Annotated in this window: 60 protein-coding genes (1 of these 60 cut by a window edge); 41 read left to right on the top strand and 19 right to left on the bottom strand. The window is 50.3% G+C overall.

The genetic code is table 11. From position 1 onward, the window contains the following. Positions 1-530, top strand: partial view of a gluconate transporter gene (gene gntU / locus JK216_RS04215; protein ID WP_212707430.1) — the 3' end only. Its footprint begins 811 nt before the window's first position; 530 of the gene's 1,341 nt are visible here — the last part of the coding sequence; the start codon falls outside the window, past its left edge; the stop codon is at positions 528-530. 51 nt (positions 531-581) lie between these two features. Here gntU and JK216_RS04210 read toward each other — a convergent pair whose 3' ends face one another. Further along, on the bottom strand, positions 582-1,175 hold the full coding sequence (locus JK216_RS04210) for a YhgN family NAAT transporter (RefSeq protein WP_212707368.1): 594 nt from the start codon (positions 1,173-1,175) through the stop codon (positions 582-584). Positions 1,176-1,476: 301 nt separating this feature from the next. On the opposite strand from JK216_RS04210, the gene asd reads away from it, so the two are divergent. Continuing rightward, positions 1,477-2,586, top strand: a complete 1,110-nt coding sequence (gene asd / locus JK216_RS04205; protein WP_212707369.1) for an aspartate-semialdehyde dehydrogenase — start codon at positions 1,477-1,479, stop codon at positions 2,584-2,586. A gap of 58 nt (positions 2,587-2,644) precedes the next feature. Here asd and glpD read toward each other — a convergent pair whose 3' ends face one another. Continuing rightward, the gene (glpD, locus tag JK216_RS04200; protein ID WP_212707370.1) at positions 2,645-4,171 is read right to left on the bottom strand and encodes a glycerol-3-phosphate dehydrogenase; all 1,527 of its coding nucleotides are present in this window, start codon (positions 4,169-4,171) and stop codon (positions 2,645-2,647) included. 217 nt (positions 4,172-4,388) lie between these two features. Between glpD and glpE the strand changes: the two genes are divergently transcribed. The 3 genes from glpE to JK216_RS04185 are packed head-to-tail and all read left to right on the top strand — an operon-like array spanning position 4,389 to position 6,395. Beyond that, entirely contained in the window at positions 4,389-4,733 is a 345-nt protein-coding gene (gene glpE, locus JK216_RS04195; RefSeq protein WP_212707371.1) for a thiosulfate sulfurtransferase GlpE, read from the top strand. 24 nt (positions 4,734-4,757) lie between these two features. Beyond that, positions 4,758-5,597, top strand: coding sequence for a rhomboid family intramembrane serine protease GlpG (gene glpG, locus JK216_RS04190; protein ID WP_212710315.1), 840 nt, complete (start codon positions 4,758-4,760; stop codon positions 5,595-5,597). A gap of 39 nt (positions 5,598-5,636) precedes the next feature. Next, a complete protein-coding gene (locus JK216_RS04185; protein WP_212707373.1) occupies positions 5,637-6,395 on the top strand; it encodes a DeoR/GlpR family transcriptional regulator in 759 nt (252 codons plus the stop codon). Positions 6,396-6,441: 46 nt separating this feature from the next. Here JK216_RS04185 and nfuA read toward each other — a convergent pair whose 3' ends face one another. Together nfuA and gntX are read right to left on the bottom strand one after the other, a co-directional pair. Then, the gene (nfuA, locus tag JK216_RS04180) at positions 6,442-7,017 is read right to left on the bottom strand and encodes a Fe-S biogenesis protein NfuA (protein ID WP_212707374.1); all 576 of its coding nucleotides are present in this window, start codon (positions 7,015-7,017) and stop codon (positions 6,442-6,444) included. A gap of 57 nt (positions 7,018-7,074) precedes the next feature. Further along, entirely contained in the window at positions 7,075-7,758 is a 684-nt protein-coding gene (gntX, locus tag JK216_RS04175; RefSeq protein ID WP_212711375.1) for a DNA utilization protein GntX, read from the bottom strand. A gap of 30 nt (positions 7,759-7,788) precedes the next feature. Between gntX and bioH the strand changes: the two genes are divergently transcribed. The 3 genes from bioH (at position 7,789) to JK216_RS04160 (ending at position 9,460) form a co-directional block, all read left to right on the top strand. Next, on the top strand, positions 7,789-8,559 hold the full coding sequence (bioH, locus tag JK216_RS04170) for a pimeloyl-ACP methyl ester esterase BioH (RefSeq protein ID WP_212711409.1): 771 nt from the start codon (positions 7,789-7,791) through the stop codon (positions 8,557-8,559). Between the two features lie 154 nt (positions 8,560-8,713). Then, positions 8,714-8,983: a DUF1471 domain-containing protein gene (locus JK216_RS04165; RefSeq protein ID WP_212707376.1), complete on the top strand. Its 270-nt coding sequence runs from the start codon at positions 8,714-8,716 to the stop codon at positions 8,981-8,983. A 171-nt stretch (positions 8,984-9,154) separates the two neighbouring features. Beyond that, positions 9,155-9,460, top strand: coding sequence for an antibiotic biosynthesis monooxygenase family protein (locus JK216_RS04160; protein ID WP_212707377.1), 306 nt, complete (start codon positions 9,155-9,157; stop codon positions 9,458-9,460). A 52-nt stretch (positions 9,461-9,512) separates the two neighbouring features. Here JK216_RS04160 and JK216_RS04155 read toward each other — a convergent pair whose 3' ends face one another. Then, positions 9,513-11,834 (bottom strand): Tex family protein, encoded by a 2,322-nt coding sequence (locus JK216_RS04155; RefSeq protein ID WP_212711374.1) that lies wholly within the window; start codon positions 11,832-11,834, stop codon positions 9,513-9,515. Positions 11,835-11,932: 98 nt separating this feature from the next. Then, the gene (gene greB / locus JK216_RS04150) at positions 11,933-12,412 is read right to left on the bottom strand and encodes a transcription elongation factor GreB (RefSeq protein WP_212707379.1); all 480 of its coding nucleotides are present in this window, start codon (positions 12,410-12,412) and stop codon (positions 11,933-11,935) included. 330 nt (positions 12,413-12,742) lie between these two features. On the opposite strand from greB, the gene ompR reads away from it, so the two are divergent. After that, a complete protein-coding gene (ompR, locus tag JK216_RS04145; RefSeq protein ID WP_025901501.1) occupies positions 12,743-13,462 on the top strand; it encodes a two-component system response regulator OmpR in 720 nt (239 codons plus the stop codon). Then, positions 13,459-14,814 (top strand): two-component system sensor histidine kinase EnvZ, encoded by a 1,356-nt coding sequence (gene envZ / locus JK216_RS04140; RefSeq protein ID WP_212707380.1) that lies wholly within the window; start codon positions 13,459-13,461, stop codon positions 14,812-14,814. Before ompR ends, envZ begins: the two co-directional genes overlap by 4 nt. 54 nt (positions 14,815-14,868) lie before the next feature. Here envZ and pckA read toward each other — a convergent pair whose 3' ends face one another. The 4 genes from pckA to JK216_RS04120 form a co-directional block, all read right to left on the bottom strand. Beyond that, on the bottom strand, positions 14,869-16,494 hold the full coding sequence (gene pckA / locus JK216_RS04135) for a phosphoenolpyruvate carboxykinase (ATP) (protein ID WP_212707381.1): 1,626 nt from the start codon (positions 16,492-16,494) through the stop codon (positions 14,869-14,871). 255 nt (positions 16,495-16,749) lie between these two features. Continuing rightward, a complete protein-coding gene (gene hslO, locus JK216_RS04130; RefSeq protein ID WP_212710318.1) occupies positions 16,750-17,625 on the bottom strand; it encodes an Hsp33 family molecular chaperone HslO in 876 nt (291 codons plus the stop codon). Positions 17,626-17,650: 25 nt separating this feature from the next. Further along, positions 17,651-18,055, bottom strand: a complete 405-nt coding sequence (gene hslR, locus JK216_RS04125) for a ribosome-associated heat shock protein Hsp15 (protein ID WP_212707383.1) — start codon at positions 18,053-18,055, stop codon at positions 17,651-17,653. Between the two features lie 299 nt (positions 18,056-18,354). After that, positions 18,355-20,487, bottom strand: a complete 2,133-nt coding sequence (locus JK216_RS04120; protein ID WP_212707384.1) for an IgaA/UmoB family intracellular growth attenuator — start codon at positions 20,485-20,487, stop codon at positions 18,355-18,357. 383 nt (positions 20,488-20,870) lie between these two features. Between JK216_RS04120 and nudE the strand changes: the two genes are divergently transcribed. Then, a complete protein-coding gene (gene nudE / locus JK216_RS04115; protein ID WP_212711373.1) occupies positions 20,871-21,434 on the top strand; it encodes an ADP compounds hydrolase NudE in 564 nt (187 codons plus the stop codon). A 54-nt stretch (positions 21,435-21,488) separates the two neighbouring features. Here the strand turns inward: nudE and mrcA are convergent, their stop codons facing one another. Next, a complete protein-coding gene (gene mrcA / locus JK216_RS04110; RefSeq protein ID WP_212711372.1) occupies positions 21,489-24,041 on the bottom strand; it encodes a peptidoglycan glycosyltransferase/peptidoglycan DD-transpeptidase MrcA in 2,553 nt (850 codons plus the stop codon). Positions 24,042-24,159: 118 nt separating this feature from the next. Between mrcA and JK216_RS04105 the strand changes: the two genes are divergently transcribed. The 12 genes from JK216_RS04105 (at position 24,160) to trpS (ending at position 34,167) form a co-directional block, all read left to right on the top strand. Next, positions 24,160-24,993 (top strand): pilus assembly protein, encoded by an 834-nt coding sequence (locus tag JK216_RS04105; protein ID WP_212711371.1) that lies wholly within the window; start codon positions 24,160-24,162, stop codon positions 24,991-24,993. Next, positions 24,990-25,553, top strand: a complete 564-nt coding sequence (locus tag JK216_RS17130; protein ID WP_212711370.1) for a PilN domain-containing protein — start codon at positions 24,990-24,992, stop codon at positions 25,551-25,553. Before JK216_RS04105 ends, JK216_RS17130 begins: the two co-directional genes overlap by 4 nt. Beyond that, complete coding sequence (locus tag JK216_RS04095; protein ID WP_212711369.1) at positions 25,546-26,034, top strand: hypothetical protein; 489 nt, start codon at positions 25,546-25,548, stop codon at positions 26,032-26,034. The genes JK216_RS17130 and JK216_RS04095 overlap by 8 nt, the downstream gene beginning before the upstream one ends. Then, complete coding sequence (locus tag JK216_RS04090; protein ID WP_212711368.1) at positions 26,027-26,377, top strand: HofP DNA utilization family protein; 351 nt, start codon at positions 26,027-26,029, stop codon at positions 26,375-26,377. The genes JK216_RS04095 and JK216_RS04090 overlap by 8 nt, the downstream gene beginning before the upstream one ends. Next, on the top strand, positions 26,367-27,602 hold the full coding sequence (pilQ, locus tag JK216_RS04085) for a type IV pilus secretin PilQ (RefSeq protein ID WP_349290156.1): 1,236 nt from the start codon (positions 26,367-26,369) through the stop codon (positions 27,600-27,602). Before JK216_RS04090 ends, pilQ begins: the two co-directional genes overlap by 11 nt. A 359-nt stretch (positions 27,603-27,961) precedes the next feature. Next, positions 27,962-28,483, top strand: a complete 522-nt coding sequence (gene aroK / locus JK216_RS04080; RefSeq protein ID WP_212707392.1) for a shikimate kinase AroK — start codon at positions 27,962-27,964, stop codon at positions 28,481-28,483. Between the two features lie 39 nt (positions 28,484-28,522). Further along, positions 28,523-29,611, top strand: coding sequence for a 3-dehydroquinate synthase (aroB, locus tag JK216_RS04075; RefSeq protein WP_212707393.1), 1,089 nt, complete (start codon positions 28,523-28,525; stop codon positions 29,609-29,611). Positions 29,612-29,683: 72 nt separating this feature from the next. Next, a complete protein-coding gene (locus tag JK216_RS04070; protein WP_212711366.1) occupies positions 29,684-30,820 on the top strand; it encodes an SPOR domain-containing protein in 1,137 nt (378 codons plus the stop codon). Positions 30,821-30,917: 97 nt separating this feature from the next. Beyond that, positions 30,918-31,730 (top strand): adenine-specific DNA-methyltransferase, encoded by an 813-nt coding sequence (dam, locus tag JK216_RS04065; protein ID WP_212711365.1) that lies wholly within the window; start codon positions 30,918-30,920, stop codon positions 31,728-31,730. 63 nt (positions 31,731-31,793) lie between these two features. Continuing rightward, the gene (rpe, locus tag JK216_RS04060; protein WP_212711364.1) at positions 31,794-32,477 is read left to right on the top strand and encodes a ribulose-phosphate 3-epimerase; all 684 of its coding nucleotides are present in this window, start codon (positions 31,794-31,796) and stop codon (positions 32,475-32,477) included. Further along, positions 32,461-33,138, top strand: coding sequence for a phosphoglycolate phosphatase (locus JK216_RS04055; RefSeq protein WP_212710322.1), 678 nt, complete (start codon positions 32,461-32,463; stop codon positions 33,136-33,138). The genes rpe and JK216_RS04055 overlap by 17 nt, the downstream gene beginning before the upstream one ends. 18 nt (positions 33,139-33,156) lie before the next feature. Beyond that, entirely contained in the window at positions 33,157-34,167 is a 1,011-nt protein-coding gene (trpS, locus tag JK216_RS04050; RefSeq protein ID WP_212707398.1) for a tryptophan--tRNA ligase, read from the top strand. A gap of 101 nt (positions 34,168-34,268) precedes the next feature. On the opposite strand, the gene tsgA is transcribed toward trpS, so the two are convergent. Continuing rightward, complete coding sequence (gene tsgA, locus JK216_RS04045; RefSeq protein ID WP_212711363.1) at positions 34,269-35,453, bottom strand: MFS transporter TsgA; 1,185 nt, start codon at positions 35,451-35,453, stop codon at positions 34,269-34,271. A gap of 258 nt (positions 35,454-35,711) precedes the next feature. Here tsgA and ppiA point away from each other — a divergent pair, with 258 nt between their 5' ends. From ppiA to JK216_RS04030, 3 genes are all read left to right on the top strand, one after another. Beyond that, the gene (ppiA, locus tag JK216_RS04040) at positions 35,712-36,269 is read left to right on the top strand and encodes a peptidylprolyl isomerase A (protein WP_212707400.1); all 558 of its coding nucleotides are present in this window, start codon (positions 35,712-35,714) and stop codon (positions 36,267-36,269) included. A gap of 125 nt (positions 36,270-36,394) precedes the next feature. Continuing rightward, on the top strand, positions 36,395-36,976 hold the full coding sequence (locus tag JK216_RS04035) for an aminodeoxychorismate/anthranilate synthase component II (RefSeq protein WP_212707401.1): 582 nt from the start codon (positions 36,395-36,397) through the stop codon (positions 36,974-36,976). A gap of 85 nt (positions 36,977-37,061) precedes the next feature. After that, positions 37,062-38,279, top strand: a complete 1,218-nt coding sequence (locus tag JK216_RS04030; protein WP_212710323.1) for an aspartate aminotransferase family protein — start codon at positions 37,062-37,064, stop codon at positions 38,277-38,279. A gap of 43 nt (positions 38,280-38,322) precedes the next feature. Here the strand turns inward: JK216_RS04030 and JK216_RS04025 are convergent, their stop codons facing one another. Both JK216_RS04025 and crp read right to left on the bottom strand, forming a co-directional pair. Then, positions 38,323-40,398 (bottom strand): YccS/YhfK family putative transporter, encoded by a 2,076-nt coding sequence (locus tag JK216_RS04025; RefSeq protein WP_212711362.1) that lies wholly within the window; start codon positions 40,396-40,398, stop codon positions 38,323-38,325. A gap of 71 nt (positions 40,399-40,469) precedes the next feature. Next, positions 40,470-41,102 carry a cAMP-activated global transcriptional regulator CRP gene (gene crp / locus JK216_RS04020; protein ID WP_212707404.1) on the bottom strand — a complete coding sequence of 211 codons (633 nt, stop codon included), beginning with the start codon at positions 41,100-41,102 and terminating at the stop codon, positions 40,470-40,472. Positions 41,103-41,403: 301 nt separating this feature from the next. Between crp and JK216_RS04015 the strand changes: the two genes are divergently transcribed. Further along, entirely contained in the window at positions 41,404-41,808 is a 405-nt protein-coding gene (locus JK216_RS04015; protein WP_212707405.1) for an OsmC family protein, read from the top strand. Positions 41,809-41,846: 38 nt separating this feature from the next. Here the strand turns inward: JK216_RS04015 and JK216_RS04010 are convergent, their stop codons facing one another. From JK216_RS04010 to JK216_RS04000, 3 genes are all read right to left on the bottom strand, one after another. After that, complete coding sequence (locus JK216_RS04010; protein WP_212711361.1) at positions 41,847-42,716, bottom strand: phosphoribulokinase; 870 nt, start codon at positions 42,714-42,716, stop codon at positions 41,847-41,849. Between the two features lie 92 nt (positions 42,717-42,808). Next, positions 42,809-43,024, bottom strand: coding sequence for a YheU family protein (locus JK216_RS04005; RefSeq protein ID WP_212707407.1), 216 nt, complete (start codon positions 43,022-43,024; stop codon positions 42,809-42,811). 2 nt (positions 43,025-43,026) lie between these two features. Next, positions 43,027-44,019 (bottom strand): hydrolase, encoded by a 993-nt coding sequence (locus JK216_RS04000; RefSeq protein WP_249213009.1) that lies wholly within the window; start codon positions 44,017-44,019, stop codon positions 43,027-43,029. A gap of 81 nt (positions 44,020-44,100) precedes the next feature. On the opposite strand from JK216_RS04000, the gene JK216_RS03995 reads away from it, so the two are divergent. Beyond that, positions 44,101-44,709, top strand: coding sequence for a LysE family translocator (locus tag JK216_RS03995; protein WP_212707409.1), 609 nt, complete (start codon positions 44,101-44,103; stop codon positions 44,707-44,709). A gap of 170 nt (positions 44,710-44,879) precedes the next feature. Here JK216_RS03995 and JK216_RS03990 read toward each other — a convergent pair whose 3' ends face one another. Beyond that, entirely contained in the window at positions 44,880-46,787 is a 1,908-nt protein-coding gene (locus JK216_RS03990) for an ABC transporter ATP-binding protein (RefSeq protein WP_212710325.1), read from the bottom strand. 126 nt (positions 46,788-46,913) lie between these two features. Here JK216_RS03990 and kefG point away from each other — a divergent pair, with 126 nt between their 5' ends. The 4 genes from kefG to slyD all read left to right on the top strand — a co-directional run bounded on the left by kefG (position 46,914) and on the right by slyD (position 50,245). Then, complete coding sequence (gene kefG, locus JK216_RS03985) at positions 46,914-47,465, top strand: glutathione-regulated potassium-efflux system ancillary protein KefG (protein ID WP_212711360.1); 552 nt, start codon at positions 46,914-46,916, stop codon at positions 47,463-47,465. Beyond that, on the top strand, positions 47,465-49,276 hold the full coding sequence (gene kefB, locus JK216_RS03980) for a glutathione-regulated potassium-efflux system protein KefB (RefSeq protein WP_212707432.1): 1,812 nt from the start codon (positions 47,465-47,467) through the stop codon (positions 49,274-49,276). The genes kefG and kefB overlap by 1 nt, the downstream gene beginning before the upstream one ends. 49 nt (positions 49,277-49,325) lie before the next feature. Next, positions 49,326-49,520, top strand: a complete 195-nt coding sequence (locus JK216_RS03975) for a YheV family putative zinc ribbon protein (protein ID WP_212707411.1) — start codon at positions 49,326-49,328, stop codon at positions 49,518-49,520. 188 nt (positions 49,521-49,708) lie between these two features. Next, on the top strand, positions 49,709-50,245 hold the full coding sequence (slyD, locus tag JK216_RS03970) for a peptidylprolyl isomerase (protein WP_212711359.1): 537 nt from the start codon (positions 49,709-49,711) through the stop codon (positions 50,243-50,245). 46 nt (positions 50,246-50,291) lie between these two features. Here the strand turns inward: slyD and JK216_RS03965 are convergent, their stop codons facing one another. Continuing rightward, positions 50,292-50,510, bottom strand: a complete 219-nt coding sequence (locus tag JK216_RS03965; protein ID WP_212707413.1) for a SlyX family protein — start codon at positions 50,508-50,510, stop codon at positions 50,292-50,294. 283 nt (positions 50,511-50,793) lie between these two features. On the opposite strand from JK216_RS03965, the gene fkpA reads away from it, so the two are divergent. The 9 genes from fkpA to JK216_RS03920 all read left to right on the top strand — a co-directional run. Then, positions 50,794-51,606: an FKBP-type peptidyl-prolyl cis-trans isomerase gene (fkpA, locus tag JK216_RS03960; protein ID WP_212707414.1), complete on the top strand. Its 813-nt coding sequence runs from the start codon at positions 50,794-50,796 to the stop codon at positions 51,604-51,606. Between the two features lie 166 nt (positions 51,607-51,772). Further along, positions 51,773-52,495, top strand: coding sequence for a transcriptional regulator (locus tag JK216_RS03955; protein ID WP_212707415.1), 723 nt, complete (start codon positions 51,773-51,775; stop codon positions 52,493-52,495). After that, positions 52,495-52,881 (top strand): sulfurtransferase complex subunit TusD, encoded by a 387-nt coding sequence (gene tusD / locus JK216_RS03950; protein ID WP_212710326.1) that lies wholly within the window; start codon positions 52,495-52,497, stop codon positions 52,879-52,881. Before JK216_RS03955 ends, tusD begins: the two co-directional genes overlap by 1 nt. Beyond that, entirely contained in the window at positions 52,875-53,240 is a 366-nt protein-coding gene (gene tusC, locus JK216_RS03945) for a sulfurtransferase complex subunit TusC (protein ID WP_343877300.1), read from the top strand. Before tusD ends, tusC begins: the two co-directional genes overlap by 7 nt. A 14-nt stretch (positions 53,241-53,254) precedes the next feature. Next, positions 53,255-53,542 (top strand): sulfurtransferase complex subunit TusB, encoded by a 288-nt coding sequence (tusB, locus tag JK216_RS03940; protein WP_212707418.1) that lies wholly within the window; start codon positions 53,255-53,257, stop codon positions 53,540-53,542. A 124-nt stretch (positions 53,543-53,666) separates the two neighbouring features. Continuing rightward, positions 53,667-54,041 (top strand): 30S ribosomal protein S12, encoded by a 375-nt coding sequence (gene rpsL / locus JK216_RS03935; RefSeq protein ID WP_003852912.1) that lies wholly within the window; start codon positions 53,667-53,669, stop codon positions 54,039-54,041. 95 nt (positions 54,042-54,136) lie between these two features. After that, a complete protein-coding gene (gene rpsG / locus JK216_RS03930) occupies positions 54,137-54,607 on the top strand; it encodes a 30S ribosomal protein S7 (protein ID WP_038016579.1) in 471 nt (156 codons plus the stop codon). A gap of 93 nt (positions 54,608-54,700) precedes the next feature. Continuing rightward, entirely contained in the window at positions 54,701-56,815 is a 2,115-nt protein-coding gene (fusA, locus tag JK216_RS03925; RefSeq protein WP_212707419.1) for an elongation factor G, read from the top strand. Positions 56,816-56,882: 67 nt separating this feature from the next. Next, the coding region (locus tag JK216_RS03920; protein WP_249212996.1) for a GTP-binding protein at positions 56,883-57,064 on the top strand (182 nt) is incomplete at its 3' end.

The following is a 57,064-nucleotide window of genomic DNA, read 5'->3' as shown; positions in this document are numbered from 1 at the left end:
TACTGGCCTGCCTTATTACCATCTATGGCCTGGCTTACCGTCAGGGGATGGACAAAACCCGTATCATGCAGATCTGTGGTGAAGCATTACAGCCTGCGGGGATTATTCTGCTGGTGATAGGTGCCGGCGGGGTATTCAAACAGGTACTGGTGGACTCCGGTGTGGGGCCGGCACTGGGTGATGCTGTTGCCGGTGCCGGTATGCCGGTTGCGGTGGCGTGTTTTATTCTGGCCGGTGTTGTCAGGATTATCCAGGGCTCTGCGACTGTTGCCTGTCTGACGGCAGTCGGACTGATTATGCCGGTGATCACCCCGCTTCATTACAGTGGTGCTCAGCTGGCAGCCCTCTCTGTCTGTATCGGCGGCGGATCTATTATCTGTAGTCACGTGAATGATGCGGGGTTCTGGTTATTTGGCCGTTTTACCGGAGCATCTGAAGCGCAGACTTTGAAGACCTGGACTCTGATGGAAACTATTCTGGGGACGACCGGCGGGGTTATCGGCATGATCGCTTTCTGGTTACTTAGTTAAGGAGTTGTCCCGTGTAAAATGCCGCAGCAGGTCACCTGCTGCGGCATTTTTTTATAATTTCATATAGGCGCGGATACCGTCGAGAAACATTTGTGTTGCCAGCATAATCAAAATCAGCCCCATCAGCCGTTCCAGCGCATTGACCCCTTTATTCCCCAGCAACCGTAAAAAGACACCGGACAGTAACAGAATGGTCGAGGTAATCGCCCAGGCGAGCAGCAGTGCCACGACCAGCGTCCCCGGCTGACCAGGATACTGGTGAGACATCAGCATCAGGGTTGCCAGCAGCGACGGCCCTGCCACCAGCGGAATGGCGAGGGGAACCAGGAAAGGTTCTTCGCCTGCCGGCAGCCCGGAACTTTCATTGTCAGGTCCGGGGAAAATCATTTTTATCGCGATCAGAAATAAAATAATTCCGCCGGAAATAGACACGGTTTCTGCCCGCAAATTAAGGAACGACAGTATTTTTTCGCCGGTAAACAGAAACAGCAGCATAATAGCTAACGCAATTAACAGTTCACGAATAATGACGATACGCCGCCGCCGGGGTTCCAGATGTTTAAGCACTGACATAAAGATCGGCAGGTTACCCAGCGGATCCATGATCAGCAGAAGCAGTACAGTGGCAGAAATCATTTCGGTCATAAGAGCGTTAGTATCCTTTAGCTAAACGACAACTATTAGTGCAATTGTTGAAAATGCCCGGCGTATCGAATTAATTCACTTGCCAGACAGTGTGCATTTTGTAGAGTTGGGGGTTACAGGTAAATATGATTATGACACTGAGTACCCTGCAGGGGTATTTTAGTGAATTTTTTTTCATTAATAAGCACCGGACCGGAATCTGGTGACTCAGGGATCGTATAATCCTCTGGTCCGTTGTCAATGTTCCTGACGGTATGGCGTGGAAAAATCTGGCTCAGAATACAGGATAAGCAGGCATAACATGAAAAATGTAGGTTTTATTGGCTGGCGCGGTATGGTGGGTTCCGTACTGATGTCGAGAATGACAGAAGAACGTGATTTTGACAGTATCAATCCGATCTTTTTCTCCACTTCACAGCACGGACAACCGGCGCCTGCGTTTGGCGGCGGTCAGAATGGTGTGTTACAGGATGCGGGAGATATTGACGCATTACGGGCGCTGGATATTATCGTGACCTGCCAGGGGGGCGATTATACCAGCGAGATCTATCCCAGACTGCGGGCATCTGGCTGGCAGGGATACTGGATTGATGCAGCGTCAACCCTGCGGATGAACGATGATGCCATTATTATTCTTGATCCGGTAAACCAGCAGGTTATTCATCAGGGACTGGATAAAGGCATCAAAACCTTTGTCGGCGGTAACTGTACTGTCAGTCTGATGCTGATGTCACTCGGTGGCCTGTTTACACAGGATTTAGTGGAATGGGCCTCAGTCGCGACTTACCAGGCGGCTTCCGGGGGCGGTGCCCGGCATATGCGTGAATTATTAAGCCAGATGGGCATGCTGCATAATCATGTCGCGAAAGAGTTGCAGGATCCTGCGTCAGCGATTCTGGATATTGAGCGTAAGGTAACAGAGTTAACCCGTTCCGGTACCTTACCTGCGGATAACTTCGGTGTGCCGCTGGCAGGCAGTCTTATCCCGTGGATTGATAAACAGCTGGATAACGGGCAGAGCCGCGAAGAGTGGAAAGGCCAGGCGGAGACTAATAAGATCCTTGCGACCCGCCAGCCAGTACCGGTAGACGGCTTATGTGTGCGGGTTGGTGCTCTGCGTTGCCATAGTCAGGCGTTTACCCTGAAACTGAAAAAAGATATTCCGCTGGCTGAAATTGAACAGCTGCTGGCGGGACATAATGAATGGGCCAGAGTAATCCCTAATGATCGTGAACTGACTATGCGTGAACTGACACCTGCGGCGGTGACAGGTACGCTGAATACCCCGGTAGGCCGGTTGCGTAAACTGAATATGGGTCCTGAATACCTGTCGGCCTTTACGGTGGGTGATCAGCTGCTATGGGGGGCTGCTGAGCCTCTGAGAAGAATGCTGCGTCAGCTGGCAGGTTAAGCGGTCATAAAGGTGAAAAAGGCGACGGTTATGTCGCCTTTTTAGATTACGCAGCGAGTCAGAGGGTACGGGTTTCTGCGGCGGCCGGGCGGGGGATCGTCTGTGGATAACGGACCTGCAGCCATTCAGTAATACGGGCCTGCTGTGCTGGCGTCAGCCACATACCTTGTTTGGTTCTGCGCCAGATGGCATCATCAAGTTCGCGTACCCATTCGTTATCTGCCAGATAGCGCAGTTCGGCCTCATAAAATTCATGACCAAAATTTTCACCCAGCTCTGCCAGTTGCTGCGCATCTCCCAGTAATTTCTCCGTATTACTGCCGTAGGTCCGTGCGTAATGAGTCGCCATACTGGTCGTGATAAACGGATAACGTCTGCGCAGTCCGGCAGCCAGATCCTCTCTGCTGCCGGAGAAGTGACCGCCGGGCAGTACCGCATTTTTCGTCCAGGCCGGGCCGGCTTGCGGGTAGTATTTCGCCAGTTTTTCCAGCGCATGTTCTGCCAGTTTGCGGTAGGTGGTCAGCTTACCGCCAAAAACGGATAATAGCGGGGCTTTACCCTGCTCATCATGCACATCAAGGGTGTAGTCACGGGTCACGGCCTGGGGTGAATCAGACTCATCATCACATAATGGCCGGACGCCGGAGTATGTCCAGACAATGTCCTGACGTGACAGGTTGTGACGGAAATGCTGGTTAAATACTGTTAGCAGGTAGTCAATTTCGTTGTCGTCAATAGCAACCTGCGCCGGATCACCATGGTATTCAACATCGGTGGTGCCAATGATAGAAAATTCGTCCATCCACGGGATGACAAAAACTATCCGGTGATCTTCATTTTGCAGGATATAGGCTTGTTTATCGTTATGTACCCGCGGGACGACAATATGGCTGCCTTTGATTAAACGGATACCGTACGGCGATTTAAGCTGCAGGCCGTGATCAAAAAATTCTTTAACCCAGGGGCCGGCAGCATTTACCAGCCCTCTCGCCTGCCAGCGAAATATTTCTCCCTTGTCCGTATCTTCGGCTTCGACCATCCACAGACCGTTTTCGCGCCAGGCGCGGGTGACCCGGGTACGGGTTCTGACTTCCCCGCCACGTTCCGTGACTGCCTGAGCATTGAGCACAACCATCCGCGCATCATCGACCCAGCAGTCCGAATACTCAAAGCCACGGGTGATTTCGGGTTTCAGTACCGAGTCCTGACCAAAGCTGATCCCCCGGCTGGCGGGCAGACTGGTACGTTTGCCTAAATGATCATACAGGAACAATCCGGCGCGGATCATCCACGCGGGGCGCAGATGCGGGCGATGCGGCAGACGAAATCGCATCGGAAACGCCAGATGCGGTGCCATTCTGAGCAGAACTTCACGTTCGGCAAGGGCTTCACTGACCAGACGGAATTCATAATGTTCCAGATAGCGTAAGCCACCGTGGATCAGTTTCGAACTGGCAGAAGAAGTCGCAGAGGCAAAATCCCTGGCTTCCAGCATCAATACGGACAGGCCGCGTCCGGCGGCATCTGCCGCAATACCGGCACCGTTGATACCGCCACCGATGACGATCAGATCTTTGGTTTCCACGTAGTATCCCCCGGGGTTCGGAAAATCATGTTATGTTCGTTTTCGAGCTTTATGGTAGTCGAAAACAAACATTGACGCCAATGGTTAACCAGAAGAAAACAATTTTGCGTGATACAGGTAACATAAACACACAACAAAAAAACTGACGATTATTTTTTAACGGATTATTGAGCGCCGGGATCAGGTTACAATGTGCGGCAGTGAACTGATGAGATGAATGAGAGAGATTATGGAAACCTATGAGTGTATCAGTGTGCAGCAGGCCGATGAAAAGTTACAGCAGGGGGCATTGCTGGTGGATATTCGTGACCCGCAAAGTTTTGACGCCGCCCATGTGGCAGAAGCTTTTCACCTTACCCAGGGCACTCTTAACACTTTTATGGAAAAAGCTGATCCGGATCAGCCGGTGATGGTGCTTTGTTATCACGGTAACAGCAGCAAAGGGGCTGCCCAGTACCTGATCAATCAGGGCTTTGACCAGGTCTACAGTGTGGATGGTGGTTTCGATGCCTGGCGGACAGCTTTTCCGGCTCAGATTTGTACTGATGCCCGTCAGAGCTGACAGACGATCACAGAGGGGAACTCCATGAAACGTATCTCTCAGCTTGCGAATCCACGCATGGCTCAGGCGTTTATCGACTATATGGCCACCCGCGGTATCAGGCTGCACCTTGAACAGCAGCAGCAATATTATCTGTTATGGCTGGACGATGATGAGCAACTGGCACTGGTCGAAAGCGAATACGCGCTCTTTATCCGGGATCCTGATCATCCGCGTTACCAGGATGCCAGCTGGAAAAGTGGCGATACCCGGTTTCAGATAAATTACCCGCGTGGGCATCTGTGGCGTACCGTTCGTGAGCGCGGTGGTCCGATAACGATGACGGTGTCAGCCCTCTGTATTCTGGTATTTATTCTGATGCAGTTGCTGGGGGAGGATAGGGTACTGAGCTGGCTGGCATGGCCGCAGGGGCCGGACCAGTATTTTCAGGTCTGGCGCTGGGTCAGCCCCGCATTTTTGCATTTTTCTTTTTTACATATCCTGTTCAACTTACTGTGGTGGTGGTATCTCGGCGGGGCGGTTGAAAAAAGACTGGGCAGCGGAAAACTGTTTGTGATTACACTGATTTCCGCCTTACTGAGTGGCTGGATGCAGGCTAAATTCAGCGGTGTCTGGTTTGGCGGCCTCTCCGGGGTAGTGTATGCCCTGATGGGATATTGCTGGCTACGCGGTGAACTGGATCCTGACAGCGGGGTGTATCTGGAGCGCGGCCTGATCGTGTTTTCCATTCTCTGGCTGGTGGTGGGATATTACGGTTTATTCGGGATGTCGATCGCCAATATGGCGCATTTCACCGGGTTACTGACCGGCCTGGCAATGGCTTTTGTCGACAGCCGTGCTGCCGGTAAAGCAGGCAGAAAGTAATCTGAACAGCCCGGCAATCTGCCGGCAAAGGAGAGTTATGTGAAGCAGACCCAGCGGCATGACGTAATTATTGAGCTGGTCAAACGTCAGGGATATGTGAGTACCGAAGAACTGGTCGAATATTTCGCGGTAAGCCCGCAGACGATCCGTCGTGATTTAAATGAGCTTGCTGAACAAAACCGTATTCAACGGCATCATGGCGGTGCGGCATTACCTTCCAGTGCAGAAAATACCGCCTGGCATGACCGTAAAATGATGTATTCCGAAGAAAAAGCCCGGATTGCACAGAAGGTAGCAGCGCAAATCCCTGACGGGTCAACCCTGTTTATTGATATCGGGACAACGCCTGAAGCGGTTGCCCATGCTCTGCTTAATCATAACCAATTACAGGTCGTGACCAATAATCTGAATGTGGCGATATTACTGATGGCAAAGCCTGATTTCAGGGTGATTATTGCCGGAGGTGATGTCCGTTCAAGGGACGGCGGAATTATCGGTGAAGCCACCATGGACTTTATCTCTCAGTTCCGTCTGGACTACGGAATACTCGGGATTAGCGGTATTGATATGGATGGTGCCTTGCTGGAGTTTGATTATCATGAAGTTCGCACCAAGCGGGCGATCATCGAAAGTTCACGTAACGTTATACTGGTCACTGATCATTCAAAATTTGGCCGCAGTGCGATGGTGAATCTTGGCAGTATCGATATGCTCGACAGCTTATATACAGATAAGAAACCGCCGGAAGCGGTGCTGAAAGCGATTACACAGGGAGATGTGCAGCTGGTGCTGTGCTGAAACCCGTAAACACCACAGGTCCGTAGCGGGACCTGTGGCATCACTCTTAATAGTAAGAGTGTTCACCTGGCTGATGTTCTGTTAAATCACGTACACCCTTCAGTTCAGGGAATGCGGCCAGCAGCTCTTTTTCGATGCCTTCTTTTAATGTTACATCGACCATAGAACAGCCATTACAACCGCCGCCAAATTGCAAAATGGCGTAACCATCCTCAGTAATTTCCATCAGGGACACTTTTCCGCCATGGCTGGCAAGCTGCGGGTTAATCTGTGCCTGTAACTGATATTCGACCCGCTCAAGTAATGGCGCATCGTCAGCCACCTTACGCATTTTTGCGTTAGGTGCCTTAAGGGTCAGTTGTGAGCCCAGATTGTCGGTTACAAAATCAATTTCTGCCTCTTCAAGGTAAGGGGCACTCAGCTCATCAACATAAGCGATCAGATTATCGAACCTGAGTTCGGTATCTGTACTTTCTACCGCATCAGGCGGGCAATAGGACACACCACATTCTGCACCTGGCGTCCCCGGATTGATCACAAAGACACGGATTTGTGTGCCTTCTTCTTGTTTAGCGAGAAGCTTAGCGAAATGCTCCTGGGCAGTGTCAGTAATACGGATCATAGCATTGCTCAATAGTTGACTGAAACAGTGGGTTATAATACGCCCATCACTGTGACTCTACAAGGTTCGGCACAGGCACCAAACCTGGATGCTGGCCACAGCATGCAGGGACAGTAAGCGTGATATTTCACCGGCGGTACTGCCGCTGGTGACGACATCATCGACCAGGGCAACATGGCGGCCAGTGAGGTCTTTTTCGACGCAAAAGGCATTGCGTAAATTACGTTTTCTCTGACGTATATTCAGCAGGTGCTGCACGGCCGTTTTGCGATGACGGCGTAAGGCAAAGGGTGCAAACTCGCAGGATAACCAATGTGCCAGTGGCTGTGCCAGTAAAGCCGATTGATTAAATCCCCGTTGCCAGAGTCGCTGTCTGTGCAGGGGGGAGCATAGCAGGATATCCGGCTTTCGCAGACCATAGTCTCTGTGCTGCTGCAGAAAGCTTAGCAAAATAAGTCTGGCGAGCATCACCGAGAGTGCGGTGTTGCCGGAAAATTTGAATTTATGCAGTAAACGACTGAGTGGCGGGAGATAGTCTCCGGCACACACCAGATGCTGCCACGGGGGCGGGTCTGTCAGACAACGGCCACATTCAGCGGTGTCCGGGGCGGCAGGTAACCCACAACGGCGGCATAAAAAGGGCAGCGGCGGCAGCCGGCGCTGACAGCCGGTACAGATACCGGTGGTCTTTAACATCAGCGGCAGATGGCATAACCAGCAATAACTCTTCAGTATCAGCATGGTATCCTGTGATTTTTGACGGGGGAATTCATTATGTCGCTTTTCTGGCATACCTGTGGCGCGGGAGACAGGGATCTTGTGTTGTTGCACGGATGGGGGCTTAACGCCGAAGTCTGGAATTGTGTCACCGCACGGCTTAGCCCGCATTTTCGTTTGCATCTGGTCGATTTGCCGGGGTACGGCCGCAGTCAGGGCGTAACGGCGCTGACGCTGGATCACATGGTCACCCTGCTGGAACCCCGGTTACCGGAAAATGCCATTATTGTCGGCTGGTCTCTTGGCGGGCTGGTGGCTACCAGACTGGCCCGGAGTGCTTCGGTTACGGTACGGGGGTTAATTACGGTTGCCTCTTCCCCTTGCTTTTCAGCACAACAGGGCTGGCCGGGCATTAAGCCTTCGGTATTGCAGGGGTTTCAGCAGCAACTGAGCAGCCACTTTGAAAAGACTATTGATCGCTTTATGGCGCTGCAAACTCTCGGAACCGACACTGCCCGCCATGATGCACGATTACTGCGACAGGCTGTTTTGTCTCAGCCATTACCGGAAGTGACAGTATTAAACGCCGGGCTGGGTATCCTGCAGTCTGCGGATCTCCGTCGCGAACTGTCGTCGGTTAATCTGCCATTCCTGCGTATTTACGGAGCGCTTGATGGGCTGGTACCCCGTGATATTGCCGGGCAAGTCGATACACTGGCGGGCGGTGGCCTCTCCGTCGTGATGCCGAAAGCCGGCCATGCGCCGTTTATTTCCCATCCCGCAGAATTTTGCGAGCAGGTTCTCGCTTTTTCGTCTGAATTATAGAAACAGCGGCGGTTTTATTGCTGTTTCCCCTAACCGGAACTAATAATTCAGAGGTGCCTGACACTCCCGGCAAACGGCCTGTGCTGATCTCCGGTGACTGTCAGTAGCACAGGCAGTGAATTTTGTTACGGCAATACCATAAGGGGCTTATGCTATGAAAATGACGAAATATACGGTGAGTGTGCTGATGGCAGGCATCCTGTCTTTTTCTGCTGTTGCTGCGGAAGAAGTGACTCAGGCACAGGCAGACAGTCAGCAGCTGGTCTCTCTGGGGACCGTATCTACCACGGCTGAAACGACATCGCCGATGGATGCTAAAAAAGAACTCTCCAGACTGGCGGATGAAAAAGGCGGTAAGTATTTTAAAGTGATTGCCGGGCGTGAGCATGGCCGCATCAGCGCGGTTGCCGAAGTGTATAAATAATCCACCCCCGGCGCCGGTAACTGTGGCGGGGGAGTGTTTTATCCCCTGATGCGACAGGGTCCGGTGCCGGTTGCCATCTTCCCCGTGAGCATTGCATACTTAATCACGCTGGAAACTATACCGGTTGTGTTCCGGTATGCCGTGTTAATCACTTCTGCAAGAAGGTCAGATATGAGCCAGGTTATTACTGTTACTGCATTGATTACAGCGAAAGCAGGGGAAGAACAGATCGTTGCTGACGCATTGAAAACAGCCGAAAAAGAGGTTCAGGGAGAACCGGGTTGCGAGTCCTATGTATTACATCAGAATACGCAAAATACCGCCCAGTATCTTATGCTGGAACGCTGGAGCTCCGGACAGCACCTGGCGGATCACGAACAGGCACCTGCATTTCAAAAACTGGCTGCAGCACTGGCTGGCCGTGCTGAATTACAGGTTATTACCTCAACGGCAGTCACTGGTGGTGTGAATAAATAAAATACTGAAACGCCCCGTGAGGGGCATTTCAGTATGCAGGCCGGAGTCAGGATCAGCGCTTCTTACCGAAGGCCGCGGCCAGAGCATCTTCCATTGCACTGTTGGTGACAGGTTTCTGCCGTGGCTTCGCTGAAGGCTGTCGTGTCTGCGGGCGTGGCTGACCGGCAGAAGCGGCAGGCGATCCGGATTTACGGCCTTCCTGAGGCTGTTCATCAAGACGCATCGTCAGAGCAATCCGCTTACGCTGCAGGTCGACTTCCATGACTTTGACTTTCACAATATCACCCGCTTTCACCACCTGATGCGGGTCTTCGACAAATTTGTCGGACAGTGACGAAATATGCACCAGTCCGTCCTGGTGAACACCGATATCCACAAAGGCACCAAAATTGGTGACATTAGTGACAGACCCTTCTAATACCATGCCCGGCAGCAGGTCAGACAGGGTATCCACACCGTCAGCAAAGGTTGCTGTTTTGAATTCAGGCCGTGGGTCGCGGCCGGGTTTTTCCAGTTCTTTTAAAATATCGTTAACCGTCGGCAAGCCAAAACGTTCATCGGTAAACTGTGATGCGGCCAGGGCACGTACTGCTGAACTGTTTCCCATTAATTCATTTAATGCCTGACGGGTCGCGGTAAGAATGCGCTCCACCACCGGATACGCTTCCGGATGGACTGTCGATGCATCCAGCGGGTTATCGCCCTGGTTAATACGCAGGAAGCCGGCACATTGTTCAAAGGCTTTTGGCCCCAGCCTGCTGACTTTCAGCAACTGCTGGCGGTTATGAAAACGACCATTTTCATCACGCCAGTTAACGACATTTTGCGCCATAGTACGGGTCAGACCTGCCACCCGGGTCAGCAGGGCAACCGAGGCGGTATTCAGATCCACACCGACGGCGTTAACACAGTCTTCCACCACGGCATCCAGTTTTTTGGCCAGCAGGCTCTGACTGACATCATGCTGGTACTGGCCGACACCAATCGATTTAGGATCGATTTTTACCAGCTCTGCGAGAGGATCCTGCAGACGGCGGGCAATAGAAACCGCGCCACGCAGTGAAACATCCAGCTCAGGGAATTCCAGAGCAGCCAGTTCTGATGCCGAATAAACCGAGGCTCCGGCTTCACTGACGATCACTTTCTGGGCGGTTACCTGCGGGAACTGCTGCTGAAGATCGAGGAAAAAACGTTCTGTTTCACGTGATGCCGTACCGTTACCGATGGCCACCAGTTCTACCTGATGACGTGAACAAAGTGCCGCAACGGCCGCCGCCGCTTTTGCCGCCTGGCCGGTGTGGGGATAAACCGTATCGGTCGCGACCAGTTTACCGGTGGCATCGACAACCGCGACTTTGACGCCGGTACGTAAGCCCGGATCGAGACCCATCGTCGCGCGCATACCGGCCGGGGCTGCCATCAACAGATCATGCATATTACGGGCAAACACGTTGATTGCTTCGTCTTCTGCACGTTCACGAAGCGTCCCCATCAGCTCGGTTTCCATATGCAGTAAGACTTTAATACGCCATGTCCAGCTGATAACCGCTTTGCGCCAGTTATCGGCGGGGGCATTATTAAAGATTACCTGCAGATGGCTGGCGATCAGTGTTTCACCATAGCTTTCGCGGGGAGGTTCGTCTGACTGCGGGTCCGGATTGACTGACAGCTGAAGGATGCCTTCATTACGACCACGGAACATCGCCAGGGCACGGTGTGACGGTACCGCAGACAGTGGCTCATGATGGTCGAAATAATCCCGGAACTTTGCACCTTCTGCTTCTTTCCCTTCCACGACCCGTGACACAAGGTGTGCATTGCGGGACAGATAATCACGGACTTTGGCCAGTAATACGGCATCTTCGGCGAACCGCTCCATCAGGATGTAACGTGCACCATCGAGGGCGGCTTTACTGTCAGCAATGCCGTTATCCGCATTGATATAAGCCTGCGCGCTGGCTTCAGGGTCCTGCTGAGGATCCTGCCACAGGCTGGTGGCCAGAGGTTCCAGCCCTGCTTCGATGGCAATCTGACCACGGGTACGGCGTTTGGGTTTAAACGGCAGGTAAAGGTCTTCCAGTTCCGTTTTACTCAGGGTGGCGGTCAGGGCGCTGGCAAGTGCGGGGGTCATTTTCCCCTGTTCTTCAATCGAACGGAGAATTGTCTGGCGGCGGTCTTCGAGTTCACGCAGGTAACTCAGACGGGACTCCAGCTGGCGTAACTGTGTGTCATCCAGCCCGCCGGTGACTTCTTTACGATAACGTGCAATAAATGGCACGGTATTCCCTTCGTCCAACAGATGTACGGCAGAATCAACCTGCTCTGTCCGTACCTGAAGTTCACTGGCAATAATCTGATTTGGTGAATTTTTCATCTTTAGCATCAGGTTTGTACGGGGTAAGTTTATAGGGGACAGTTATACGGATTGAGCGAGTAAAATGCCAGCCGCTGTGGTCGCTTTGCAGGATATTCCTATCCGGCGTCGGGGTAGGTTATCTCATTGATGTACCAGACTGCACTGCCCGCGGGTGTGTCGACCCGTGCCGCATCACCGGTTTCTTTTTTTAACAGGGCGCGTGCCATTGGTGAGTCTATGGAGATGTAATCTTTACGCCCGAAAATTTCGTCGTAACCGACAATACGAAACTGCTTAGTTTCACCTTCATCATTTTCGATTTCCACCCGCGCACCGAAAAAGACTTTCCCCTGTTGTTGTGGCGAATAATCGACGATACGCAGTATCCCGAGGCTTTTTGTCAGGTAGCGGACCCTGCGGTCAATTTCCCGTAGCCGCTTTTTGTTATACTGGTAATCAGCATTCTCGCTGCGATCACCCAGACTGGCAGCCCAGGTGACTTTTTTTGTCACTTCAGGACGTTCTTCACGCCACAGATAATCAAGTTCCTGCTTTAATTGATTGTAGCCTTCGCGTGTAATCAGTGGCGTTCTCATTTGGGACCCCTGCAGCTGTCATGGTAGTTGTCAGTTAATTGTCCGTTTTGTTGTTATATGCGTTCGTCAGCGCCTTATCAGCGCGCTATTCGTCCGGTGTAACCGCGGGGGTTAATTTTTATGAATTGACGAACGCCCGGCGAGCCGGCAGAAAAGGCTGAGCGAATTCAGGGCATTTTTTCTGCAATGCCAGACAAAAGCAGACATAACTTGCTGTTTAATATGCTTTGTAACAATTTTGGCCAGAATATAAACCATTATAAACTGTCACTGTAATATATCTTTTTTAACAATACAGCATCAGGCAATTGTGCCTTTGGGAGTGAAGAAATGCAGGAAAATTACAAAGTTTTAGTCGTTGATGATGATATGCGACTGCGTGCACTGCTGGAAAGATATCTGACGGAACAAGGTTTTCAGGTCCGTAGCGTTGCGAATGCTGAACAAATGGATCGTCTGCTGACCCGCGAGTCCTTTCACCTGATGGTGCTGGACCTGATGTTACCGGGGGAAGACGGGTTGTCGATTTGCCGCCGTTTGCGCAGCCAGAGTAACCCGATGCCGATTATTATGGTGACTGCCAAGGGTGAAGAAGTGGACCGGATTGTCGGGCTGGAAATCGGTGCTGACGACTATATTCCTAAACCGTTTAACCCGCGAGAACTACTGGCGCGTATTCGCGCAGTATTGCGTCGTCAGGCGAACGAATTACCGGGAGCTCCTTCACAGGAAGAAGCAGTTATTGCCTTTGGTAAGTTCAAACTGAACCTCGGAACCCGTGAAATGTTCCGCGAAGATGAACCTATGCCGTTAACCAGTGGCGAATTCGCGGTACTGAAAGCGCTGGTCAGCCACCCGCGTGAGCCTTTGTCACGGGATAAGCTAATGAACCTGGCGCGCGGACGTGAATATAGTGCGATGGAACGTTCCATCGATGTACAGATCTCCCGGTTACGTCGTATGGTCGAAGAAGATCCTGCCCATCCGCGTTATATCCAGACGGTCTGGGGCCTGGGCTATGTGTTTGTGCCGGATGGCAGTAAAGCATGAAGCGATTCCGCTTCTCGCCTCGCAGTTCCTTTGCCCGTACCTTGCTATTGATCGTTACCTTGCTGTTTGTCAGTCTGGTAACGACCTATCTGGTGGTACTTAACTTCGCGATTTTGCCGAGTCTGCAGCAATTTAATAAAGTTCTGGCGTATGAAGTCAGGATGCTGATGACGGATAAACTGCAACTGGAAGATGGCACGCAGCTGGAAGTTCCGCCGGCCTTCCGCCGGGAGATCTACCGTGAGTTAGGTATTTCACTGTATACCAATGCGGCAGCAGAGGAAGGAGGATTGCGCTGGGCGCAGCATTATGAATTTCTGAGTGATCAGATGGCACAACAACTGGGAGGCCCTACCGATGTTCGTGTCGAGGTCAATAAAAACTCTCCGGTTGTCTGGCTGAAAACCTGGTTGTCGCCTGATATCTGGGTACGGGTACCGCTGACAGAAATTCATCAGGGTGATTTTTCCCCGCTGTTCCGTTATACCCTGGCGATAATGCTGCTGGCGATTTGCGGTGCCTGGTTATTTATACGAATGCAGAATCGTCCATTGGTCGAACTTGAAAATGCGGCTCTGCAGGTCGGACAAGGGATTATTCCTCCACCGTTACGGGAATACGGTGCTTCTGAAGTCCGTTCGGTAACCCGTGCTTTTAACCAGATGGCGGCAGGGATCAAACAGCTCGCAGAAGACCGTACATTATTAATGGCCGGTGTCAGTCATGACTTACGTACACCCCTGACACGTATCCGTCTGGCAACGGAAATGATGGGCGAGGAAGAGAAATATCTTTCTGAGTCTATCAACAAAGACATTGAAGAATGTAATGCGATAATCGAACAGTTTATCGATTATCTGCGTACCGGTCAGGAAATGCAGACCGAACGTGTCGATCTCAATACCGTACTGGGTGAAGTTGTTGCTGCCGAAAGTGGTTATGAACGGGAAATTGATAATGCCGTCATGGACAGTGAGCTGTTGCTTGATATTAATCCGTTATCGATTAAGCGAGCAGTCGCCAATATGGTGGTAAATGCTGCCAGGTATGGTAATGGCTGGATCCGTGTAAGCAGCGGCCGTGAGCTAAACCGTGGCTGGTTCCAGGTTGAAGATAATGGTCCCGGCATTGAGCCCGGACAGATTGAACATTTGTTGCAGCCCTTTGTGCGTGGTGATAGTGCACGCAGTACCAGTGGTACAGGTTTAGGACTGGCGATTGTACAGCGTATTATTGATGCTCACCGGGGAGAACTGGAGATCGGAAAAAGTGAACGGGGAGGGTTACGTATTCGTGCCTGGTTGCCCGTCCCGGCCACTGAGCCGCCTCTGCCTGCCGCCTCCGCTCACTGACCATCCGTTGAACTGACGGGTATTATACTTAAGCATAATCCCGTCAGTTCTCTGTCAGCTATGCAGTGCCGGGCCTGCTTCCGCCAGTGCTTTACCGGCAGGGGTATCCGTATACTGTTCAAAGTTATCGACAAACTTGCGGGCAAGGGTAATGGCATTCTCCTGCCATTGTTCTGCGGTTTCCCAGCTGTTTCTCGGATCCAGTATCTGTTTGTCGACCTGTTTCAGTGCCACCGGCACCTGCAGGTTAAATACCGGCAGTGTCTGGAACGTCGCCTGCTGTAATTCATCATTAAGAATCGCGTTAATGATGGCGCGGGTATCTTTCAGCGAAATCCTTTGGCCTTTGCCATTCCAGCCCGTATTCACCAGATACGCTTCGGCCCCTGCTGTCTGCATCCGTTTCAACAGGACTTCTGCATAGCGGGTCGGGTGCAGGGTTAAAAAAGCCGCACCAAAGCAGGCAGAGAAGGTCGGTGACGGCGTGATTATGCCCCGTTCAGTCCCTGCCAGTTTAGCCGTGAACCCGGACAGAAAATGGTACTGTGTCTGCTCCGGCGTCAGTCTGGCAACCGGCGGTAAAATACCGAAAGCATCAGCGGTCAGAAAAATGACTTTCCGTGCATGACCGGCTTTTGATACGGGGCTGACAATATTATCAATATGACTGATAGGGTAAGATACCCGTGTATTTTCGGTCTTACTGTTGTCATTGAAGTCAATACTGCCATCTGCCCGTACGACCACGTTTTCCAGTAACGCATCACGGCGTATTGCCTGATAGATTTCCGGCTCAGCCTGCTCTGACAGATGGATAGTTTTGGCATAGCAGCCGCCTTCAAAATTAAAGACGCCGTCGTTATCCCAGCCGTGTTCATCGTCACCGATTAACTGACGGGCCGGATCTGTGGATAAGGTGGTTTTACCGGTACCGGATAAGCCAAAGAACACGGCAACATCACCCTGCTTACCGACATTGGCAGAACAGTGCATGGACGCGATATCCTGCAGTGGCAGCAGATAATTCATTACTGAAAATAACCCTTTTTTCATCTCGCCGCCGTACCAGGTGCCGCCGATTAACTGAATACGCTCTGTCAGGTTAAATGCCACGAAATTCTCAGAATGCAGTCCGCGGGCCTGCCAGTCAGGACAGGTACATTTCGCCCCATTGAGTACCACAAAGTCAGGTTCGAACTGCTCCAGCTCTGTTTCCGATGGCCGGATAAACATGTTTTTGACAAAATGGGCCTGCCATGCAACTTCGGTGATAAATCTGACGCTCAGACGGCTGTCAGCATTCGCCCCGCAGAATGCATCCACGACAAATAGCCGTTTCCCGGACAACTGTTCGCTAACCAGATTTTTCAGCACCTGCCAGGTTTCCTGTGACAGTGGCTGGTTGTCATTTTTTCCTTTACTGCTGTCACTCCACCAGACGTTGTGGCGGGTGGTTTCATCCCGGACAATATATTTATCTTTGGGCGAACGGCCGGTAAAAATACCGGTATCGACCGAAACAGCACCGCTTTGGGTGAGAGTCGCGCGCTCACAGCCCCGGAGCTCAGGACGGGTTTCCTCATTGAACAACACTTCATAGTCAGGGTTATAAATAACCTCGACAGGGTCGCTGATACCTAGCGATGAGAGGTCGGGTAATTTCCTGCGTCTGGAAGACATGCTGCTGCTCCTTCAATCCTGTATTTGCAAGTGAATATGCCCGCGTCAGTTCTGGCAGATTTATCACACATGGGGACGCTCTGTCTGATAAGCGGAGGCAGTTTACACCGGATAGATAATGCAGAAAGTGGACGCAGGAAAAACTGTGAGGAGAGTTGTACTTCACCGACACAGTTGCCAGAAAACTGACTAATTTATGCCAACTGTGCCGGTTTTTGGGAAGGCCCTGATGCGGGCAGGCCTTCCCCGAAGTGATTAGTGAATGGCGTCGTGAGTGTCGCTGCCGGTCACGGTATTATTACGGATATTTGCCACATCAACAGCATCATATAAGTAATGTGCACCACAGTAATCGCAGTGCATATCAATCTTGCCGTCTTCGGCCAGTATCTGATCAATCTCTTCGCTGGCGACAGTTTTCAGTACATCGCCGCAGCGCTGACGGGAACAGGTACATTTGAATTCAATATCTGCCGGATCAAATACGGTCACGTCTTCCTGATGATAGAGACGCCACAACACATCATTTGCCGGCAGAGACACCAGTTCTTCGGCTTTAATGGTGTCAGATAACGTCGCTAAGTGCTCGAAGTCGTCGGTACTGGTATCCTGTGCCGGGAGGACTTGCAGCAATATGCCGCCCGCGCCCTGCGGGTTCTGACGAATAATCATCCGGGTCGGTAACTGCTCTGAGCGCATAAAATAGTCTTCCAGACAGGCCGCAACGGTATCCCCTTCCAGTCCGACAACACCCTGATAGCGCTCTCCTTTTTCCGGAGTAATGGTAATAATCAGGTAACCGTTGCCAGCCATCTGTTTCAGAGTACTGCCTGCGTCGATATCACCGCGGGTGCGGGCAACGCCGCGAAATTGCTGATGATTATTACCATTAATCACCGCCATGGACAACGGACCATCACCCTGTAGCTGTACCGTGATATTCCCTTCAAACTTGAGTGTCGCTGTCATCAGGCTGGTAGCAACCAGCAGTTCCGCCAGCAGTTCCTGTACCGGTTGTGGGTAGTCGTGATCCTTAACAATATCTTTAAGGGTATGTGAAACATTGACGAGTTCACCACGAACCGCGACATTATTAAATAAATAGCGATGGAGCTGGTCTTTTACTGGCATAAGTGTCTCTCTTTGGGTGTGTGATTTACTCATCACCCGTTAATTTAAATTTAATCAAATGACGGCGCTCTTTTTTATCCGGACGTCTGTCAGGATGCGGCATCGTCAGTGCAAACTGTTTGCGGGCGATGGCCTGTGCTTCGCGTTTCCCGATACTTTCCGGAGTTTCCCGGTACAGTAACTGAGCATCGGTTGCACTGCCTCGCCGGCCTGTTATTCCGGTAATAATCACCGTCCGTTGCTCATTGCCCTGACGGAGGCTCAGCTGTGCACTGGCTTCAACCTGTTTACCGGGTTTAGCCCGCTGGCCGTTGTAATGGACTTTACCGCCTTCGATCATCTCTCTGGCGATAGCCCGGGTCTTATAAAAACGGGCTGCCCATAGCCATTTGTCCAGCCGGACACCCTGTTCCTGATTCTGTGATTTCATGCTGACTCCCGCAACATAAGCATGTTTTTGTGAGTTATCTTGTCAGAAACCGGCCAGCCGTGGTTATTATTCCTGTTGACGGAGCGTGCCGGTAAGCGGCTGCACCGGGAATAGCAGCACGCCTGACACACAGGAATCATCGGGTCAGAACCCTGTTGATATTATCCTGTGCCGGATGATCCATAGATATGGGTGGATATAAATAAATCAAGGCAGTGAGCACATCCTGTTCATGGCACTGTCTGTTTAACATCCGGGCTGCGGCCGGGGGCGGCAGGTTACCATAAACAATGACAATGTCAGAACAGTGAACGTGTATCCGCGGGGTGACTCAGGGTCGGGTTAAAGCACTTATCGTAGTATCGCTGAATTGCCAGGCTGCGCTGACGGTCTTTATGGATCCCGCGCAGCAGGAATATAACATTGACCAGCAGGCATGCGATAAGGGCAATCAGAAACAGAGATGTCCCCAGATAACGCCATAGCAGGAATTTACCCGGGACCTCATGTAATGAGACATGAGTTGTACCGTTAGCATCGACAGCAAGAGCAGTAATGATACCTGACGCACTGAATGGCGTATGGAGCAGCATTGCTGAAATACGTTGTAGTTCATCCCACTGTTGCGGGGCATCCAGGTTAAATAACGGCACATCCGGCTGAGGTTGTCTGACAAACTGCCGTCCCTGATCACTGATCAGCAGATACCCCCCCGGCGGCGGACTGTTCAGTGTCTCTATCGCTTTACGTGTTTCGCTGGTAAAAAAGGTTGCAGCAGCATTGTTTACCAGGCTTTCCAGCGTATCCGCACTCACCGGACGCAGTAATACATTAATACCGTTTAGCTGACCAGACTTAGCCTTATCCACCAGAGATGGCCAGTCTTTGGCATTTTCCAGATTAACCAGTGCATTTTTCAGGCGTGTGCAGTCCATCGGTTGTCCGCACAACTGATTGGCGCGGATGACGATATCCGAAAAGTCATCCAGCAGGATCATGCCGGATTTTTCGATAGCCAGGGCCAGTTGCGGATTAATCTTCATATTTTCTGCTGATCCCGGATGTAGCTGTCGACGGATAGTCTCCAGTAAGGCCATGGTTTCATCGACGGTTTCTGACTGGGGTAATGGCAGCGGAGTGGCGTTATTCCAGTAAATTGCAGAGCAGTCAAAGGGCATATATCCGTACATTCTGTTTCCCTGATAACTGCCGGGAACGGAGCACATTCCCTGGCCTTTCACATCCAGTAAATCCCCGACCCGGAGTTTCATGGCTGAAAGCTGGCTGAGAGATGTCACCTCAATACGCTGTGTTCCCTGTAACCAGGCAAGACTCAGTTTAAACGGCATGCCCAGCGGTACCCAGCTGGCCATCATTATCAGTACCAATAAAGCACCGCTGGCCAGAACGGCATTTCTGCGCCAGTGACGGAGAGGGTATTCACGAATCTCATCATGCAGAGAAAGGAAGCGGCCCTGACGCACCACCAGCTTCTCTGCATTAATATCAATATCTGTCACTTTCCCCAGGTCGTGGTGAATATAGGGTTTCCAGTAATCCGGATATTGCAGGTCGATAACTCCCAGAGAAATGTTGCTCTGCTCCTGATTAGACTCACCAAATAGTCCCCAGCGTTTAGGAATACCCCGCATACAGTGAATATCCTGGTAGTCGCTCAGTTTTACGGGACGATACATCAGCCACAGACATCCGGCGATAATAAGTAAGGCCGGAATAACCAGCCACAACATAACGACGGTGGGGACCAGCTGGCTGAGGAACAGGATCAGCAGTGCCAGACAGATAATCACCGCTTCGGTTGTGCCGTCTGGTCGTGAAAGCTGATGTTCCTCCGGTGTCTCTTTGCGAATCTGCAGCAGTTCTACATTACTGCTTTTCTCTTTACGGATAGAGGCGGGGGAGTTGACTTGTTCCGGGGGAGGCAGAGGACGCTCAGTGACCTCTTTATCATAATCAATCAGCTGGTGACCATTCAGCGAAGTCACCAGCAGGGTATTACCGGCAGGGATTAATTCAATGGTGTTTTCTGCGGTAATAAATTGTTCCCAGAGGGGCGGCAGATGAATTTCCAGCGTGTCCAGATAGTAACGCCATTGCCGGGGTGACTCTGTTGATAATCCGTAACGGGTTATCGGGTGAGTTACCGAATAAACTTTGTGGCTCTGTAAGGTAAATACCGGGTCTTTACTGGTCTTCTGGCGAGTCAGACGCGAGAAAAATGATGGTTCAGCAGTCCTGAGTGTTGACAGGTACTTAATTACAGCCTGTTTCTCATCAGGATAAATCTTCCGGCAGGAGGCGGGTATCCGTAAGAGTAATTTCTCCGGAAATGAGCGATATCTTGTGAAGTACACTATTGCGGCGACTGCCAGTATAATTGCCAATGCCAATATAGTAATCATCATACTCATGCAATGTTCAACCTGGCCCTGAAAAATCCACGAAGGTGAGTTGCCCTGGAAAAAAACGCTATTGTCATTTTTACCGAAAAGATAGCGGCTGACCGCCAGCGATGCAATGGAAGTACTCCCATTATCAGCGGGGCGTAAACTCCGGGATGATTGATAAATACGCTATGCCGGACATATTTTACGGCACAAAGTGCTCTCAGTGTATCGGTTAATTCTGATTGTGTTGTGCGCTTTTTCAGGGATGGTGTTGGCGAAAATAATGCCTTAGCCAGTGCCTGTTGTGAAGAGTTAACACCGGGATATTTGAGCTTAACAGGGCAGCTGTGGTTCAATAGCAGCTAATAATATACGCGTTCATTACGACGCTCTTTTCGAGGTTATCAATGGGTTCCCTGAAAAAACCGGAAATTTTAAATGTCAGTGAGGTTGCCCGTTCCCGGCTGTTTACGATTCAGGAAGTCAGTCTGGAATTCAGTAACGGAGAGCGACGGGTCTATGAACGGATGAAGCCGAACGGCAGAGAAGCAGTCATGATCCTTGCTCTCGACGGGGATTCGGTTCTGCTGATTGAAGAGTATGCAGTCGGACTTGAAAGTTATGAACTGGGCTTCCCTAAAGGATTAATTGATCCCGGGGAAACACCGTTGCAGGCGGCACAGCGCGAGCTTAAGGAAGAGGTGGGTTTTGGTGCCGGAAAGACAGAGCTGCTGGCGAGCCTGACGATGGCCCCTTCCTACTTTTCCAGCCGTATGAATATTATTGTTGCACAGGACCTCTACCCTGAAAAGCTGGCAGGGGATGAACCTGAGCCACTTGTTGTCCATCGCTGGCCGGTGGATGATTTGCTTTCCTTGCTGGATAAAGAACAGTTTAGTGAGGCCCGTAATATCAGCGCACTGTTTTTATTACGTGAATGGCTGCTGAAACAGAGCACTGGCGCGGAATAACCCTCAAATCTGACAAAAAGCCGGCAGTGCCGGCTTTTTGTTGCTCAGTGAACCTCAGAATAGGTCATGGCTCTGGCCATTATCCATAATAGTCGGGCTGCTATCGCTGACTGAATATTCCGTCGGCTCGGTACCGGTAATAAAATATTCCTGGCGACTGTTACTTCCGCCTTTAGATAACTTACCGGTACTGCGATCGATAGTGACTGTCGTAATTCCCTCCGGCGGTATCAGTGGTTGCAGGGCAACACCGTCCAGAGCGACTTTCATATAATCATCCCACGCCGGCTGGGCTGTTTTGGCTCCACCCTCATAGCCGGAAGCCTGATCTTTTATCACGCCGGACAAGGTACTGCGGCCCAGGTCTCTGCGGGCATCATCGAAACCGATCCAGACGGATGTCGCAATGTCCGGACCATAACCGGAAAACCATGCATCTTTAGAACTATTGGTGGTTCCGGTTTTGCCGCCGATATCATTACGTTTCAGGTCTCTCCCTGCACGCCAGCCAGTTCCTTGCCAGCCCGGTTCGCCGAAAATATTTGAGTTCATTGCACTTTTAATCAGGAAAGATAGCTGAGTACTGATGACATGGGGTGCGTATTGTTGATCGGTAGCCGGCTGACCGGGAGCCTGCTCAAGATCGGTCTGCGGCGGTGCCGGTTCCGTGACCGGAGTTTCATCCGGCCGGGCCACGTTCTCGATACTGTCTTCATTCAGTGCCGCAGATTTCGGTGTATCACCATAAATCACCGGGATATTACACTGCGGGCAGGCAATTTTGGGTTTTTCCTCAAATACGGTATCCCCCGATGGATCTTCGATTCGCTGGATAAACCAGGGATCAATCAGGAAGCCGCCATTGGTTAAGGTTGCATACCCACGGACGACCTGCATCGGGGTGAAAGATGCCGCACCTAACGCCAGTGATTCGGTGCGCACAATATTCTGTGCCGGGAATCCGAGACGTTGCAGATACTGCACTGCATAGTCTACGCCCATCGCCCGCATTGCTCTGACCATCACCACGTTTTTCGACAGACCCAGGCCTTCACGTAAGCGGATAGGCCCGTCATAGGTATTTGGCGAATTATGGGGGCGCCAGTCAGTGCCGGCACCGGCATCCCAGCGGGAAATCGGTACATCGTTTAACATGGTTGCCAGTGTCAGCCCTTTATCCAGAGCAGCGGTATAAAGGAGAGGTTTAATATTAGAACCTACCTGGCGTAATGCCTGAGTGGCCCGGTTAAACATACTCTGGCTGAAGTCAAAACCACCGACCAGTGCTATGACAGCCCCGGTTTTAGAGTTCAGAGAAACTAACGCCGAGTTAACTTCCGGAACCTGTGCCAGTAACCACTGGCTGTTATCCTGACGTACCCAAATCTGTTGTCCGGCCTGGAGAACCTGGCTGACCGAACGTGGTACCGGGCCCTGCACAGTGTCTGACCGAAAAGGTCTCGCCCAGCGTACTGCAGCAAGGTCGAGGGATAGCCTGTTACCGCCTTTTATCACCACGCTGGCAGCAGTGCTGTCAGCAGAGGTGACTACCGCAGGGATCAGGGGACCGTAAACCGGCAGGCTGTTCAGCTCGTCATTGATCTTTGAAGGTGCCCAGGCCTGCTCCTGAGGTTTCCACAATACTTTTTGTGGTCCGCGATAGCCGTGGCGCATATCATAATCAATCACATTCTTCCGGACGGCATCCTGGGCCGCGGTCTGTAACCGGCGGGTGATAGTGGTGTATACCTTGAAGCCATCAGTATACGCATTATCCCCGTAGCGTTTAATCATCTCCTGACGCACCATTTCGGTAATATACGGTGCGGTAAAAACCACTTCCGGACCATGATAGCTGGCATCAATTTTCTGCTGACGGGCGTCATCATATTGCTGGCGGGTAATATAGTTCTGGTCCAGCATACGGGACAGAACAACGTTACGGCGTGCCAGAGCTCGCTCAGGGGAATAGAGCGGGTTAAACGTGGAAGGGGCTTTCGGCAATCCGGCAATCATTGCCATCTCACTCAATGTCAGCTGGTCAACATTTTTGCCGAAGTACACCTGCGCTGCCGCACCCACACCATAAGCCCTGTAGCCGAGATAAATTTTATTCAGATACAACTCAAGAATTTCATCTTTACTGAGCAGCTGTTCGATACGGATAGCGAGGAACGCTTCTTTGATTTTCCTCATCAGCGTTTTTTCCGGGGTGAGGAAAAAGTTCCGTGCTAATTGCTGGGTAATAGTACTGGCACCCTGGCTGGCATGGCCGGAGACCAGCGCAATACTCGCGGCGCGGAAAACGCCGACAGGATCAACCCCGTGGTGCTCATAAAAACGACTGTCTTCGGTCGCGATGAACGCTTTTACCATCTCCGGCGGGATCTGATTAAGTTTTAACGGCACACGGCGTTTTTCGCCAAATTGTGCGATGAGGTCGCCGTCAGCACTGTACACCTGCATGGGTGTCTGCAGGCGAACGTCTTTCAGCGTGTTAACGTCGGGTAACTGAGGCTCTATATATTTATATAAGCCATAAACCGAGCCCACGCCCAGTAGCACGCAACACACTGCCAAAATGAATAAATACTTTAAGAACTTCACCTGAAATTTCCCGCTATAGGTCAACCGGACAGTTTATAAACAATCGGCGCGTAGTATAAAGGCTGTCGGAATGGTTTGATACGTCATTTTACGCACAGACACAATGGAGGTGTCCTGGATGAAGGCAAATTACTGGCATATCGGGCTTGATATTCAGCCCGGGCAGGTTACCGCCCTCGGGGTTCAGCCGCGACGTAATGGCTGGCAACTACGCCACTGGTGGCAACAACCTGTTCCCTGTCAGGATAGCAATCAGGATATGAATGGCCCCCGGACCGTGCTGGTCCGGTTATTAGAGCACTGGCGCAGATTACTGCCGCGAAAGTTCTCATTACGTGTAGGGTTACCGCCACACCTGGTATTACAGCGGCAGCTGGATGTTCCGTCTGCTGTTGCCTGCGAACCTGTGTTGGGAAGTTATATCAGGGCGGCCGCAGGGCGGTTATTTCCTGAAGGCAGCGGCCCGTTAGCGATAGATTATCAGCCGGCTGTCCTGCAGTCTGACAGTGTCAGTATTACGGTAGCCAGTCAGACAGTTATTGAACAATGGCAAAATATTTTCTATCGGGCCGGACTCAGCCCTGATGTTTTTGAACTAATGCATGGCAGTCTTGCGGTCGCCCTGAGTATGCAGGGTTCCGGTCATGACCGGATCCTTGTCCATGAAAGCGATACATTCTGGCTATGGGCCTGCTATCGTCAGGGTAAGCTGCAACATGGCTGGCAGTTTCGGCAGCAGTGTCCCGATGCTGAATTCATATGTACGCAGCAATGCCCTGAGGCAGAGGCTCGTTTTTTTTGTGGCAGTCAGCTTCCGCCACGGGTCCCCGCCGGATTTCGTCTTTTTTCGCCTTTCCCTGCCATTGTGTATCGCCAGCCGCCGTTACCGGCAGAAGAAAGCAGTTTTACGTTAGCTGCCGGGCTGGCACTGCGTCAGGACGATCGTCTGTGATCCGGGTAAATTTATTACCATGGCGGGAAGCTGTATTGCAACGCAGGAAGCAGCAATGGCTGACCCGTGCTCTGTTAATGCTGGTTGTCCTTCTGACGGTCAATAGTGCCCTGTGGTTATCTCTGACACAGTCCGGGAAACAGACCGCGGTATGGGTTGCCCAGCAGAAAAAATTACAGGCACTGACCAGTCGCCTGCTGGCAGAGCAACAACAGTTATCTCAGCAGTTAGTTAACCGACAGCAACAGGATGAAGCCCGTCAGGCACTGGCCGACAGACTGGATAACTGGCGCCGTTTCTGGGTGAAGTTACCGGCCCTGATGCCTTTATCTCTGTGGCTGATATCGGTAGCACAGGAACAGACGACACTGACGTTTCGTGGCCAGGCGGATACCCTCTCCAGCCTGATGTTGTTTACAAGAAACCTCCGGCGACAAGCATTCTTCACCCGGGTCGATATTCAGGAAATGCAGGGGACAGGGCAGGGGGATTACCGTTTTACCCTCAGGGCCTATCTGGCGGTAAGCATGCAGCTGTACGGGGGATGGGCAGATGACTGAATGGGCAACTGGCATGCTTTATCGGCCGCATTATCAGCAATGGGGCCTGTTTCTCCTGACCTCCGCGTGTGGTCTGCTATTTTCTGCACTGCTGCTGATTCTTCCGGAATGGCAGCGCTGGCAGCGCAGTGAACAACAGTATCTGCGTCAGGACAACTTTCTCCGACAGCAACAGGAACAATTATCCCGTTTACTGCCAGCGGAGCAGTTACGTGACCAGTTACTGATTCGACGAAACACACAACAGCAGAAAACAGGGATTGCCCTGGAAGAAATACTGGCAGGCAACGAGATAACCCTCAGACGCTGGCGTAATACAGAGTCACCGGCAGAGGTACAATTGCAGCTTGACTGGCCGCAAGTTGCGGTCTTTTTCAGACAGATGAGGATATTACAGCCCTCTCTGTTACCGATCCGGTTTGGTCTTGAATACCGGGAAGAGGGGCTGGAAATGGTGATGTGGTTAAATCCTGATGAATAATATTCATTATTACTCGCTGATGTTTTTTTGCTGCTTTTACGTATCAGGAGCGGCCCGCAACCCTTTTCAGCCACCCGGTATCAGTCTCCAGTGCCGCCTGCCGGACAGGGGGGAACCACAATGGCGCTTACAGGGGACAGTACTGCAACAGGATAAACAAGCAGCCCGGCTTTCACATCCCTCACAGGGCTATTACTTGTTGTTCGCCGGACAGTACTTACCGGGAACGTTATGGCAGGTCGAACAGATAACGCGGGGCCGTGTGATATTACGCAATACGGGTGAATGCCAGACCCCTTTATGGCTACTGACAATGGCCACTGGTCATGCCCGTGAACGCTAAACTGCTGTGTTTTTTGCTCTCTGTTGCAGTGACCGGCAGTGTCACTGCAAACCCTGTGACCGTGGATTTTGAGGATACACCGGTAGCACAAATATTTTATCACCTCGCCGAGTTCCGGCAGGCTAACCTGGTGATCGCTCCCGGGGTGAGCGGAAGCTTAACTGTCAGATTACGCGACGTTGAATGGCCGCAGGCAGTAGCGCTGGTGGCAGAAATGGCGGGGGTGACCGCCCGGTGTAAACAAAATATTTTACGTATATCTCCACGCTCCGGAGATGAGAAAACCGGACATCCGCCGCTGGATTCAGTTGAAGCAGCATTACCTCTGGAAACCCGCCGTTTTGTACTGCGCTATACGGATGTTAATCAGGTCAGGTCATTGTTGCTTAAGGAGAACGCTGGCCCTCTGACTCCCCGGGGACGAATCTCTCTGAATAGCAGAGCAAATATGTTAATTATCCGCGATACCGGCCCGGCGCTGGTCAGCATTGCGCAGTGGATAACCCTGTTCGATATACCCGTCCCGCAGGTAGAAATTACGGCCCATATCGTGACTATCAGTGAAGAGCAGTTACGTGAACTGGGTGTCGGCTGGGGACTGGGTGGTGTTTCATCGGTGAATGATATTCTGGCATCGCCGTCGCTGGATATACCGTTAAGTGTTGAGTCGGCTTTCTTCTCTGCGGGAATGACGCTGGCCAGAATCAATGGTCAGTTGCTGAATCTTGAACTGAGCGCACTTGAGCAGGAAAACCAGATTGAGATCATCGCCAGCCCGCGTCTGATAACCTCACATGGTAATGTGGCCTCCATAAAACAGGGGACAGAAATCCCTTATATTGTCTCGCAGGGCAGAAATGAAAACGCGACCGTGGAATTTAAAGAAGCGGTACTGGGGATGCAGATTACACCGGAAGTGCTGGGAGAAGGCAATGTCAGGCTGACCATCCGGCTGAGCCAGAATGTCCCGGGCAAGGCCCTGCAAAAAGGCAATAATGTGCCTCTGAGTATTGATAAGCAGGAAATTGAGACCAAAGTCACTATTCAGGACGGACAGACGGTAGCACTTGGCGGGATCTTTCAGCAACAGACGAATAACCAGCAGAACAAAGTCCCGGTTATCGGGGAATTACCCGCGATTGGCCGTCTTTTCCGGCAGGATGTCAGCCAGCAGACGAAGCGGGAACTGGTGATATTTATCACCCCCAGATTGGTATTTCCCTGATTATTCCCTGTAATTATCCCCACAGCAGGGAACAACGTTGACGCAGCGTAATATTTAGCATAAAAGATTAGCGATTTTGTAAACCTGTATGTAGTTATCCGGGACCAGATAAAGTATCAGGTTATCTTTGTTGTCTGCAGCAATGTTGTTGTAAAAATGAACAAAAGATACGATTTAATATCGCTCCGGAGGAGAAAGCTTCGCCGGAAATCATTTATTTGGTTGCCAAACGACCCATAGTGTTGAGATAATTTTTTGTCTGACTCTTATTAACGCTTATGAGGTCTCAGTTTCTGTCCCGCCTGTCAGCAAGGCTGAACGCGGGGTATCATCAACGAATTCTTAGTAATACCGATAAAATGGCAGAGAAACGAAATATCTTTCTGGTTGGGCCTATGGGTGCCGGCAAAAGCACTATTGGTCGTCAGTTAGCTCAGCAACTCAATATGGAATTTTATGATTCCGATCAGGAAATTGAGCGACGTACCGGAGCTGATGTTGGCTGGGTATTTGATGTAGAAGGCGAAGATGGTTTTCGTGATCGTGAAGAAAAAATCATCAACGAGCTGACTGAAAAACAAGGCATTGTTCTTGCGACGGGGGGGGGCTCAGTAAAATCACGTGAAACCCGCAATCGTCTTTCCGCCCGTGGTGTGGTTGTGTATCTGGAAACGACAATAGAAAAGCAACTGGCACGTACACAGCGTGACAAACGACGTCCTTTACTTCAGGTTGATTCTCCTCCGCGGGAAGTGCTGGAAGAACTGGCGGGTGAGCGAAATCCGCTGTATGAAGAAATTGCAGATGTGACCATTCGAACTGATGAGCAAAGTGCTAAAGTGGTCGCGAACCAGATTATTCATATGCTGGAAAGTAATTAATTTATCTTAAGCAGACTAAGTTGCAGGGTATCGATCATTATGGAGCAGATCACGGTCTCACTTGAAGAACGTAGTTATCCGATAAGAATAGCTGCAGGTTTGTTTGATGATCCTGCCTCATACTGGCCGCTGGGTGCCGGAAATCCTGTAATGGTGGTGACCAATGATACATTGGCACCGCTGTATCTGGATGCTGTGACTGAAAAACTATCAGCTGCAGGCGTTTTAGTTGACCAGGTTATATTGCCTGACGGTGAACAGTATAAAACGCTGACTGTCCTTGAACAAATATTCACCGCATTACTTGAAAAACCTCATGGCCGTGATACCACCCTGATCGCTCTCGGCGGCGGTGTAATTGGCGACATGACGGGTTTTGCTGCGGCCTGCTATCAGCGTGGTGTCCGCTTTATTCAAATACCCACCACCTTACTCTCACAGGTAGATTCCTCTGTCGGGGGAAAAACAGCGGTAAACCATCCGCTGGGTAAAAATATGATCGGCGCGTTTTATCAGCCTGCCTCGGTCATCATTGATACTGATTGTCTGAAAACGCTGCCCCCGCGTGAACTTTCGTCCGGACTGGCAGAAGTGATTAAATACGGTATCATTCTGGATAATGATTTTTTCGTATGGCTGGAAAACCATATGGAAGCATTAGTTGCTCTGGATGAAAAAGCACTGGCGCAGTGTATTCGTCGTTGCTGTGAGCTTAAAGCCCGGGTTGTGGCTGCCGATGAGCGTGAGTCCGGTGTCCGGGCCCTGCTTAATCTGGGGCATACCTTCGGTCATGCGATTGAAGCACATATGGGCTATGGCAACTGGCTGCACGGCGAAGCGGTGTCTGCCGGTATAGTGATGGCGGCCAGGACCGCTGAATATATCAATGGTTTCAGCCCTGATGATACTCAACGTATTATTAAGTTACTGGAGCGTGCCGGTTTGCCGGTGCACGGACCGCGGGAAATGACCGCCAGCCAGTATCTGCCGCATATGATGCGGGATAAAAAGGTATTAGCCGGTGAACTTCGTCTGGTTCTGCCTCGTAATATCGGGCAGTCAGAAGTGAGAGGCGATATTTCTCATGATATTGTTACCAGGGCAATCAATGATTGTCTGCCCGGCTGATAATACGGCATACAGTGTTCCCGCGGCACGAAAAGGCAGCGAGAGATCAATGGTTAAGTATGAGGTGGTTTAATGGATGAGTTTCAACCGGAAGATGAGTTAAAGCCTGACGCCAGTGATCGTCCTGCTGCGCGAAACCGTAAACCCTCTGCAGGGCCGAAATTACCGGTATCATTACCGGTATCTAAGCAACATATTATGATTGCCGTCGGGATTCTGGTGCTGTTACTGTTGATCCTCGGTATTGGTTCTGCACTGAAATCACCCTCCGGACATGCACCTGCTGCCCCGGCCAGCTCATCCGGCAGTGCTGGTAAAGATATTGATCTTTCAGGTACCTCTGCCATGAGCGGGCAGTCTGCCCCGGCGTCTGCTGCCGCGACAGAGACACCCTCAGATACTGAGACACCTGCCAATAATGCCTCCGCCGGAAGTAACACTATTGCTATGCCCGCTATCTCGTCGACGCCATCTCAGGCAGCGGCAGGGACGGCTCCGGCTGATCAGCAGCGTATTACGGTGGCTGGCGGGATAAACAGTGCGCTGAATAATACACAGGTACCGGCAGAGTCCGCGGCGGCTACAACATCTTTGCCGTTGGCTCCTGCCACGCTTGACCGCAGTGGAAAACTGGCCAATCCCATACCGGCGACTGGTCAGACAGGTAACCTGAACGCTCCGGCCAATAAGCCGTCAGTCGTTCACCGGACTCCGCAAAACAGCGCCAGCCAGGCGAATGAACGTAAAACAGTCGCCGCTGAACGTGAGCGTCAACGGGAAAATCGTCGCAGTGCAGAACGGCGTCGTACAGAAGAACAACGCCGGGCGGTACAACAGCGTCAGGCAGCTGAACAGAAAAAAACGGCCCCCCCCGTCGCATCAGCCACGGTGAGGAAGCATGAACCTGTCCCGCCAGTAACCCGTGCCGCAGACCCTGCCCGCCAGTTACCTGCCGGTCAATATACCCTGCAACTCAGTGGTACAACCCATGAAGCTGCTCTGAATACATGGGCTAAACAGCAACAGCTGGGCAGTTACCATATTTACCAGACGCAACGTAACGGGCAGCCATGGTTTGTATTGGTCAGCGGTTCTTATGCAACCCCGGCAGAAGCAAAACGTGCTATCAGTGCGCTTCCTGACGCTGTACGGGCAAAAAGTCCATGGGTTAAACCCGTGAGTCAGGTCAAAAAAGAGGCCGGAAAGTGATAATCATCGGGGCTGCTGCCGGCAGCCCCATTTATAAGCGCAGATCTGCTGTCGGTTTATCCACAGCCATCAATGAAAAAATCTCTATTACGACAGCATGAAAAAACACCGCGCTTTCCTGAAGTGGGCAGGGGGTAAATACCACCTGCTGGATGACATTCGTCGATGCTTACCCGAAGGGGACTGTTTAGTTGAACCTTTTGTAGGTGCCGGCTCTGTTTTTCTGAATACTGACTATCAGAATTATCAACTGGCTGATATTAATAGCGATTTAATTAATCTCTACAATATTATTAAGACCAACAGTACCTCGTTTATTGCAGATGCCCGCCGGTTATTTACGGCAGAGGAAAATAAATCAGAGGCTTACTATGCCCATCGGGTAGAGTTTAACCTGAGCCGTGATGCCTACCACCGTGCATTGTTATTTTTATATCTTAACCGCCATGGCTATAACGGTCTTTGTCGTTATAACCTGCGTGGTGAATTCAATGTACCTTTCGGCCGTTATCAGAAACCCTATTTTCCTGAAGCCGAGCTGTTGTGGTTCGCAGAGCGTGCCCAGAAGGCTACTTTCGTCTGTCAGTCTTATGGCCCTACGATGCGGGAAGCCAGCAGTGGCTGTGTGGTGTATTGTGATCCCCCGTATGCACCGTTGTCAGCAACAGCTAATTTTACTGCCTACCATACCAACAGTTTCAGCCTGCATGAGCAGATCCATCTGGCGGAGCTTGCCGAAGAACTGGCAAAAGAAAGATCAGTACCTGTGCTAATCTCTAATCATGATACGGAGCTGACTCAGCAATGGTATAACGCGGCGGTAAAGCATATCGTTAAAGCAAGACGATCCATTAGCCGCAATGTGAACGGTCGCACCAAAGTCAACGAAATACTGGCCCTTTATCGTTAAACTGACCATAAACAGCGGCATTGTTCAGGGAATTACGCTGAATAATATTATCGGGAGAATCAGATGAAAGACTACTTGATAGCACCATCAATATTGTCGGCAAATTTTGCCCGACTGGGTGAAGATACGGCAAAAGTACTGGCCGCCGGCGGAGATGTTGTCCATTTTGACGTGATGGATAACCACTACGTCCCTAACCTGACGATGGGGCCGATGGTGCTGAAAGCCCTGCGGGATTATGGTATTTCTGCGCCGATTGATGTTCATTTAATGGTTTCTCCTGTGGATAGTCTGATCCCGCAATTCGCTAAAGCCGGTGCCAGCTATATCACCTTTCATCCGGAAGCCACTTTACATGTTGATCGTACTCTGCAACTGATTAAAGAACATGGCTGCAAAGCCGGACTGGTATTTAATCCTGCCACCCCCCTGAGTTACCTTGATTATGTGATGGACAAACTTGATGTGATCCTGCTGATGTCGGTTAACCCTGGTTTTGGCGGTCAGAGCTTCCTGCCTTCGACATTGAATAAGCTCCGTGAGGTACGCCAGCGTATCGACCACAGTGGTTTTGATATCCGTCTTGAGGTTGATGGCGGGGTAAAAGTTGATAATATCGGGCAGATCGCCGCTGCAGGTGCGGATATGTTTGTTGCCGGCTCGGCGATTTTCGGTCACCCCGATTATAAGAAAATTATTGATGATATGCGCAGAGCACTGGAGACAGCTAATGGCTCATTTCACTAATATTCGTGCGCTGGCCTTTGACCTGGACGGAACCCTGACAGACAGTGCCCCCGGACTGGCTGCCGCTGTCGATATGGCATTACAGCAGATGACGCTGCCAGAGGCCGGTGTCGCCCGGGTCTCCACCTGGATAGGTAACGGGGCAGATATCATGATGCAGCGTGCGTTGACTTATGCCCTGCAGCGGGCACCTGCGCCTTATGAGGCTGCACAGGCGCGCCAGCTGTTTGATAAGTTTTATGCACAGACGGCAGAGCAAGGCAGTGCGTTATTTCCCGGTGTGAAACAGACACTGCAAATACTTTGTCAGCAGAATATGCCAATGGCGATAGTGACCAACAAACCTACACCCTTTGTAGCCCCTTTACTTAAATCACTGGGTATTGATCAGTTCTTCTCGCTGGTGATTGGCGGTGATGATGTCACTGCCAAAAAACCGCATCCGGCAGCTGTCTATCTGGTACTGGGTAAGCTGGGACTGACCGCCGGTGAGTTACTGTTTATTGGTGATTCGCGTAATGATATCCGTGCGGCGAAGTCTGCGGGAGTACCATGTGCAGGGCTGAGCTACGGATATAACTATGGCGAGCCAATTGCAGACAGTCACCCGGATTGTGTGCTGGATAGCTTTGACCAACTTCTGCCCGCACTTGGGCTGTAATAAATCAGGATAAAATTTATGAGTAAACCCATTGTTTTTAGTGGCGCGCAGCCTTCAGGTGAACTAACCATTGGTAATTACATGGGGGCACTTCGTCAATGGGTACAGATGCAGGATGATTACCACTGTATTTATTGTATTGTTGACCAGCATGCGATTACTGTCCGTCAGGATCCGCAAGCACTGCATAAAGCGACACTGGATACTCTGGCCCTGTATCTGGCCTGTGGTATTGACCCTGAAAAATCGACCATCTTTGTACAGTCACATGTGCCGGAGCATGCACAGCTTTCATGGCTGCTGAACTGCTACACCTATTTCGGTGAGCTGAGCCGTATGACCCAGTTTAAAGATAAGTCGTCACGTTATGCTGAAAATATTAATGCCGGTCTGTTTGATTATCCGGTATTGATGGCGGCAGATATTCTGCTGTATCAGACTAACCAGGTACCGGTCGGGGAAGATCAGAAACAACATCTGGAACTGAGTCGCGATATTGCACAGCGTTTTAACTCTCTTTATGGTGATATTTTCCGGGTTCCTGAGCCTTTTATTCCTAAGTCCGGTGCGAGGGTGATGTCGCTGCTGGAACCGACGAAGAAAATGTCTAAATCCGATGATAACCGTAATAATGTGATTGGATTACTGGAAGATCCTAAAGCGGTTGTGAAAAAGATTAAACGTGCAGTGACTGACTCTGACGAGCCACCGGTAGTCCGTTATGACATTAAAAATAAGGCCGGAGTATCTAACCTGCTGGATATTCTGTCGGGTGTGACCGGACAAACCGTCAGCGAGCTGGAACAGGAATTCAGCGGTAAAATGTACGGACATCTGAAAGGTGCCGTTGCCGACGCTGTTTCCGGGATGCTGGCAGAGTTACAACAACGCTTTGAACACTTCCGCAATGATGAACAGTTACTGAACCGGATCATGAAAGAAGGTGCAGATAAAGCCAGCAGCAGAGCACGTGAGACACTGGATAAAGTTTACCAGGCGGTAGGTTTTGTCGCCCGGCCTAAAGGCTGAAAATAAGCCAGAGCCAGTGCAGGGACCATCAGCAGATGGTCCTTTTTTATTTCTCAGAAAAAACGCCGGTTATCCGGCGTTTTTTGCTGAATAATCACGGATTACTCTTTAACCGGCGCGATATTGTTCAGACGATGTTTGCTGACAAAACCCAGCAACAGACACAGGATAAATACCACCCCGTATAAGCCATTGGCGGTCATCAGTGCCGCATGTGGTCCGCTGTGTTCTACTATCGGGCTGGTCACGACAAATGTCAGCATGGTACCGATAGTCCCGCAGGTCAGAATAAAGTTAACCAGTTTCGGTGATGACACGCGGGTCTGCTGTGAACCCAGAGTAATGATGGTGGTGTAAATTGCACTGGAAAAGAAACCTAAAATCATAATGATAATATGCAGCATTGCGACAGTTTCTGTATGAGTAAACCAGTACATCAGTGCAGTGGCCAGGGCAGTGATAACCACGAGGATTTTTTGCAGATCAACGAAGCGCAGTACCACACTGAATACCCACATACCGACCATATAGGCAGTCCAGAAATTACCGACCAGCTGTCCCGCATCAGAAATCTGTACCCCCAGATTCTTGGTGGCATATTCCGGAACCCAGGAAATAAAGCCCAGCTGACCGAGGATATAACACAGTGCCGCCAGTGCCAGCAGGAAAACACCACTGCCCCATTTCTCTCTTTCTGCCTGCTGTTGGTGGCTTTTTTTCGTCAGCACCGGAAATTCAATCATTAAGGTCAGAATAAAGATAGCCACATAAATCAGACCGATACAGCAGTACACCCAATACCATGGCAGTTGTCTGGCCAGCAGAACCCCTGCAATAATCGGGAACAGGGTTCCGGCCATACTGAAGAAAGAGTCAGTAAACAACAGGCGTGAACCACGCTGACGACCCTGGTAAAGGTGGGTAATCAGGAAGGTACCGATAGACATAGTAATTCCGCTGACCACCCCCAGTACAAACATGCATACCGAGAACATAGCGATACTGTGGCCGGTGACTAATCCGCCAATCGCCAGTAGCATTAATATAAACCCGAAGATTAACTGGCGTTTTAACGGAATAATTTCCATCAGCCAGGCATTAAGGAAGATAGCAACCAGAATCCCTGTATTAAGAAAAGTAAAAGTATTACTCATGCTTGATACGGGAACATTAAAGTACTGGGCAATATTATCCATGACCATCCCGGTCACAATTACTAATGCGCCGGTCAGGGCATAGGAAAAAAAGCTGATCCAGGTCAGGCCAGTCAGATTGGTCTTTGTCATTGTTAGAGACCCTAGTAAGAAGAAAGGTGAGAATTATCCCATGGGATTATAGAGTGAACCGTGATCCTGATAAATAATCAATGAAACATCATTTTCTTATTTCATCAATAATATGATCTTATTCACATATTTTTATACCGGTAATGATCTTTTCCTGCGGCCAGCAGATGGCCTGCAGGTAAATATCTGGTTCTCCTGCTGTGATCTCTCTACAATTAGCTTCGTTTTCCGTGTGGTTTATTCAATCAGGGAGTTTTTATGTTGAAACGTACTCTGGCGGCTGCCGTCGCGTTGCTGGCTCTTTCTTCAGCATCGGTACTGGCTGATACTCATGTACTGCTGACAACTTCAGCAGGTAATATTGAACTGGCGCTTAATGATCAAAAAGCCCCGGTGAGCGTCAAAAATTTTGTAAGCTACGTTAATAGTGGTTTTTATAACAACACTGTGTTTCATCGGGTCATTCCGGGTTTTATGATTCAGGGCGGAGGCTTTACTGCCGATATGACGCAAAAACCTGTCGGTGCGCCTATTAAGAATGAAGCTGATAATGGGCTGCGTAATCTGCGCGGTACTATTGCCATGGCCCGTACCGCTGATCCTGACAGTGCGACCAGCCAGTTCTTTATTAACGTCGCAGATAACGCATTTCTGGATCACGGCCAGCGTGATTTTGGTTACGCAGTATTTGGTAAGGTGATTAAAGGGATGGATGTTGCCGATAATATTGCCCGGGTTCAGACCTCCAATATCGGCCCTTATCAGAACGTTCCTGTAAAACCGGTCACTATTCTTTCTGCGAAAGTATTGCCGTAACAATGACAGGCCAGTGGACACTGGCCAGCAGTCCGGAGGATAAATACCCTGCTACTGGTTCAGTCTCTGCCCGGAGTACAGATAACCAGACGATGCGTCTGACAGTCAGGCGGGGCATACCAGCCATGTTACTTCTTATCGATAACTACGATTCCTTTACCTGGAATCTGTACCAGTATTTTTCCGTGACCGGTGTTGAGGTCAGGGTAGTACGCAACGACGCTATTACTCTCCCCGAAATTGCTGCATTACCTTTAAGCCATCTGGTGATTTCTCCGGGACCCTGTACTCCGGATCAGTCCGGAGTCTCGGTTGAGGCCATCAGATATTTCGCCGGTAAAATACCTATTCTGGGTGTATGCCTTGGGCATCAGGCGATTACTGTCGCTTTCGGGGGTAAGGTGGTACGTGCCCGTCAGCCGATGCATGGTAAAACCTCAGTGATTACCCACAATGACAAGGGGGTATTCAGACGTCTGAATAATCCTCTGACCGTGACCCGCTACCATTCGTTAGTTGCGGAAGCAGAATCACTGCCTGAGTGCTTTGAAGTCACCGCCCGGAGTGAATCGGAGCGGCAGTTTGATGAAATTATGGGGATAAAGCATAAAACATTACCCATTGAAGGCGTTCAGTTTCATCCTGAAAGCATTATGAGTGAGCAGGGACTTCAGTTATTGAAAAATTTTGTCGAACAGGCCGGTTAATATTTGCCTTTGGTTGATTTTTTATGCATATTTTTTGACTTATTATTTATATTTTCATGCACGGATAAATCAGGCGGACAATTCAATGGCAAAAGAGACGATAGCAGTTAACCGGGAAACGTTTGATCAGGTCATTTTGCCTGTTTATGCACCCGCTCAGTTTGTGCCAGTCAAAGGTAAAGGCAGTCGGGTCTGGGATCAGCAGGGTAAAGAGTATGTCGATTTCTCCGGTGGAATTGCGGTAACTGCCCTGGGCCATTGCCACCCGGCATTGGTCGACACCCTGAAAACACAAGGTGAAACCCTGTGGCATACCAGTAATGTGTTTACTAATGAGCCGGCACTGCGCCTCGCCAGTAAGCTGACTGACGCAACGTTTGCCGAACGGGTATTTTTCGCCAACTCCGGGGCCGAAGCCAATGAAGCCGCATTTAAACTGGCCCGTTACTACGCATCGGTACGCCATAGCCCTTATAAAACCAAAATTATTGCTTTTCACCACGGGTTCCATGGCCGTACGTTATTTACCGTGTCAGTGGGTGGCCAGCCAAAATATTCGGACGGTTTCGGGCCGAAACCTGCCGATATAGTGCATGTTCCTTTTAATGATCTCGGGGCAGTAAAAGCCGTTATTGACGATCATACCTGTGCGGTTGTTCTGGAACCTATTCAGGGAGAAGGAGGCATTACCCCGGCAACACCTGAGTTTATGCAAGGGCTGAGGGATTTATGTGATCAGCATCAGGCGTTACTGGTGATGGACGAAGTGCAGAGTGGTATGGGCCGCAGCGGCAAATTATTTGCCTATGAACATTATGGTGTGACCCCCGATATTCTGACCACGGCCAAAGCGCTGGGGGGCGGTTTCCCTGTGAGTGCAATGCTGACAACAAATGAAATTGCATCAGCGATGTCTCCCGGTACCCATGGGACAACCTATGGGGGTAACCCTCTGGCTTGCGCTATCGCAGAAACTGCGCTCGATACGATTAACACCCCTGAGGTCTTACAGGGTGTAGAAATACGGCGTCAGTGGTTTACAGAGGAGCTGGAAAAAATTAACCGGCATTTTTCGCTGTTCAGTGAGATTCGCGGCAAGGGGCTGTTGATCGGAGCAGAACTGAAGCCACAGTATCAGCCGAAGGCCCGGGATTTGTTACATGCGGCAGCGGCCGAAGGTGTGATGATCCTTACGGCAGGTAGCGGTGTTATCCGTTTTGCCCCCTCACTGGTGATCACCGAGCAGGACATACGTGAAGGAATGGCCCGTTTATCCGTAGCCGTCGGAAAGGTATTTGGCTAACTTACTGACCGCCAGCCTCCTTGCGGACGCTGGCGGGTTTGCTTCAGACTTTCTTTTTCTTATTTATCAGCCACTGTCCGTGACGGGGACGTTGTCGCCAGACAATCGACGAAATAGTCCGCATAACTCTCAGGTGGCTTAATATCTGATCGAGCTGCCGCTCCATAATGGTTACCGGCCCCAGAGGAACCTTGTCGGGAGTATCCATTACCGCACTGCTGCGGTCATCTTCACTCTGGTAACTCAGGCGCTGCTGACATTGTTGTAATGCAATCTCACAGGACTCCAGGTAGCTGCGGGCCAGCCCGGGGCTGAGCATAGTATGTTCATGGGCAAGCGTCGTCAGCACATTAATATGTTCGACAATAAACTGGCTATGGGTAACCCACAGATGCATTTCGTTCAGATATTCAGTATTAAAGCCGGGTTCCTGCATAGCCTGGTTCATTGAACTGAAAAGGGCATTATGCCGCTGGTTTACCTTGATTCTGATACTTTCTAACTCATCGGCGGTGTGCTGCGGAGCAAGTAAGATCTGCAGGGCATGCTGATAGGTCTCCAGGACATCCAGGGCATTTTTTCGTAACAGGGCACTTTGCCACTGCGGCCATAGCCATAGCATGCCGGCGAAAGCAATCAGGCACCCCAGCAGGGTATCCAGCAGGCGGGGCACCAGGAAATTCACCCCGTTAAGGGACAGTAACTGCAGGCTGTATACTGCAGTGACGGTGAAACCAATGGTTGCCCAGCCGTAGTACTGACGGGAAAAGAGATTACTGAACAAGGTCAGCAATAACATTGTCAGCAGGATCACCGATTCCGGCGCGGCCATTTTCAGAGACCAGGCGGCAATCATCAGGCCGGCAAATGTGCCGAGGGCACGGTGCTGAATCCGGACCCGGGTTGCAGCATAACTGTTCTGACTGACCAGAATAATGGTCATTAATACCCAGTAGGGCTTCGGCATATTCAAAGACAGGGCCAGAGTACTGGCCGTCATCAGCATGACCGAAAAACGGCCGGCAGTCCGCAGGGCGACAGACTTTAACGAAATATAGCTGCGTAATGCGGCCAGCAAGGGCAGTCGTCGCTGGCTGTCTGCCATAAGGTCACGGCGGTAGAGTGGTTTCCTTGTTTGCAGTACTGTTGCAATTTTACTGAAATGGTACAGATAGAACTGGCCGACAGGGTTATCAGGGTACTGGCGGACGATATTCTGTAATTCTGACAGAGACTCACGCATCGAAAAGTCCGCCGGAATCTGGTGATAAAGGATATTATCGGCGGTCTTGCGCAGTTGTCCGGCAACCAGATTAGCGGTGCGTTTGATAATTTCTCCCGACTGACTTTTCTGTACCAGATCTCTGACATCCTCACTCTGGCTGAGAGTCACTGAAATATGCTCCTGCAGGTCTTCTGCCATCATAAAGGTACGGATCAGGTATTTTTCACGGCTGTTTTTTTCCGCGGAAAGCATATGGATTTGCTGATAGGCGGTGGTGATTAAATCGACGACTTTCTGCTGGTAATTCAGTAATGCGGGTAATGATTTATCATAATCACTGCTGCTGAGCAGAGTATATTTTTCCTCGCAATATTTCGCCAGAGCGCGGTATAACAGGCTGAGTGTTTCACGCAGCGGCTGATCCTTAGACAGCCTGAACCAGTACCAGTTAAACAGTCCGTACCATAAAGTACCGCAGCCATAGAGCAAAGGGGGGCCCCACAGGGGCATTCGTCCGACCAGGCTCAGCGTAAATGTCATGGCGATCAGGGACCCCGGTAGCAGACGTCCATGCAACGGGCTTATTTCACCGCATACTCCGATTAATAATGGAAGCGCACCGACAATAAACGGTAACGGGACATTACGCAGCAGCAGCCACTGTAGTAAGAAACTACTGAGCGCAAACAGAGTACCGCCGATAACAATTCGCTTAAAAAAATGGCGATGCGGGGTATCCAGTCCGGCGATATTGCAGCAGGCTGGTACCAGAGAAAACAGCAGACCTTTCTGCAGATCGCCGGCCAGCCATCCGGCGGCGACAGGAAGACACAGGATAAGTGTCTGGCGCAAGGCATAGTTAACTTCAGGGTGATAAACAATTCTGCGCCACATCAGATACAACCGCAGGTCAATAATAAACAAGACACGGCAGTCACCTGCCGTGCAGCGGACAGTATGATCCGTTAACGGGTACCGTAGACGACGATGGTTTTCCCGTGGGCTGAAATCAGGTTCTGATCTTCCAGCATTTTCAGGATCCGGCCGACGGTTTCGCGGGAACAACCGACGATTTGGCCGATCTCCTGACGGGTAATTTTGATCTGCATTCCGTCAGGATGAGTCATTGCATCGGGCTGACGTGCCAGGTTAAGCAGGGTCTGGGCAATGCGTCCGGTAACGTCAAGAAAGGCCAGATTACCGACTTTTTCCGACGTTACCTGTAAACGGCGTGCCATCTGTGATGATAAGCGCATCAGAATTTCGGGATTCACCTGAATAAGCTGACGGAATTTCTTGTAAGAAATCTCCGCAACCTCACAGGCAACTTTGGCGCGCACCCAGGCAGTACGTTCCTGGCCTTCCTCAAATAATCCCAGTTCTCCAATAAAATCGCCCTGATTCAGATAAGAGAGGATCATCTCTTTTCCTTCTTCATCTTTAATCAGAACAGCAACGGAGCCTTTCACTATATAATAGAGAGTTTCCGCTTTTTCACCCTGATGGATCAGGGTGCTTTTGGAGGGATATTTGTGAATATGACAATGGGACAGGAACCATTCTAATGTAGGGTCTGTTTGTGGTTTACCAAGAACCATTCTCTTGTATCCTTCTGTTGTAATCGTGCCGGAAACACAGGGGGTAAGATCCTGTGGGGCTTTGAAATCATAGGGCTTTTTTGTCTGACATTCGCGGTGACCCAGTGACACTTACTCTGGTGAAGACGACCGTTTTGCCATGGTTGTAATCGGGTAAAAATTATCTACCCCTCTGTTTGTAGCATACCCTGAGGAAACTGTCTCCTGTTGTATTGTCTGGCCCGGGTCATTGCCCGCAGATTGCCGTTTATCCTGTGAAGGAGTAATCTGACAGATATTTAATAAACTGAGAGTAAGAACAATGCAGGCACGCGTAAAATGGGTTGAAGGGTTGAGTTTTATCGGGGAATCAGCCTCGGGACATCAGGTCCTTATGGATGGTAATGCCGGTGACAAAGCTCCCAGCCCGATGGAAATGGTTTTGATGGCTACCGGAAGCTGTAGTGCCATTGACGTGGTGTCTATTTTGCAGAAAGGCCGTCATGATGTGACAGACTGTGAAGTTAAACTGACATCGCAGCGTCGCGAAGAAGCGCCGCGTCTGTTTACCCATATTAATCTTCACTTTATTGTCACCGGGCATAACCTGGCCGATACAGCGGTAGAGCGTGCAGTTTCACTTTCGGCTGAAAAATATTGCTCGGTTGCTTTAATGCTGGGTAAAGGGGTTGATGTTACCCACAGTGTTGAAGTGATAAGTCTGTAAGTTCATGGTGTCCGGATGCTGTCTGGCATCCGGACGTATTAGCGGGGAGCGCGCTGTTCGATCAATTGTTTCACCAGCGGTGTCATAATCAGCTCCATGGCCAGCCCCATCTTGCCTCCCGGCACGACCAGCGTATTGATATGTGAAATAAATGCCCCGTGGATCATCGCCAGTAAATACGGGAAATTAATCTCTTCCAACCCCCGGAAATGGATCACCACCAAACTCTCATCCAGTGAAGGGATGGTCTTTGCTGCGAACGGATTAGACGTATCAACCGTCGGTACCCGCTGAAAGTTAATATGGGTCCGGGAAAATTGCGGAGTGATATAGTTAATATAGTCATCCATCGACCGTACCACCGAATCCATCACCGCTTCACGGGAGTGGCCGCGTTCGCCGGTGTCTCTGACCAGTTTCTGAATCCATTCCAGATTAACGATCGGTACCACACCGACCATCAAATCAACTTTGTCAGCAACGTTGTGTTGTCCGGTAACAATACCGCCGTGTAATCCTTCATAGAACAAGACATCCGTATTCTCCGGTAAAGGTTGCCAGGGGGTGAAGGTACCGGGCTGCTGTTTCCAGGGCACTGCTTCATCATAGGTATGTAAATATTTACGTGAGCGACCGGTACCCTGGCGGGCATATTCGGTAAAGGTCTGTTCCAGCAGAGAGAAGTCATTGGCCTCGGGTCCAAAATAACTGATATGCCTCCCCAGATCCCGTGCTTTGCGGATAGCAACATCCATCTCTGGCCGGCTATACCGGTGAAAACTGTCTCCTTCCACTTCTGCGGCACGGATATTCAGTTGCTGGAAAATTTTACGAAAGGCGAGGCTGGTAGTACTTGTTCCGGCACCGCTGGAACCGGTAACGGCAATGATAGGATGCCTTGCTGACATAACGTTATGCTCCCTGAACCAATACGGCTGACAGCATTGTTAACATGTCTGGCCGCGGGTGTCATCTGTCGTAGTACGGGACAAATCCGCGGTTAACCGAAATTACGCGCTGGCATCAGTGTGACTGACTCATGTAATTCCGACCACACCACGACGATTTCCCCGGCGGTGAGCTGCCGGTGAATATCGGCCGTTTTTTCTGACAATGAACGCTCCTGTTCACCATAGTCTGTGCCTTCTCTGAGGACAAAAGACTCAATCAGATTATTCAGCGTATCAGGATCTATTTGCTGCCATGGAATGATCACAATTATTTATCCAGCCAGGTTGAAAGCCATTGAGGAATACGATGCTCCAGCCACATGACCGGGCGGGTCAGGGTACCACTGACGAAACCAACGTGGCCACCGTACTGACAGAGCTGGTAGGTAATGCTCGGTGACAGATGCTCCGGATTGGGAATGACATCAGGCACCATAAAAGGATCATCCCGGGCATGGATAATCAGTAACGGTTTTTCGACGCCGGAAAGCAGCGGCATGCCGCTTGCACGACGATAATAGTCGGTTGCATCGGTAAATCCATGGTTTTTAGACGTAATTTCATCATCGAAATCCCTTAGCCGGTGAATGCTATTCAGGCGTTCGAGAGAGATATCCAGCAGGCCGGGATATGCTTTCAGTTTCCGGCGAACACTTTTTTTCATCTGCGACAGCAGATAGAACTGATAAAAACGCGAAAAGCCCTGTTCCAGCTTAGAACTGCAGGGCTCCAGCATTAAAGGGGCCGACACGATAACGCCGGCATCCAACAGACAGTCACTGCCCAGGGAGCCCATCATACAAGCCAGCATATTTCCGCCCAGTGAAAACCCGGTGGCGGCAGTCGGTGCCGGTCCCATCGTTTGTTGCATCCAGCGCAGGAAATAACTGGCGTCAGCAAAATCCCCGGAGTGATAGTTTTGTTTTTTCCGGTTCGACTCACCGCTGCAGCCCCGGAAGTGCATCACCACCCCCAGCCAGCCCCGTTTCTTAAATGCTGACAGCAGCCCGTGAGCATAAGGGCTGTTGATACTACCTTCGAGTCCGTGAAAAATAACAGCACGTGACTTATGTTGTGCATGTTGCGGATTTTCACTCCATGCCAGATCGACAAAATCACCGTCAGGTAGTTCAAGCCGCTGCCAGTAAGGCTTAATCCGCACAATCCGGCGCAGGATCCTTGGCAGAAGGGTCTGGATATGAGGGTTTTTCAGCTGAGGAATTGGGGTAAATTCCTCACCTGTATTACGACAAATTTTCATACCATCGGGTCTTGTCTGATCCATAACTCACTGTATAGTTTCAAAGGTTAATTTAATCCTGAGACAGGAATGGTGTCACGCATGGAAATGGGATTATTTCTCTCGCTACTGGGTTTTCTTTGGGTTGCAGCAATAACACCCGGCCCTAATAATATGTTACTTACTGCATCCGGTGCCAACTTTGGTTTTATTCGCTCATTTCCGTTAATGCTTGGCATTATGCTGGGCATGCAGATTATGCTGCTTATGGTTGCCTTCGGTATTGGCGGTCTTATTCTGGTCTATCCTGCTATTCATTTATTGCTGAAAATTGCGGGCAGCCTGTACTTACTCTGGCTTTCCTGGAAAATTGCCAGTGCGCCTTATGAAGAGCTGGATATCAGTAATCTGTCGGTTCCCGGGAAAGCCATGCCTTTCTGGCAGGGAGGGATACTGCAGTTAATTAACCCTAAAGCCTGGCTGATGTCACTGGGCGCGGTAGCCAGTTTTAGTCTTGCAGGTGCTCAGTATCATTCATCGGTGCTGGCGATCAGCTTTGCAATGTTCCTGGTGAATATTGTGGCCGGTATTATCTGGCTTAGCTTTGGTTCGTTTATCGGACGCTGGCTGAAAAGCCCCCGCGCCTGGAAAATATTTAATATCTGCATGGGGCTGCTTACCGCATCCTGTGTGATCCTTATCTGGCTGTAATACCGCCGAACCAGGGAATAACCGCCGGAGACTCCACACAGGTCATGATGACCGAGGGATTTTAAATAAATCAGAGTCGGTCTGTCATGTAATTGTTGGTAATTTCTCTGCGGGCACACGGATCCGACGTCGCAGGCTGTGTCCTGCAGACCCCCGGGGCCTGCCCGGCCTCAGGATGCTGCGGAGCTTATTGTTTCCAGTTGTTCCTGCAATTCCAGCCATTCCATTTCGCACTCTTCCAGCTCTGACTGGCTTTCTGCCTGTATTTTCAGGGCGGCAGTTAACTCCGTTTTTCTCTCCTGCTCGTAAATTCCCGGCTGGCTGAGTAACTGTTCATTTTCGCTGAGTGTGGTTTGCAGGACCGTCATGCGTTTTTCCAGCTGTTCTGTCTTTTTACGCAGTGGCTGGGTTTGGATACGCAGCTCTGCTTCGCGCCTTTTCTGGTCCTTACGGGCCTGAGCACTGTTACCTGACGCGGATTTTACCTCTTCAGGTGGTGTACTGTTTTTTTGCTGATTTGTCAGCCACTGCTGATAATCATCCAGGTCACCATCAAATACATCGACATTGCCCGCGTCAACCAGATACAGGTCATCGGTGGTGGCACGAATCAGGTGCCTGTCATGGGACACCACGACTAATGCTCCTTCGTAATCCATCAGCGCTTCGGTCAGCGCCTGACGCATATCCAGGTCAAGGTGGTTGGTCGGTTCATCCAGCAGCAGTAAGTTCGGACGTTCCCAGACCACTAGTGCCAGTACCAGCCGTGCTTTTTCGCCGCCGGAGAATCGCCCTGTAGCCTCTTTGACTTTGTCGCCCTGGAAACCAAAGCCCCCGAGGTAGTCCCTCAGTTGCTGTTCCAGCACCCGCGGTGCCTGGCGTTGCAGGTGTTGTAATGGCGATTCATCTGCCCGTAAATATTCCAGTTGATGCTGGGCGAAATAACCCAGCTTAATACCTTTAGCCAGCGTTACTTCACCTTGCTGCGGTGCCAGATCGCCAGCCAGTAATTTGATTAACGTAGATTTTCCTGCGCCGTTACGGCCAAGTAAGCCAATACGTGAACCGGGAACCAGGTTAAGTTTTATCGAATTCAGAATCACTTTTTCGCCATAACCGGCCGTTACTTTCTCCATTTTGAGTAATGGATTTGGCAGGCTTTCCGGCGGCAAAAAACTGAAACTGAAGGGGTTATCCACATGTGCCGGGGCAATCAGTTCCATTTTCTCCAGCATTTTGATCCGGCTCTGGGCCTGTCTTGCTTTGGTGGCTTTGGCTCTGAAACGATCGATATAGTGCTGTAAGTGCTCTACCCGGGCTTGCTGGCTTTGGTAAAGTGCCTGCTGCTGGGCGAGTTTTGTTGCCCGCTGACGTTCGAAATCACTGTAATTACCCGTGTATTCGACCAAATCTTCCTGCTCAATATGCAGAATCTTGTTAACGGTCGGGTCGAGAAAGTCACGGTCATGTGAAATCAGTATCAGTGTGCCGGTATAACTTTTCAGCCAGCGCTCCAGCCAGATAACAGCATCAAGATCCAAGTGGTTGGTCGGTTCGTCAAGCAATAACAAATCTGATCGGCAAATCAGGGCCTGGGCCAGGTTCAGGCGCATTCTCCAGCCACCTGAAAAATCTTTTACCGGAGACTGTAATTGCTGCTGACTGAATCCTAAACCGTGTAGCAGGCTGGCAGCCCGTGACTGTATGGTCCAGGACTGAATGGCATCCAGTTTTCCGTGCAGTAACGCAATCTTATTACCGTCATTTTCTGCATTTGCTTGCGCCAGAGCATTTTCCAGCTGGCGAAACTCTCTGTCTCCGTCAATTACGTATTCGATAGCTGCCTGATCCAGCGCCGGCGTTTCCTGATTTACCCAGGCCAGCGACCAGTTACCAGGAAAATTAACATGACCGGCATCACTGTTAATTTCACCTTTCAGCAGAGACAGCAGGGTGGACTTCCCGCAACCATTTTTCCCGACCAGACCGACCTTCTGTCCGGGGTTAATGGTGGCGGAAGCGTTTTCCAGCAGTACCCGGGTACCGCGTCGAATTTGTAGCGAAGAGAAGACAATCATAAGCGCCGTATCGTCAGAATATGTTAAATTATCAGCTAAAATGAACCAGCGATTAAACAGAATATTTCGTAATGTGCTGCATGGTAGCTGAAATAGTTATCCGTGACGATGATTTGGAGGAGAACAATGTCAACACAGCCTAAAATCCTGCTGCTTTATGCTCATCCGGAATCACAGGAGTCGGTGGCAAACAGGGTCTTACTGGAGACCGCAAAGCGGCAGGAAAACGTGACTGTGCATGATCTGTATGCATTTTATCCTGATTTTTTCATCGACATTCATTACGAACAACAGCTATTACGTGAACATGACATTATCGTTTTTCAGCACCCGTTATATACCTACAGCTGTCCTGCGTTACTGAAGGAGTGGTTTGACCGGGTATTGTCGCGGGGCTTCGCCACCGGCAGTGGGGAGCATGCACTTGCCGGAAAGTACTGGCGCAGTATCGTCACTACCGGAGAGCCTGAAACGGCCTATCATCAGCACGGGCTTAACCGTTATCCGATGACCGAAATCATGCGTCCTTTTGAACTGACCGCACAAACCTGTCGCATGCACTGGCTCACACCAATGGTGATTTACTGCGCCAGACGTCAGACGGCAAAGGCAATGCAAACCTATGCCAGTGCTTATCATGACTGGTTGTCTCAGCCGTTACCTCAGGGGGTTATTTGATGGAAGGTCCGGGCCTGTTAACCGCAGGTGTTATTTATTTGGGTGCAGCAGTGGTTGCGGTACCGATTGCTGCACGGATTGGTATTGGCGCGGTTCTGGGGTATCTGCTGGCCGGGATTGCTATCGGCCCCTGGGGTATCGGGCTGATCAGTGATGTCGACGAGATTCTGCACTTTTCTGAACTTGGCGTTGTTTTCCTGATGTTTATCATCGGGCTGGAGCTGAACCCTGGCAAACTCTGGGAGCTGCGTCGTTCAATATTTGGTGTAGGTGCTGCTCAGGTTATTTTCTCTGCTGTTATCCTCGGAGGGTTACTGTGGCTGACTGACTTCTCATGGCAGGCGGCCCTGATCGGGGGGATTGGTCTGGCGATGTCCTCGACCGCGATGGCGCTTCAGTTAATGCGCGATAAAGGGATGAATCGCAGTGAATCCGGACAGCTTGGTTTCTCAGTATTATTGTTTCAGGATTTGGCGGTTATCCCCGCCCTGGCACTGATACCTTTACTGGCAGGCAGTGATGGCCACCACCCTACCGACTGGATAAAAGTCGGTATGAAAGTGCTGGCGTTTGCCGGCATGTTGATTGGCGGGCGCTTTTTGCTGAAACCTATTTTCCGTTTTATTGCGGCCTCCGGCGTCCGGGAAGTGTTTACGGCTGCCGCATTATTACTGGTTATTGGATCAGCCGTATTTATGGATGCACTGGGGCTGTCAATGGCGCTGGGGACCTTTATTGCCGGGGTATTACTGGCAGAAAGTGAATACCGTCATGAGCTTGAGGTGGCGATTGAGCCGTTTAAAGGGCTATTACTGGGGTTATTCTTTATTTCTGTCGGTATGGCCCTGAACCTGGGGGTGCTGTACACCCATATTATTGAAATTCTGGTCGCAGTACTGGTGCTGGTCGCCGTTAAAACACTGGTCCTCTATTCTCTGGCCCGTATTTACGGTTTACGCAGTTCAGAACGGTTACAGTTTTCCGGTGTGTTAAGTCAGGGCGGGGAATTTGCTTTTGTTTTATTCTCTGGCGCGGCATCGGCACACTTGTTCTCAGGAGAACAGTTGCCATTGTTGCTGGTCACGGTCACATTATCCATGATGACGACCCCGTTGCTGATGCAAGGGGTGGATAAAATACTGGTCCGTCGCTTCAATAAATCCGGTGATGAAAATAATGAAAAACATTATGTCGAAGATGATCAGCCTCAGGTGATTGTGGTCGGGTTTGGCCGTTTTGGTCAGGTTATTGGCCGGTTGCTGATGGCGAATAATACCCGTATTACGGTACTGGAGCGGGACATCAGTGCGGTCAGTCTGATGCGAAAATATGGCTATAAAGTCTATTACGGCGATGCGACCGAACTTGAATTATTACGGGCTGCCGGAGCTGAAGGGGCACAGTCTATTGTGGTGACCTGTAATGATCCCGAAGATGCAATGACGATTGTACAGTTATGTCAGCATCATTTCCCGCATCTGAAAATTCTTGCCCGTGCCCGCGGACGTGTCGAAGCCCATGAACTGCTGCAGGCCGGAGTGACGCAGTTCAGTCGTGAAACCTTTTCCAGTGCACTGGAACTCGGACGTAAGACACTGATTACGCTTGGAATGCATCCGCATCAGGCGATGCGTGCCCAGTTACACTTCCGCCGTCTGGATATGCGGATGCTGCGTGAGCTGATGCCGAACCATGAGGATAACGGGCAGATTTCCCGTGTGCGTGAAGCCCGTCGTGAACTGGAAGATATTTTTAATCGGGAAATGCAGAAAGAAAAACAACAGTTTGATGGCTGGGATGAACCCGGCTAACCACCGTGATGTGATTACTTTCCGATAAACATAGCAAGCTGGAGCTGAAATGCGTAAACGTTTTATTGCCGGTGCTGTTTGCCCCCATTGTCAGCAAAAAGACACTCTTGCCATGTGGCAGGAAAACAGTATTGATGTTGTCGAATGTGTGAAATGTGGTCATCAGATGCGGGAAGCCGAAAAAGCGATTGCCGGTAATATTCGTCAGCATGAGCAGATTATTGGCGTATTTACCCCTGAATAATGCGGTTTTTTGTTTTTTTTCACACTGAAACTTACAGTGGGATTGAATTTCGCTACAATCAGCGCCATTAAGACCGGAGAGGAAATTAACCCGATTTTTTTCCGGTCAGGACCTTTCTGGTTGGTGTTATTGCAGGCAAGAATAAACCAATGAGACGGGAATTAAGCTCTCAACGGTTAGGAGATATCATGAAAGTAGCAAAAGACCTGGTAGTAAGTCTGGCGTATCAGGTACGTACAGAAGATGGCGTATTAGTTGATGAATCACCGGCAAATGCGCCGCTGGAATATCTGCACGGTCATGGTTCCCTGATTTCTGGTCTGGAAAAAGCACTGGAAAATCATGAGCCTGGCGATAAATTTGATGTGAATATTGCTGCGGATGATGCCTACGGCCAGTTTGATGACAATCTGGTGCAGCGTGTACCGAAAGATGTTTTTGTCGGTGTTGATGAACTGCAGCCGGGTATGCGTTTCCTGGCAGAAACTGATCAGGGTCCGGTACCGGTAGAAATTACCGAAGTCGGTGATGATTTTGTGGTTGTTGACGGTAACCATATGCTGGCAGGCCAGAACCTGAGCTTCAATGTGGAAGTGATGGCTATCCGCGAAGCGACCGCAGAAGAGCTGGCCCATGGGCACGTTCACGGTGAGAACGGGCATGATCACGACCATGACCACGGTCAGGAAGGATGCGGTACCGGCGGCTGTGGCTGCCACCACTAATCCCTGCTAATACAGACAGCCACCGTCCGGTGGCTGTCTGCTCTGGTCAGTAATGAGGCGGTGGTGTCTCTTCTGACTGCGGGGCCAGCAATGAAGGCGCGGCTGTTTTTACTTTATCAACCAGCATGCGGAACTGCTCCCGTATTTTTCCCATCTCAAGTTCATGTCTGACGACAATCTGGTTCAGCTCTTCGATGGTCTGTTCCTGAAAAGCAATCTTGCTTTCAAGCGCTTCCAGACGTTTTTCCCATTCGGACGCTTGCATTATATTTCCTCATTATTTCGTTTCTGCGCCATGATGCGTTATCTGCTGCGATTATTCGAGCACTGCTGTCAGGATCTGGCTGATTTTTGTCTCCCAGTATGCGGTGACCTTGAAAATTCTCTGTTCAGCCCAATATCCTTTGAAACTTCCTGACGCAAAAAAGGTCGGAGGTTAACAGAGAATGATCGTGATGATGGTGTGTTACACCGTGATATACCGTTATAGTGTGGGTAATGAAAACACAATAATCACCGGGGTCTGATACTTCGGTTGGGAGATATGGATGAAATCATTGTTTAAAGTCTCATTGTTAGCGACCACTTTAGCCGTTGCGCTGAATGCACCTGTGGTTATGGCTGCTGACACGTCAGCCAAAACCACTGAGCAGGCACCTGCAAATGCTGCATTTAAAGATCAGACGCAGCAGTCTGCTTATGCGCTGGGTGCTTCCTTAGGTCGCTACATGGACAATTCTCTGAAGGAACAAGAGAAGCTTGGTATCAAGCTGGACAAAAAATTCCTGATCGCAGGTGTTCAGGATGCCTTTGCCGGTAAGAGCAAACTGTCTGATGCTGAAATCGAACAGACCCTGAAGACCTTCGAAGGTCATGTGAAAGCGGCCGCTCAGGCGAAAATGGAAAAAGATGCCAAAGAGAATGCCGAAAAAGGTGATGCTTTTGCTGCCAAATTCGCAAAACAAGCCGGCGTGAAAAAAACCGCCAGCGGGCTGCTGTATAAAGTAGAAAAAGAGGGCACCGGTAACGCGCCAGTTGATAGCGATACGGTTGTGGTTAACTACAAAGGTACCCTGATTAACGGTACCGAGTTTGATAACTCTTACAAACGTGGTGAGCCATTATCTTTCCGTCTGGACGGTGTTATCCCGGGCTGGACTGAAGGTCTCAAACACGTGAAGAAAGGCGGTAAAATTGAGCTGGTCATCCCGCCAGATCTGGCTTACGGTCAGAACGGTGTGCCTGGTATTCCGCCAAATTCAACCTTAGTCTTTGAAGTTGAGTTGCTGGATATTAAACCAGCACCTAAAGCGGATAATGCGGCAAAAGCGCCGGCAGCTGCTGCCACCCCGGCGCAGTAATTGTTTTACACCGCCGCACCTCTGCGGCGGTTCTTTACCCCGCCGCGCTAAAAGGGCTGGCTTAAGTGATCGACATTTGCCAGACTGATATTTCAATTATTTATAGTTTTTGAGTCTGCCCGGCTGTGCTTATGACAGGCTCCAGCTACCTGGGGTAATATCTGTAATGTCTAATCCTTTTAATCCCGGCGATATCGCTGATTACGAACTCCCGGAACGGTATCCGTTTGAACCGGCAGACTATGACATTCTGAAATCATATGAATCGGTTGTTGACGGGCTGGCCATGCTGATTGGTTCTCATTGTGAGATAGTGCTGCACTCGCTGGATAATCTGAAATGTTCGGCAATCCGGATTGCCAACGGTGAACATACCGGCAGACAGGTCGGCTCACCTATCACGGATCTTGCCCTGAGAATGTTGCATGATCTGCAGGGTGAAAAAAGTAATGTCTCCCGAGCTTACTTTACCCGTGCCAAAAGTGGTGTACTGATGAAATCAGTCACTATTGCTATCCGTAATCATAGTCAGCGGGTGATCGGGCTGTTATGTATCAATATGAATCTGGATGTGCCTTTTTCACAGATCATGTCGACCTTTATGCCTCCGGAACTGCATCAGGTAGACTCGAGTGTTAACTTTGCAAGTTCAGTAGATGATCTGGTGGCCCAGACGATGGAATTTACCATTGAAGAAGTGACCAATGATCGCAATGTGTCCAATAATGCAAAAAACCGGCAGATAGTACTGAATCTGTATGAAAAAGGTATCTTTGACATTAAAGATGCGATTAACCAGGTGGCTGACCGGTTAGAAATTTCCAAACACACTGTTTACCTGTACATCCGCCAGTTTAAAAACGGTGATTTTCACGGAGGTGAACGCTGATGCGTTACTCACTGCTGGTGACCGGTGCCCCCTACGGGACACAGCAGTCATCCAGTGCCTTATTGTTTGCCAGAGCATTACTGCAGGCGGGCCAGCAACTTGAGAGCGTGTTTTTTTACCGTGAAGGGGTACTGAATGCCAATCGGCTGGTTTCGCCTGCCAGTGATGAAACTGATATGGTGCGGGAATGGCAGCATCTGCATCTGCAGCATGGTATTGGCCTGCATATCTGTGTGGCTGCAGCGCTCAGGCGTGGTGTGGCTGATGCGTCTGAATCGGCGCGCCTGCAATTACCCGCAGACAATTTACAGCCCGGTTTTACCCTGAGCGGGCTGGGTGCTTTTGCTGAAGCGGCACTGACCTGTGATCGGCTGGTACAATTCTGATGAATAAAGTTGCCTTTGTATTTATGTCCGCTCCCCATGGCAGCAGTGCCGGCAGGGAAGGGCTGGATGCGCTGCTGGCGACAGCAGCCCTTAATGACCAGTGCGCTCTGTTTTTTATCGGCGACGGTGTTCTGCAACTATTGCCCGAACAGCAGCCAGAACAGATTCTGTCGCGTAATTATATTGCGACCTTCGGTGTACTGCCATTGTATGACATCGAACAGTACTACCTGTGCAGAGAGTCACTGGTCTGCCGTGGAATTCCTGATGACAGCGACTGGGTATTGCCTGCTGAAGTGCTGGATACCTGCGAATTACGTCGTCGTCTTACGGATTTTGATAAAATTGTCACATTCTGAGAAATAAACAGCAGATGCTACATACACTCATGCGCTCTCCCTGGCAGTGTGATTTACAGGGGCTGATAGCATTACTTTCACCCGGTGATGACCTGCTGTTATTACAGGATGGTGTGCTGGCAGCTATCGAAGGAAGTCAGTGCCTTACTGCATTATTACAGTCGCCGGCAACACTTTATGTGTTGCAGGAAGATATTACAGCCCGCGGGCTGGGCGAAAAAACCTCAGCCAGCGTGCAGCTAACAGACTACACCGGGTTTGTTAATTTAACCCTCCGGCACCCGCAACAGTTCACCTGGTAGCACAGAAGTATTGGTTATTTCTTGACACCTTTTGGACGGGGCCCTAAAATTCTGCGTCCTCGTAGAAATGCGAGGCGATTTATTACGTGTTTACGAAGCTAAAGCTAAATCCAGGAGCTATTTAATGGCAACAGTTAACCAGCTGGTTCGCAAACCACGCGTACGCAAAGTTGCAAAAAGCAACGTGCCTGCGCTGGAAGCATGCCCGCAAAAACGTGGTGTTTGTACTCGTGTATATACTACCACTCCTAAAAAACCGAACTCCGCATTACGTAAAGTATGTCGTGTTCGCCTGACCAACGGTTTCGAAGTAACTTCGTACATCGGTGGTGAAGGCCATAACCTGCAGGAACACTCCGTGATCCTGATCCGTGGCGGTCGTGTTAAAGACTTGCCAGGTGTGCGTTACCACACCGTTCGCGGCGCACTTGACTGTTCAGGTGTTAAAGACCGTAAACAGGCTCGTTCTAAATACGGTGTGAAGAAGCCTAAGGCTTAATGGACTCCGTTAAGTAAGGCCAAACGTTTTAATATAAATGTCAGAATAAACTCGTAGAGTTTTGGACAATCCTGAATTATCAACGGAGAATTTCCATGCCACGTCGTCGTGTGATTGGTCAACGTAAAATCCTGCCAGATCCTAAGTTCGGATCTGAGTTGCTGGCCAAATTTGTAAATATTCTGATGGTAGATGGTAAAAAATCTACTGCAGAAGCTATCGTATACACTGCGCTTGAGACCCTGGCTCAGCGCTCTGGTAAAACTGAACTGGATGCTTTCGACATTGCGCTCGAAAACGTGCGTCCTACAGTAGAAGTTAAATCCCGCCGTGTCGGTGGTTCTACTTATCAGGTACCAGTTGAAGTCCGTCCGGTTCGTCGTAATGCACTGGCAATGCGCTGGATCGTAGAAGCTGCTCGTAAACGCGGTGATAAATCTATGGCTTTGCGCCTGGCGAACGAACTTTCTGACGCTGCAGAGAACAAAGGTACTGCAGTGAAGAAACGTGAAGACGTTCACCGTATGGCCGAAGCCAACAAGGCGTTCGCTCACTACCGCTGGTAATTACCACGGTGTAGTTGTTAACCCGGCGGACGCTCTTGTAGCTAACCCGCCGTGGTTTACTTACATAGAACGTCCGGAATTCAGAGGAATCAAATGGCTCGTACAACCCCCATTGCCCGCTACCGTAATATCGGTATCAGTGCACACATCGACGCCGGTAAAACCACAACTACCGAGCGTATCCTGTTCTACACCGGTGTAAACCATAAAATCGGTGAAGTACACGATGGTGCAGCAACTATGGACTGGATGGCTCAGGAACAGGAACGTGGTATTACCATCACGTCTGCTGCGACGACTGCTTTCTGGTCTGGTATGGCAAAACAGTTTGAACCACACCGTGTAAACATTATCGATACCCCGGGACACGTTGACTTTACTATCGAAGTAGAGCGTTCAATGCGTGTTCTGGATGGTGCAGTAATGGTTTACTGTGCGGTTGGTGGCGTTCAGCCTCAGTCCGAGACTGTATGGCGCCAGGCTAACAAATATAAAGTTCCACGCATCGCGTTCGTTAACAAAATGGACCGTATGGGTGCTAACTTCCTGAAAGTTGTTGGTCAGATTAAAAGCCGTCTGGGCGCAAACCCTGTTCCATTGCAGTTAGCAATCGGTGCAGAAGAAGGTTTCACCGGTGTTGTTGACCTGGTGAAAATGAAAGCGATCAACTGGAACGAAGCAGACGCTGGCGTGACCTTCGAATACGAAGAGATCCCTGCTGATATGGTCGATCTGGCTGATGAATGGCGCCAGAACATGGTCGAGGCTGCTGCTGAAGCTTCTGAAGAGCTGATGGAGAAATACCTCGGCGGTGAAGAACTGACTGAAGAAGAGATCAAACAGGCTCTGCGTCAGCGCGTTCTGAACAACGAAATCATCCTGGTTACCTGTGGTTCTGCATTTAAGAACAAAGGTGTTCAGGCGATGCTGGATGCGGTTATCGAATATCTGCCTTCACCAACCGACGTACCTGCGATTAAAGGTATGCTGGATGACGGTAAAGATACTCCGGCTGAGCGTCATGCTGATGACAACGAGCCGTTCTCTGCGCTGGCATTTAAAATTGCTACCGACCCGTTTGTTGGTAACCTGACGTTCTTCCGCGTGTACTCTGGTGTGGTTAACTCCGGTGATACCGTACTGAACTCAGTAAAATCTGCCCGTGAGCGTTTTGGCCGTATCGTTCAGATGCACGCTAACAAACGTGAAGAGATCAGCGAAGTTCGTGCAGGTGATATCGCAGCGGCTATCGGCCTGAAAGATGTTATTACAGGTGATACTCTGTGTGATCCAAGCGCACCAATTATTCTGGAGCGTATGGAATTCCCTGAGCCGGTAATCTCTATCGCGGTTGAACCAAAAACCAAAGCTGACCAGGAAAAAATGGGTCTGGCTCTGGGCCGTCTGGCAAAAGAAGATCCTTCTTTCCGTGTATGGACTGATGAAGAATCTAACCAGACTATTATCGCTGGTATGGGTGAATTACACCTCGACATCATCGTTGACCGTATGAAGCGTGAATTCAATGTTGAAGCAAACATTGGTAAACCGCAGGTAGCATACCGTGAAGCAATTCGCGCGAAAGTTACTGATATCGAAGGTAAACACGCGAAGCAGTCTGGTGGTCGTGGTCAGTATGGTCATGTTGTTATCGACATGTACCCACTGGAGCCAGGTTCTAACCCGAACGGTTACGAATTTATCAACGACATCAAAGGTGGTGTAATTCCTACTGAATACATCCCTGCGGTTGATAAAGGTATCCAGGAGCAGCTGAAATCAGGTCCACTGGCGGGTTATCCGGTAGTTGATCTGGGTGTTCGTCTGCACTTTGGTTCATACCATGATGTTGACTCCTCTGAACTGGCGTTTAAACTGGCTGCATCTATCGCCTTTAAAGATGGCTTTAAGAAAGCAACTCCGGTTCTGCTTGAGCCAATCATGAAGGTTGAAGTTGAAACGCCTGAAGAGAATACTGGTGATGTCATCGGTGACCTGAGCAGACGTCGTGGTATGCTGAAAGGGCAGGAATCTAACGCGACTGGCGTAGAGATTCATGCTGAGGTACCACTGTCTGAAATGTTCGGTTACGCGACTCAGTTGCGTTCTCTGACCAAAGGTCGTGCTTCTTACTCCATGGAGTTCCTGAAGTACGATGATGCGCCGAACAACGTAGCGCAGGCCGTTATTGAAGCTCGTAGTAAATAAGACTACGGTTTAATTTTGAACAGATGCCTTCATCGGGTGATGAAGGCATAACGTAAGGAATATCGCCATGGCGAAAGAGCAATTTCAACGTAACAAACCACACGTTAACGTCGGTACTATCGGCCACGTTGACCACGGTAAAACCACTCTGACTGCAGCAATCACTACCGTGCTGGCTAAACACTACGGCGGTGCAGCTCGTGACTTCGCGCAGATCGATAACGCGCCAGAAGAAAAAGCACGTGGTAT

Source organism: Tatumella sp. JGM94 (assembly GCF_018257595.1).
GTDB classification, from domain to species: domain Bacteria; phylum Pseudomonadota; class Gammaproteobacteria; order Enterobacterales; family Enterobacteriaceae; genus Tatumella; species Tatumella punctata.
Note: the sequence above shows the minus strand (reverse complement) of the source record. Positions and strands in the feature narration are given on the sequence as shown.

Coding starts and splice junctions, on each gene's coding strand:
- JK216_RS04035 (WP_212707401.1), top strand. CDS start 36,395: ATGTTACTTCTTATCGATAACTACGATTCCTTTACCTGGAATCTGTAC.
- rpe (WP_212711364.1), top strand. CDS start 31,794: ATGAAAGACTACTTGATAGCACCATCAATATTGTCGGCAAATTTTGCC.
- fusA (WP_212707419.1), top strand. CDS start 54,701: ATGGCTCGTACAACCCCCATTGCCCGCTACCGTAATATCGGTATCAGT.
- ppiA (WP_212707400.1), top strand. CDS start 35,712: ATGTTGAAACGTACTCTGGCGGCTGCCGTCGCGTTGCTGGCTCTTTCT.
- JK216_RS04210 (WP_212707368.1), bottom strand. CDS start 1,175: ATGACCGAAATGATTTCTGCCACTGTACTGCTTCTGCTGATCATGGAT.
- aroB (WP_212707393.1), top strand. CDS start 28,523: ATGGAGCAGATCACGGTCTCACTTGAAGAACGTAGTTATCCGATAAGA.
- JK216_RS03955 (WP_212707415.1), top strand. CDS start 51,773: ATGTCTAATCCTTTTAATCCCGGCGATATCGCTGATTACGAACTCCCG.
- slyD (WP_212711359.1), top strand. CDS start 49,709: ATGAAAGTAGCAAAAGACCTGGTAGTAAGTCTGGCGTATCAGGTACGT.
- JK216_RS04010 (WP_212711361.1), bottom strand. CDS start 42,716: ATGTCAGCAAGGCATCCTATCATTGCCGTTACCGGTTCCAGCGGTGCC.
- tusD (WP_212710326.1), top strand. CDS start 52,495: ATGCGTTACTCACTGCTGGTGACCGGTGCCCCCTACGGGACACAGCAG.
- JK216_RS04155 (WP_212711374.1), bottom strand. CDS start 11,834: ATGAAAAATTCACCAAATCAGATTATTGCCAGTGAACTTCAGGTACGG.
- aroK (WP_212707392.1), top strand. CDS start 27,962: ATGGCAGAGAAACGAAATATCTTTCTGGTTGGGCCTATGGGTGCCGGC.
- glpG (WP_212710315.1), top strand. CDS start 4,758: ATGAAACGTATCTCTCAGCTTGCGAATCCACGCATGGCTCAGGCGTTT.
- JK216_RS04015 (WP_212707405.1), top strand. CDS start 41,404: ATGCAGGCACGCGTAAAATGGGTTGAAGGGTTGAGTTTTATCGGGGAA.
- JK216_RS04105 (WP_212711371.1), top strand. CDS start 24,160: ATGAAGGCAAATTACTGGCATATCGGGCTTGATATTCAGCCCGGGCAG.
- JK216_RS04120 (WP_212707384.1), bottom strand. CDS start 20,487: ATGAGTATGATGATTACTATATTGGCATTGGCAATTATACTGGCAGTC.
- asd (WP_212707369.1), top strand. CDS start 1,477: ATGAAAAATGTAGGTTTTATTGGCTGGCGCGGTATGGTGGGTTCCGTA.
- nfuA (WP_212707374.1), bottom strand. CDS start 7,017: ATGATCCGTATTACTGACACTGCCCAGGAGCATTTCGCTAAGCTTCTC.
- kefG (WP_212711360.1), top strand. CDS start 46,914: ATGTCAACACAGCCTAAAATCCTGCTGCTTTATGCTCATCCGGAATCA.
- rpsG (WP_038016579.1), top strand. CDS start 54,137: ATGCCACGTCGTCGTGTGATTGGTCAACGTAAAATCCTGCCAGATCCT.
- rpsL (WP_003852912.1), top strand. CDS start 53,667: ATGGCAACAGTTAACCAGCTGGTTCGCAAACCACGCGTACGCAAAGTT.
- JK216_RS04160 (WP_212707377.1), top strand. CDS start 9,155: ATGAGCCAGGTTATTACTGTTACTGCATTGATTACAGCGAAAGCAGGG.
- JK216_RS03965 (WP_212707413.1), bottom strand. CDS start 50,510: ATGCAAGCGTCCGAATGGGAAAAACGTCTGGAAGCGCTTGAAAGCAAG.
- pckA (WP_212707381.1), bottom strand. CDS start 16,494: ATGTCTTCCAGACGCAGGAAATTACCCGACCTCTCATCGCTAGGTATC.
- kefB (WP_212707432.1), top strand. CDS start 47,465: ATGGAAGGTCCGGGCCTGTTAACCGCAGGTGTTATTTATTTGGGTGCA.
- fkpA (WP_212707414.1), top strand. CDS start 50,794: ATGAAATCATTGTTTAAAGTCTCATTGTTAGCGACCACTTTAGCCGTT.
- tsgA (WP_212711363.1), bottom strand. CDS start 35,453: ATGACAAAGACCAATCTGACTGGCCTGACCTGGATCAGCTTTTTTTCC.
- dam (WP_212711365.1), top strand. CDS start 30,918: ATGAAAAAACACCGCGCTTTCCTGAAGTGGGCAGGGGGTAAATACCAC.
- JK216_RS03995 (WP_212707409.1), top strand. CDS start 44,101: ATGGAAATGGGATTATTTCTCTCGCTACTGGGTTTTCTTTGGGTTGCA.
- JK216_RS04070 (WP_212711366.1), top strand. CDS start 29,684: ATGGATGAGTTTCAACCGGAAGATGAGTTAAAGCCTGACGCCAGTGAT.
- JK216_RS03990 (WP_212710325.1), bottom strand. CDS start 46,787: ATGATTGTCTTCTCTTCGCTACAAATTCGACGCGGTACCCGGGTACTG.
- JK216_RS04025 (WP_212711362.1), bottom strand. CDS start 40,398: ATGTGGCGCAGAATTGTTTATCACCCTGAAGTTAACTATGCCTTGCGC.
- JK216_RS03975 (WP_212707411.1), top strand. CDS start 49,326: ATGCGTAAACGTTTTATTGCCGGTGCTGTTTGCCCCCATTGTCAGCAA.
- JK216_RS04095 (WP_212711369.1), top strand. CDS start 25,546: ATGACTGAATGGGCAACTGGCATGCTTTATCGGCCGCATTATCAGCAA.
- JK216_RS04165 (WP_212707376.1), top strand. CDS start 8,714: ATGAAAATGACGAAATATACGGTGAGTGTGCTGATGGCAGGCATCCTG.
- envZ (WP_212707380.1), top strand. CDS start 13,459: ATGAAGCGATTCCGCTTCTCGCCTCGCAGTTCCTTTGCCCGTACCTTG.
- glpE (WP_212707371.1), top strand. CDS start 4,389: ATGAGAGAGATTATGGAAACCTATGAGTGTATCAGTGTGCAGCAGGCC.
- JK216_RS04000 (WP_249213009.1), bottom strand. CDS start 44,019: ATGAAAATTTGTCGTAATACAGGTGAGGAATTTACCCCAATTCCTCAG.
- nudE (WP_212711373.1), top strand. CDS start 20,871: ATGGGTTCCCTGAAAAAACCGGAAATTTTAAATGTCAGTGAGGTTGCC.
- trpS (WP_212707398.1), top strand. CDS start 33,157: ATGAGTAAACCCATTGTTTTTAGTGGCGCGCAGCCTTCAGGTGAACTA.
- greB (WP_212707379.1), bottom strand. CDS start 12,412: ATGAGAACGCCACTGATTACACGCGAAGGCTACAATCAATTAAAGCAG.
- crp (WP_212707404.1), bottom strand. CDS start 41,102: ATGGTTCTTGGTAAACCACAAACAGACCCTACATTAGAATGGTTCCTG.
- ompR (WP_025901501.1), top strand. CDS start 12,743: ATGCAGGAAAATTACAAAGTTTTAGTCGTTGATGATGATATGCGACTG.
- JK216_RS04030 (WP_212710323.1), top strand. CDS start 37,062: ATGGCAAAAGAGACGATAGCAGTTAACCGGGAAACGTTTGATCAGGTC.
- hslO (WP_212710318.1), bottom strand. CDS start 17,625: ATGCCAGTAAAAGACCAGCTCCATCGCTATTTATTTAATAATGTCGCG.
- gntX (WP_212711375.1), bottom strand. CDS start 7,758: ATGCTGATACTGAAGAGTTATTGCTGGTTATGCCATCTGCCGCTGATG.
- hslR (WP_212707383.1), bottom strand. CDS start 18,055: ATGAAATCACAGAATCAGGAACAGGGTGTCCGGCTGGACAAATGGCTA.
- tusB (WP_212707418.1), top strand. CDS start 53,255: ATGCTACATACACTCATGCGCTCTCCCTGGCAGTGTGATTTACAGGGG.
- JK216_RS04090 (WP_212711368.1), top strand. CDS start 26,027: ATGAATAATATTCATTATTACTCGCTGATGTTTTTTTGCTGCTTTTAC.
- JK216_RS04055 (WP_212710322.1), top strand. CDS start 32,461: ATGGCTCATTTCACTAATATTCGTGCGCTGGCCTTTGACCTGGACGGA.